The sequence below is a fragment of the Empedobacter sp. UBA3239 genome (assembly GCF_002362875.1).
GTDB lineage: Bacteria > Bacteroidota > Bacteroidia > Flavobacteriales > Weeksellaceae > Empedobacter > Empedobacter falsenii_B.
Genome location: NZ_DEVJ01000014.1, coordinates 57,672 through 104,684, shown reverse-complemented (window position 1 = coordinate 104,684; position 47,013 = coordinate 57,672). Strand labels below are relative to the sequence as shown.

The 47,013-nt window shown below is 30.7% G+C and carries 40 protein-coding genes (1 of these 40 cut by a window edge); 17 read left to right on the top strand and 23 right to left on the bottom strand.

Annotation, left to right across the window (positions count from 1 at the left end; all coding sequences use genetic code 11):
- Nucleotides 1-213 precede the first annotated feature (213 nt).
- Both B4G36_RS02255 and B4G36_RS02250 read right to left on the bottom strand, forming a co-directional pair.
- On the bottom strand, nt 214-1,227 hold the full coding sequence (locus tag B4G36_RS02255; RefSeq protein ID WP_291061670.1) for a beta-ketoacyl-ACP synthase III: 1,014 nt from the start codon (nt 1,225-1,227) through the stop codon (nt 214-216).
- 84 nt (nt 1,228-1,311) lie between these two features.
- Entirely contained in the window at nt 1,312-2,187 is an 876-nt protein-coding gene (locus B4G36_RS02250; RefSeq protein ID WP_291061668.1) for a DMT family transporter, read from the bottom strand.
- 173 nt (nt 2,188-2,360) lie between these two features.
- On the opposite strand from B4G36_RS02250, the gene B4G36_RS02245 reads away from it, so the two are divergent.
- The 3 genes from B4G36_RS02245 (at nt 2,361) to B4G36_RS02235 (ending at nt 5,019) form a co-directional block, all read left to right on the top strand.
- Nucleotides 2,361-3,167, top strand: coding sequence for a TerC family protein (locus B4G36_RS02245; RefSeq protein WP_291061666.1), 807 nt, complete (start codon nt 2,361-2,363; stop codon nt 3,165-3,167).
- Between the two features lie 51 nt (nt 3,168-3,218).
- Nucleotides 3,219-4,034, top strand: coding sequence for an HAD family hydrolase (locus B4G36_RS02240; RefSeq protein ID WP_291061664.1), 816 nt, complete (start codon nt 3,219-3,221; stop codon nt 4,032-4,034).
- A 79-nt stretch (nt 4,035-4,113) separates the two neighbouring features.
- Nucleotides 4,114-5,019 (top strand): polysaccharide deacetylase family protein, encoded by a 906-nt coding sequence (locus B4G36_RS02235; RefSeq protein WP_291061662.1) that lies wholly within the window; start codon nt 4,114-4,116, stop codon nt 5,017-5,019.
- Between the two features lie 50 nt (nt 5,020-5,069).
- Here B4G36_RS02235 and B4G36_RS02230 read toward each other — a convergent pair whose 3' ends face one another.
- From B4G36_RS02230 to porU, 4 genes are all read right to left on the bottom strand, one after another.
- Nucleotides 5,070-5,471 (bottom strand): OsmC family protein, encoded by a 402-nt coding sequence (locus B4G36_RS02230; protein WP_291061660.1) that lies wholly within the window; start codon nt 5,469-5,471, stop codon nt 5,070-5,072.
- Nucleotides 5,472-5,478: 7 nt separating this feature from the next.
- A complete protein-coding gene (locus tag B4G36_RS02225) occupies nt 5,479-6,384 on the bottom strand; it encodes a pirin family protein (RefSeq protein WP_291061658.1) in 906 nt (301 codons plus the stop codon).
- 126 nt (nt 6,385-6,510) lie between these two features.
- A complete protein-coding gene (porV, locus tag B4G36_RS02220; RefSeq protein WP_291061656.1) occupies nt 6,511-7,716 on the bottom strand; it encodes a type IX secretion system outer membrane channel protein PorV in 1,206 nt (401 codons plus the stop codon).
- Between the two features lie 33 nt (nt 7,717-7,749).
- Nucleotides 7,750-11,622 (bottom strand): type IX secretion system sortase PorU, encoded by a 3,873-nt coding sequence (gene porU, locus B4G36_RS02215; RefSeq protein ID WP_291061654.1) that lies wholly within the window; start codon nt 11,620-11,622, stop codon nt 7,750-7,752.
- 164 nt (nt 11,623-11,786) lie between these two features.
- Here porU and gldJ point away from each other — a divergent pair, with 164 nt between their 5' ends.
- The 4 genes from gldJ to B4G36_RS02195 all read left to right on the top strand — a co-directional run bounded on the left by gldJ (nt 11,787) and on the right by B4G36_RS02195 (nt 16,676).
- On the top strand, nt 11,787-13,415 hold the full coding sequence (gene gldJ, locus B4G36_RS02210) for a gliding motility lipoprotein GldJ (RefSeq protein WP_291061676.1): 1,629 nt from the start codon (nt 11,787-11,789) through the stop codon (nt 13,413-13,415).
- A 65-nt stretch (nt 13,416-13,480) separates the two neighbouring features.
- A complete protein-coding gene (locus B4G36_RS02205; RefSeq protein ID WP_291061652.1) occupies nt 13,481-14,761 on the top strand; it encodes a UDP-N-acetylmuramoyl-tripeptide--D-alanyl-D-alanine ligase in 1,281 nt (426 codons plus the stop codon).
- Between the two features lie 21 nt (nt 14,762-14,782).
- Nucleotides 14,783-15,304 carry a hypothetical protein gene (locus B4G36_RS02200; RefSeq protein WP_291061650.1) on the top strand — a complete coding sequence of 174 codons (522 nt, stop codon included), beginning with the start codon at nt 14,783-14,785 and terminating at the stop codon, nt 15,302-15,304.
- 268 nt (nt 15,305-15,572) lie between these two features.
- Nucleotides 15,573-16,676, top strand: coding sequence for an endonuclease (locus B4G36_RS02195; RefSeq protein ID WP_291061648.1), 1,104 nt, complete (start codon nt 15,573-15,575; stop codon nt 16,674-16,676).
- A 386-nt stretch (nt 16,677-17,062) separates the two neighbouring features.
- Here the strand turns inward: B4G36_RS02195 and fsa are convergent, their stop codons facing one another.
- Both fsa and B4G36_RS02185 read right to left on the bottom strand, forming a co-directional pair.
- Nucleotides 17,063-17,719, bottom strand: coding sequence for a fructose-6-phosphate aldolase (gene fsa, locus B4G36_RS02190; RefSeq protein WP_125349844.1), 657 nt, complete (start codon nt 17,717-17,719; stop codon nt 17,063-17,065).
- An 83-nt stretch (nt 17,720-17,802) separates the two neighbouring features.
- Nucleotides 17,803-18,555 carry an SDR family NAD(P)-dependent oxidoreductase gene (locus B4G36_RS02185; RefSeq protein ID WP_291061646.1) on the bottom strand — a complete coding sequence of 251 codons (753 nt, stop codon included), beginning with the start codon at nt 18,553-18,555 and terminating at the stop codon, nt 17,803-17,805.
- Nucleotides 18,556-18,743: 188 nt separating this feature from the next.
- On the opposite strand from B4G36_RS02185, the gene B4G36_RS02180 reads away from it, so the two are divergent.
- The 6 genes from B4G36_RS02180 to B4G36_RS02155 all read left to right on the top strand — a co-directional run bounded on the left by B4G36_RS02180 (nt 18,744) and on the right by B4G36_RS02155 (nt 25,728).
- Nucleotides 18,744-19,502: a hypothetical protein gene (locus tag B4G36_RS02180; protein WP_291061644.1), complete on the top strand. Its 759-nt coding sequence runs from the start codon at nt 18,744-18,746 to the stop codon at nt 19,500-19,502.
- Between the two features lie 7 nt (nt 19,503-19,509).
- A complete protein-coding gene (locus B4G36_RS02175; protein WP_291061642.1) occupies nt 19,510-20,271 on the top strand; it encodes a hypothetical protein in 762 nt (253 codons plus the stop codon).
- A 36-nt stretch (nt 20,272-20,307) separates the two neighbouring features.
- Nucleotides 20,308-22,350 carry a S9 family peptidase gene (locus B4G36_RS02170; protein WP_291061640.1) on the top strand — a complete coding sequence of 681 codons (2,043 nt, stop codon included), beginning with the start codon at nt 20,308-20,310 and terminating at the stop codon, nt 22,348-22,350.
- Nucleotides 22,351-22,501: 151 nt separating this feature from the next.
- Nucleotides 22,502-24,364, top strand: a complete 1,863-nt coding sequence (locus tag B4G36_RS02165) for a RecQ family ATP-dependent DNA helicase (protein WP_291061638.1) — start codon at nt 22,502-22,504, stop codon at nt 24,362-24,364.
- A gap of 2 nt (nt 24,365-24,366) precedes the next feature.
- Nucleotides 24,367-25,308: a methionyl-tRNA formyltransferase gene (gene fmt, locus B4G36_RS02160; protein ID WP_291061636.1), complete on the top strand. Its 942-nt coding sequence runs from the start codon at nt 24,367-24,369 to the stop codon at nt 25,306-25,308.
- 132 nt (nt 25,309-25,440) lie between these two features.
- Nucleotides 25,441-25,728: an HU family DNA-binding protein gene (locus B4G36_RS02155; RefSeq protein ID WP_019975917.1), complete on the top strand. Its 288-nt coding sequence runs from the start codon at nt 25,441-25,443 to the stop codon at nt 25,726-25,728.
- Between the two features lie 125 nt (nt 25,729-25,853).
- On the opposite strand, the gene B4G36_RS02150 is transcribed toward B4G36_RS02155, so the two are convergent.
- On the bottom strand, nt 25,854-27,236 hold the full coding sequence (locus B4G36_RS02150) for an MFS transporter (RefSeq protein ID WP_291061634.1): 1,383 nt from the start codon (nt 27,234-27,236) through the stop codon (nt 25,854-25,856).
- A 15-nt stretch (nt 27,237-27,251) separates the two neighbouring features.
- Complete coding sequence (locus B4G36_RS02145) at nt 27,252-28,577, bottom strand: DcaP family trimeric outer membrane transporter (RefSeq protein ID WP_291061632.1); 1,326 nt, start codon at nt 28,575-28,577, stop codon at nt 27,252-27,254.
- 589 nt (nt 28,578-29,166) lie between these two features.
- Between B4G36_RS02145 and B4G36_RS02140 the strand changes: the two genes are divergently transcribed.
- Nucleotides 29,167-30,006, top strand: a complete 840-nt coding sequence (locus B4G36_RS02140) for a GNAT family N-acetyltransferase (RefSeq protein ID WP_291061630.1) — start codon at nt 29,167-29,169, stop codon at nt 30,004-30,006.
- 41 nt (nt 30,007-30,047) lie between these two features.
- Here B4G36_RS02140 and tyrS read toward each other — a convergent pair whose 3' ends face one another.
- Nucleotides 30,048-31,250 carry a tyrosine--tRNA ligase gene (tyrS, locus tag B4G36_RS02135; protein WP_291061629.1) on the bottom strand — a complete coding sequence of 401 codons (1,203 nt, stop codon included), beginning with the start codon at nt 31,248-31,250 and terminating at the stop codon, nt 30,048-30,050.
- Between the two features lie 302 nt (nt 31,251-31,552).
- Here tyrS and ybaK point away from each other — a divergent pair, with 302 nt between their 5' ends.
- Nucleotides 31,553-32,044 (top strand): Cys-tRNA(Pro) deacylase, encoded by a 492-nt coding sequence (ybaK, locus tag B4G36_RS02130; RefSeq protein WP_291061627.1) that lies wholly within the window; start codon nt 31,553-31,555, stop codon nt 32,042-32,044.
- A gap of 1 nt (nt 32,045) precedes the next feature.
- Here ybaK and B4G36_RS02125 read toward each other — a convergent pair whose 3' ends face one another.
- Nucleotides 32,046-33,158 (bottom strand): redoxin domain-containing protein, encoded by a 1,113-nt coding sequence (locus tag B4G36_RS02125; RefSeq protein WP_291061625.1) that lies wholly within the window; start codon nt 33,156-33,158, stop codon nt 32,046-32,048.
- Between the two features lie 189 nt (nt 33,159-33,347).
- Here B4G36_RS02125 and B4G36_RS02120 point away from each other — a divergent pair, with 189 nt between their 5' ends.
- The gene (locus B4G36_RS02120; RefSeq protein ID WP_291061623.1) at nt 33,348-34,118 is read left to right on the top strand and encodes a hypothetical protein; all 771 of its coding nucleotides are present in this window, start codon (nt 33,348-33,350) and stop codon (nt 34,116-34,118) included.
- 292 nt (nt 34,119-34,410) lie between these two features.
- Here the strand turns inward: B4G36_RS02120 and B4G36_RS02115 are convergent, their stop codons facing one another.
- From B4G36_RS02115 to B4G36_RS02105, 3 genes are all read right to left on the bottom strand, one after another.
- A complete protein-coding gene (locus B4G36_RS02115; RefSeq protein WP_291061621.1) occupies nt 34,411-34,749 on the bottom strand; it encodes a cysteine-rich CWC family protein in 339 nt (112 codons plus the stop codon).
- Nucleotides 34,750-35,027: 278 nt separating this feature from the next.
- Nucleotides 35,028-36,317 carry a branched-chain amino acid transport system II carrier protein gene (gene brnQ / locus B4G36_RS02110; protein ID WP_291061619.1) on the bottom strand — a complete coding sequence of 430 codons (1,290 nt, stop codon included), beginning with the start codon at nt 36,315-36,317 and terminating at the stop codon, nt 35,028-35,030.
- Between the two features lie 681 nt (nt 36,318-36,998).
- Nucleotides 36,999-37,718, bottom strand: a complete 720-nt coding sequence (locus B4G36_RS02105) for a 3-ketoacyl-ACP reductase (RefSeq protein ID WP_291061617.1) — start codon at nt 37,716-37,718, stop codon at nt 36,999-37,001.
- Between the two features lie 146 nt (nt 37,719-37,864).
- Between B4G36_RS02105 and B4G36_RS02100 the strand changes: the two genes are divergently transcribed.
- Nucleotides 37,865-38,134, top strand: coding sequence for a DUF1294 domain-containing protein (locus tag B4G36_RS02100; protein ID WP_291061615.1), 270 nt, complete (start codon nt 37,865-37,867; stop codon nt 38,132-38,134).
- Between the two features lie 5 nt (nt 38,135-38,139).
- Here the strand turns inward: B4G36_RS02100 and arfB are convergent, their stop codons facing one another.
- The 8 genes from arfB to B4G36_RS02060 all read right to left on the bottom strand — a co-directional run.
- Nucleotides 38,140-38,532, bottom strand: coding sequence for an alternative ribosome rescue aminoacyl-tRNA hydrolase ArfB (gene arfB / locus B4G36_RS02095; RefSeq protein ID WP_291061613.1), 393 nt, complete (start codon nt 38,530-38,532; stop codon nt 38,140-38,142).
- Nucleotides 38,532-39,713 (bottom strand): MFS transporter, encoded by a 1,182-nt coding sequence (locus tag B4G36_RS02090; RefSeq protein ID WP_291061611.1) that lies wholly within the window; start codon nt 39,711-39,713, stop codon nt 38,532-38,534. Before B4G36_RS02090 ends, arfB begins: the two co-directional genes overlap by 1 nt.
- 1 nt (nt 39,714) lies before the next feature.
- Nucleotides 39,715-40,668 carry an aldo/keto reductase gene (locus B4G36_RS02085; protein WP_291061609.1) on the bottom strand — a complete coding sequence of 318 codons (954 nt, stop codon included), beginning with the start codon at nt 40,666-40,668 and terminating at the stop codon, nt 39,715-39,717.
- Nucleotides 40,669-40,929: 261 nt separating this feature from the next.
- Nucleotides 40,930-43,890: a sensor histidine kinase gene (locus B4G36_RS02080; protein WP_291061607.1), complete on the bottom strand. Its 2,961-nt coding sequence runs from the start codon at nt 43,888-43,890 to the stop codon at nt 40,930-40,932.
- 58 nt (nt 43,891-43,948) lie between these two features.
- Nucleotides 43,949-44,743: a LytR/AlgR family response regulator transcription factor gene (locus B4G36_RS02075; protein ID WP_291061605.1), complete on the bottom strand. Its 795-nt coding sequence runs from the start codon at nt 44,741-44,743 to the stop codon at nt 43,949-43,951.
- A gap of 81 nt (nt 44,744-44,824) precedes the next feature.
- Nucleotides 44,825-45,979: an MFS transporter gene (locus tag B4G36_RS02070; RefSeq protein ID WP_038331221.1), complete on the bottom strand. Its 1,155-nt coding sequence runs from the start codon at nt 45,977-45,979 to the stop codon at nt 44,825-44,827.
- Nucleotides 45,980-45,987: 8 nt separating this feature from the next.
- Complete coding sequence (locus B4G36_RS02065) at nt 45,988-46,377, bottom strand: VOC family protein (RefSeq protein ID WP_291061603.1); 390 nt, start codon at nt 46,375-46,377, stop codon at nt 45,988-45,990.
- Between the two features lie 3 nt (nt 46,378-46,380).
- Nucleotides 46,381-47,013, bottom strand: the 3' portion of a protein-coding gene (locus tag B4G36_RS02060; RefSeq protein WP_291061602.1) for an NADH:flavin oxidoreductase/NADH oxidase. The gene runs 447 nt beyond the window's last position; 633 of the gene's 1,080 nt are visible here — the last part of the coding sequence; the start codon falls outside the window, past its right edge; it ends in the stop codon at nt 46,381-46,383.

The window sequence follows — 47,013 nt, the reverse complement described above, 5'->3', positions numbered from 1 at the left end:
TTGACATAAATAAAATTAATGATTTTTAAAACACTACCTTAAATTTTAAGTTTTAGGTGTCCCCTTTTTGCTGACGATTTACACTTCCATAATAACGATTTCTTTTTTGTATCGCTATTTCAGGACGGGACAATAAATATAACAAAAAAAACCTTCACTGAAAAGTGAAGGTTTTTTTATATTCTAAATTTGTAAATCTAAATTCAAACTTACTTACCAGTTCATCAAAACAGAGCCCCATGTAAATCCTGCTCCAAAAGCTGTCATCATTACTAAGTCACCTTTTTTGATTTTACCTTCTTGTTTTGCTTCACTCAATGCAATAGGAATAGATGCTGCCGTAGTATTTCCGTAACGCATAATGTTGTTATAAACTTTCTCATCTGGTAATCCCAATTGTTTTTGTACAAATTGAGAAATACGCAAATTCGCCTGATGTGGAATAAATAAATCTAAATCTTCTGGCTTTTTATTCGCAGTCGATAAAGCTTCTATAATTGATTCTGGAATACGAGTTACCGCATGCTTGAAAACATAGTTTCCATTCATATATGGATAAATCTCTTTTTTAGTTAACGTATTACCTTCTTTCAATAATTCGTCCGACCAACCTGTTTTTGTTCCAGGGAAAGTAACTGCTAATTCTTCGGCAAATTCACCTTCAGAATGTAAATTAGTCGATAAAATTCCACGTCCTTCTTCTTCCGATGCCGAAACAATTATCGCTCCTGCTCCATCTCCAAAAATTACTGAAACGCCACGACCTTCATCCGACATATCCAATCCGAATGAGTGCACTTCTGCTCCAATCACCAAAATATTTTTGTAAACTCCTGCTTTTATAAAAGCATCAGCCGTTGATAACGCATATACAAAGCCAGAACATTGGTTACGAATATCCATTGCCCCAATTGTACGACAACCTAACTCTTTTTGCACCAATACACCATTTCCAGGAAAATAATAATCTGGAGATAAAGTCGCAAATAATATAAAATCAATATCTTGAGCAGTGATTCCTGCATCTTGTAACGCATTTTTAGCCGCAATAACTCCCAAATCTGTAGACGAAATCTTAGAATCTGGCTCGATATGTCTTCTTTCGACAATCCCTGTACGTTCCTGAATCCATTGGTCATTGGTATCCATCACCTCAGCTAAATCAAAGTTTGTAACAACTCTTTCGGGAACATAATGCCCAACACCTGTAATAATAGAGTGTATCATGTGATTATGGTTTACTTTTCAATTGAAGCAAAGATATTAAATGATAAGCATTCTTTAAAACAAATGCGTCTTTTTGACAATAAATTATTTAGAAAATCTTGTTTTTAATATTCCGTTCATAATGATAGAAAGTACCATTACTCCTGTAGCAATGTAAAATATAGGATTCATATGTTCTGAATCTCCAAAAATAATACTTGCCAAAATGATGCCATAAACTGGTTCTAAATTTACGTTCAACATCAACGTAAAAGCACTTACATGTTTCAGCAAATCAACTGATTCTATTTGTGCAAAAGCTGTAAAAATAACACCAAGCAAAGTCAACCATCCTAAGTTTGACCAACTTATATTTACAACTTCAGAAATAGCTTCTGGCTGAAAAAGAATCATTACTACCGAAAGTGTAATAACTCCACCAATCATTTCATATAAAGTAACTTTAGTTGGTTTGATTGATTTTGGTAATCTCGAATTAAGAACTGCAAACAATGCCGATAGAAAACTACACAAAATACCAATGATGATTCCCAATTTATAATCTTCTGGCGATGCATTAAAAATAACAGCTACACAAGCAGAAACGATTATGGCAAGAATAATTTCGAGCAGATTAATTTTTCGCTTAAAGAAAATAGGTTCTAAAATCGCACTAAAAAGGGCACCCATCGACAACGTACTCAACGCAATTGAGATATTTGAAAGTTTAATTGACAAATAGAATGTAAACCAATGTATTCCGACAATTCCACCGATAGCAAGTAATCTCAATAATTCGTTTTTGGTAACTTTGAAATCCATTTTTCTGAATTTCATATAGATAAAAACAGCAATTGCCCCAATAAGAACACGATACCAAACCATTGGCAACGCACTCATTGTAACTAATTTTCCGAAAACTCCTGTAAATCCCCAAAGAAGTACGAGAAACTGCAACCGAAGTTGAACTTTTGAAATCATTCTAAGCCTTTTTCGCAAAAGTAGAGTTTAATTCTATATTGCTAAAACGATTTAATTGATTTAATCTGTAAATAATTTTGTATATGTTTTAATGTTAAATTAACATCAAATAATTATTACTCAAACTTTAATTCTTATTCTTTGTTGTATTTTCGAAACTTCAAAATTAATCGATGGATTTTAGTATTTTTTTACAACCAGATGCATTAGTTGCATTATTTACATTAACAATGTTAGAAATCGTTTTAGGGATTGATAATATTGTTTTTATCTCTATTTTGTCAGGAAAATTACCTGCACATCAGCAAAAGAAAGCACAACAACTTGGTTTATTTTTAGCCATGTTTACACGTGTAATCCTTTTATTCTCGTTAAGTTGGGTGATGAGTCTTACCACTCCTCTTTTCAATATCGGCGAATGGATTGGCATTACTTCAACCGAATGGTTAGAAAAATTAGCTATCTCTGGTCGAGATTTGATTTTATTAATCGGAGGATTATTCTTGATTTATAAATCAACTGTAGAAATTCACCACAAAATAGAAGGTGTTGAAGAAAGCGAAGGAAAAGTGAAAGTACATTCTTTTGCAGGAACTATTGTACAAATCTTAATTTTAGACATAGTTTTCTCGTTAGATTCTGTAATTACAGCAGTTGGTATGGCAGAACATATCGAAGTTATGATTGCGGCTGTAATTATTGCTGTTGCAGTTATGATGCTTTCAGCAAGTGCGGTTTCTAAATTTGTGAACGATCATCCAACGGTTAAAATGTTAGCTTTATCATTCTTATTATTAATCGGTGTTTCGTTATTAGCAGAAGGATTTGATCAACACATTTCGAAAGGATACATTTATTTTGCTATGGGATTCTCTGTTTTAGTCGAATTCTTAAATTTGAAAATGAAGAAAAAACATTCGAATCCAGGAATTGTCCGAAATATGGTTGGTGACGCGGAAGAACAAAACAAAAATTTATAATTAACTTTGAGGTCTCAATTATGAGACCTTTTTTTATTTAAGAAAAAATCCATGCAAAATATAAAATTAATCGTGACAGATTTGGATGGAACTTTGTTGCGTTCTGATCATTCATTAAGTCCAGAATTCAATAAAATTTACGAAGAATTAAAAGAAAACAACATCACATTTGTACCTGCAAGTGGTCGTCAATATTATAGTATCATTTCTTATTTTGAAAACATAAAAGATGAATTGGCGATTATTGCTGAAAACGGAACCTATGTGACCTACAAAGGTGAAGAAATTTTTGTTGACGAATTGGATTGGTCTGTTGTAAAAGAAATCGTAGAAGAAGTGCGTAAAATAGAAGGTGCAAATATTGTTTTGGCTGGTAAAAATGCAGCTTATGTGGAATCGAAAGATGAAATTTTTTTAGAATATTTTAAAAATTATTATGACAAAAATATTTGGGTTAATGATTTAACTAAAATCAAAAATGAACAATTTATTAAAATTGCAGTAAATCATGCTGATGGAACAGAATTTAATGTATTTCCAAAATTAGTTGATTTTGAAAAATATGGATTAAAAGTTGTGGTTTCTGGAGAAGTATGGTTAGATGTAATGAACAAAAAATCGAACAAAGGAGTTGCATTACAAACTTTGATGAATAAATTGGATATTTCTTCTGAAGAAATCATTGTTTTTGGGGATTTTATGAATGATTTGGAGATGTTACATTTGGCAAAATATAGTTTTGCAATGGAAAATGCGCATCCAAATGTAAAAGAAGTAGCAAATTTTAAAGCACCTTCTAACGATGAAGATGGTGTAATTCAAGTTATTAAGCAATATTTACAACAATCAAAAAACGTAAACGCTTAATAATCTGACAAATAACATCAATCATTTAACATTTCAAATCAGATTAAATTATTAATTTCGCACAAAACCTAAACAATCAATGTTAGCTATCAACAAACATCTAAAAAGCTTTCTTGCAATTGGAACTTTACTTTTTGTTTTTTCTTGTAAAAACGAAAATAATCCTATTCAAAATCAAACAACAACTTCTTCTGAACCAAAAGAAATTTTGCAGAATGATGTTGATTCTATTTATACGGTAAAAGTTGACTCTTCAGTTTTGAAATTAGATACTATTGCAAAAGAAGAAAGGAAAAATCCTATTGATTCGACAAAACAATATGTTTACCTAACTTTTGACGATGGTCCATATAAAGGAAGTAAAAATATCAATAAAATATTAACCGAAGAAAATGTAAAAGGAACGGTTTTCTTAGTTGGTTTTAATGCTTTTACGAAAGATTTGAAACAACATGTAGAAGATTATAAAGCTAATCCAAATGTAGAAATTGCTAACCATACTTTTTCGCATGCGCGTAACAAATACAAAGCTTTTTACAGTGTTCCAGAAAATGTTTATGAAGATATTCGCAAAAATGAGGTGGTATTAGACATACATTCTCGTTGGGTTCGTTTACCTGCACGTAATACATGGCGTTTGAACAAACGCAAAAAAGACGATCCAGTAAAAAATGCAATTCCAGCAGCTGATTTATTGGCTAAAAATCAATACTATATCTATGGCTGGGATTATGAATGGGAAAGAAGTGGAAAAAAATCTGCAACACATCAGCTTTCTTCACCTGAAAAAATTTATGAAGGAATTGTACATCGTTTGGATCAAAATAAAACATTCGAAAAAAATCATTTGGTAATTTTAATGCACGATGATATGTTTAATGAAGATTATAATGCAGAAAAATTAAGACAATTAATTGTTTTATTGAAACGTAATCCGAAAATTGTTATTGAAGGAATTTCTGGATATCCAACCAGGATTAGCTAAATAAAATATTAAGATAAAAAAATCCACTTCAGATGAAGTGGATTTTTTTATTAAATAAACTCTATCGTTGTTTCTATCTCGTGACCTTTTTCTAGCACTTTGTGTACAGGACAAGAATTTGCAACTTTCAATAATCTTGTTCGTTGCTTTTCATCGAAATCGCCTTCTATGATAACATGACGTTGAAAAGTAATTGGCTCAGTTGTAATCATATCAAAATTGACATCTACCTCAACTTTCTTGTAAGCAAATTCTTTGTGATTCATATACATTTGCAATGTAATCGAAGTGCAAGAAGCTAACGCAGCTCCCAACAATTCGCTTGGTTTTGCAGCTGTATCCAAACCTCCTTTATCTAAAGGTTCATCTACATTAAATTCGTGTTTCCCAGTTTTAATATTCGAAATATAATTTTTATCTGTCGAAGTTGATGTTACATTAATATCACTCATTATCAATTTATTTTTCGTTTTCTTTTATTTTAGATTTTTGTTGAGCTTGCGGAATCGGAACGTAATCGTCATCTCCAGGAACTTTAGGAAAACGATGATTAATCCAATCTTCCTTCGCCGTTTCAATCGTTTCTCTTGAAGAACTTACAAAATTCCAAAAGATAAAATGTTCTTCTGGTAATTCTTCTCCTCCAAAAATATAAACGGTAGAACCAGCCGCAATTTCGAACTCACACAAAGTAGCTTCTTTCGCTACTAATAATTGTTTTGTTCCATATGTTTCTCCTCCATCTTTGATAGAACCTTCTAATACATACAAAGCAGATTCTCCATACAAATCTTTTCCTAATGAAACTTTGAAATCATTTTTAGCTTTAATCTCAATAAAATATAAAGGAGAATAAACAGGTACGCCAGAAGTATGTTCACCAAACTTACCAGCAATCAATTTATAATCTGCATTTTCGTCTGACCAATTTGGTAATTTATCTGCTTCAACGTGAACAAAACTTGGCTCCATATTTTCTAATTCTTTTGGCAAAGCCACCCAAATTTGTAAACCATGCAATGTTTTTTCAGTTGTTCGTAAATATTCGGGAGTTCGTTCAGAATGCACAACACCTTTACCAGCAGTCATCCAATTCACAGCTCCAGGCTGAATTTCTAATTCAGTTCCCAAACTATCGCGATGCATAATCGCTCCTTCAAATAAATACGTCAAAGTTGATAAACCAATATGTGGGTGCGGTCCAACATCAAGATTTTGATAATCTTTCAGCTTTGTTGGTCCCATATGGTCGATAAATACAAATGGTCCGACATGTCTTTTTTGACGAAATGGTAATAACCTACCTACCAAAAAATTTCCTATATCAGCAGCTTTTTCTTCTAAAATTAATCCAACGTTAGACATAATAAGTTTAGTTTTTTAATTGATGTAAAATTAGTTTTAACTATTAATTTCAAACTTGATTTAAGTTAATAAATAAAAAAAGGCTAACCAAAAGGTTAACCAATTATAACTTAATCTTAACGATTTCTAGTAATCGTAGCTATTCTGTGTTTCTCCTCCAAAATTCCAAGCAATACCGAAACGTAATGTGTTTTCTAAAGCATTGTTTGTATCTGACATTGGAATTAAATAAGATGCATTAAATGCAAACGAATTGTATTTAAGTCCTAAACCTAATGTCAAATGTTGACGATCTCCTTTCATTGGACTTTCGTGAAAATAACCAGCACGAATAAATAAAGCATCATTATAAGAATACTCTGCACCTACAGAATACATAATTTCTTTTAACTCCTCTTTTCCTCCTCCTGGTGCATCACCAAAAGAACTAAAGATACCTTCCATTACACCTTTATTTGGGATGTAACTATTTGTTATATTCCCTTCTTCATCATATTCATATTGAGGTGTTGGAACTAACAATTTAGAAAACTCTGTTGTGATACCTACTTTATTGTAATCATCAAATTTAAAATCATAACCAACTCCTAAACGTAATGTTGTTGGTAAATAAGATGCGTTATCTTCTGAATTTGAATAATCTAATTTTGGACCAATATTAGAGATTTGGAAACCTCCACGTAATTTACCTTCAAAATTGTTGGTATCCATTGTTTCTGATTGGTAATAACCTGCTAAATCAACTGCAAATGTATTTGCTGGCTGAACTGTACCATCGCTTACTCCATTAGATAAATCGGAACGAATGAAACGACCAGTTACCGCCATCGAGTAATTATCTGTTAAACGTAAACCATATGATAAGTCGATTGAGAACTCATTAGGCTTTGCCGTACCATCTTCTTGAATTTGTCCAGTAGCTGCATTTAAGCTATTTAACTTAATTTCGCCCATATTGAAATAATAGATACTTGCTCCTAATGTACTACGCTCATCTTGTCCTAAGAAAGTGTAATAAGTTGCATTTAATAAGAAAACATCATTCACCAATGATCCCATATATGGCGTATAGGTGAACGCTACTCCAGAGTAATCTGGTGCAAAAGCAAATTTAGCAGCATTCCAATACTGAGAATAGTTATCCGCCGATGTCGCAACACCTTGATCTCCTAAACCACCTGCACGTGCATCAGGCGAAATTTTTAAGAATGGAGCTCCCGTTAAAATTGGATTTGATTTTGTATAATCTTTATCTGTATTATTACTTCCTCTATCTTGAGCATAGGTAAAAGCCGATGCTAAAATCAATAAGCTTGCGGTAATTTTTTTCATTCGTGTTATATTGATTATATTTTTATTTTTCTATTATTTTAAAATGACAAGTTTTTCAACTGCTGCTGCTGAACCTTTACATACGGTATCGTCAACACCTTTTACATTCACTTTGTAAATATAAACACCTTTTCCTATTTTGTCTCCAAAATCATCCAAACCATCCCATTCTATCGCATATTTTCCTGTACGATATCCTTCTCGGAAAGGTTCTGCCGACACAGTTTTTCGAATCGTTTTGACTAATTTTCCGGAAATTGTAAATATCTGAACCATTACATCTAACTCAGAATCACAGTTATGTTCGAAATGGAAAAACGTATTCTTTGTAAATGGATTTGGCCAGTTTAGCAATTTATCGATATGCAATTGTCCTGTCCCATTTTCCATTACTACAAAGTCTAACGTTGCAGTATTCGAATTATTGTTGATATCCCAAAATTTTAAATTCACAGTATGTTGACCAAGTTCAAGATTTTTTAATTGATACATTACTTGTCCTTTCTGGTAATCTTCAAAATTCTTATTGACACATGGATTTGCATCACCTCCATCATAATATTCATTCAACACATAAGCCTCTTGAACTTTTCCATCAATTGTAGCTACGATATCATGTCCAATACTTGATCCTGTTGCATTAATACCTGAATTATCTGTTAAACAACCCACCAAATAAGGCGAACGATCTGTAATTCCACCATTTGCAAAATGTAAATTATTCATATACAATTTTCCTTGTGGACGTTCGTCATCATTTAATCCATCTGGATTTATACCCTTAAAATCCACCTCTGTCACAGTTGAAGCATCTTTCCCTTTTGTATCATCCCAAGCATAAAACTTAAGCTTACGTTTACCTTCTTCATAATTAACTTCTTTTGGGATATAAAAATTAATCTCGAATATTCCACCTTCTTTAACAACACCAGTACCTTTATACATTGTTTTATTTTCTGTTTCGAAAGTTTTTCCTGAGTGATTAGATTCAGATAATATCGTTTTTGTTTCAGGTTTTTCGTATAGACTAACTGCTATTTTTCCTATAAATTCTGTATCAGGCAGATTCCCTCCAAGTTTATTGATATTTCCTTCAATTGTTACAAAATCTAACGCTTTCATTACGTTCCCTTCAGTTATTGGTCCATTTCTATTTATGATACTTTTTATATAAATATCTTGTTGCGGACGATGAATTGACAACATTGGATCTCCAAGAATACTTACACTTTTATTATTTGTATGCCCAGCTGAATTTTTAATTTTCGCTTGATTAAGTGCTTTTCCAATTGTTTGATTTTCTTCTAATATATCTTTCTTGAAAAATTCCTCTAGCAAATGTTCATTCATAGAATCTCCATAACCAGTTCCAATTGGACGATTAGTCGTAATCATAGATAACGCTCCACCATTTGCGTTTTTCAACATAGCTTCTCCAGCAGAATTATATTGCGGTAAATCCCAAATTGTAAAATCACATGTCACAGTTGTAACAATAGGTAAACGTGAATAGACTGCATTAAAATTGGATAAATTTGTTAATTCTTCTGCTGTTATAATTCGTTCTTGCGCCCAACTACGAGGACCTCCATGTCCATAATACATCAAGAAGTTTGAACCTAATTCTATTCCATTCAAAATTGCTTGATTTACGGTTGGATAGCGAACACCTGCCGATGTACCTTCGGGTTGATGAGCACCTGTGTATATTTTGTTTACCGTATAAATTTGATTTTCTGTTTTAGTAAACTCATCATCAATAGAAGTATTAAAAGCTGGCGTATTTACATTATTATCATTGTCTGTAACTGCAACAACTTTTGTACGCCAATCTCCATATGAAGTTCCTTTTCCTTGAACTTTATCATAATAAGAAATGATTTTATCCACCAAAACTTTCGCTTCTGTAGAATTTGATGCAGGAATTCGACCAACAGCTATATCAAACCAGTGAGCATCATATTTATAAACACCATCAACATTATTTGGTAGTATTTCTACTTCATCTTTCAACATTGCAAAATAATCATCTGTTGCAATAGCAACATCTATATTTGTTGAAGGTTCGTCTGTAAATGTTGGAATATAATTAGTGAAATCTTTTATCCTATTTTTTGGATCATACGTTGTTGCACCAAATAATACTGCGTATTCTAAGTTTGGACTTTGATTATCTTTCAAAAACTTTAAAAAATCTCGAATCGCAATTGGATCTTGACTACCAGAAGAAAAATCATTATATACTTGATCTGTTGTCACAACGGCAACATTTATCTTATCATGATTTTCTCTAAATTTTGCCAAATGCTGTGCTTGATCCATATATTTAGGATGCGTGATCACAACATAATTAATATCTGTCAAACCACGAATATCCTGATTTGGAACTCGTCCTACAAAATTTACTTCATCATAAGCATGTTCATCACGGAAAGCAACAAATTCATTTGGAATAGTTGTTTTAAACTTATACAAATTGCTTTCAGGAGATAGAGCAGAAATCCAATGAATATCAGAAACATTCCAAACAGTTACATTAGAAGAATTATTTAACGTAAAAGCATTTACGCTATTATCATTAATATTTTCTAAAAAACGAAATGTAAATTGCTCGTTCGTATAACTTAAATTATCTTTGAAACGTAACTGCAAATAGTCTAAATAAGCCAATGCAGACGGATTTGCTCCCGAAGAAGTAACCGAAATATCAATCGAATTAGAAGTCAGTGATAAAGATTTATCTTCCAAAACTCTTGTAAATTCTGAAGTTCCTAAACTACCAGAAAAAGATTGCCCATTAACATTAACTGTATATCCATTATTATTTGCATTTTTCCCTACAACAGCATATCGTAAATATGCTTCACCTCCACTTGCAATAGAATTTGCTTTGAATGATTTCCTAAAACCATCTTTTAATCCAATATTTTCTCCAACCCAAATTTGTCCAAGACTATTTAAATTGATTGAATCTTTCTCATGAAATTGAAGGTTATCAAACGTTGAAAAAGTTTTATTTGCTGTTTCAGAAATTGAAGATTGTTCAACAACTCTTTTTCCATCTGCTCCATTAAAACTAATAAAATAATAAGCTGACTCATCATATAAATTATAACGCAGTTTGATGTCTTTTAACGTTGTCGCATGATCTCTATACCATTGATGCGGGCCTTTTGCATAAAACAACACATAGTCATTGTTGTCAAAATTTCCATCATCACCTCCCACAAATTTAATTGGAATTTCATTCAAGGCGCCTTTTCTATTTATAGTCAAATTTTCCATTAAGCGACCTTCACCATTTCCATAAATTTTTAAGGATTTTGGATTGAAGTTAGTTGGAATTCCGTTCTTCGTAAAGAAATTTTTATCTAATTTAAAAACTCCATCTTTCGAAACTTTTATTTTGTACCAATCACCCGTTTTCAAAACACTTGTTGTCGAATTATCAGTCAAACGAGCAACTGTTTTTCGTTGAGAAGAAACCTGTTTTGGAATAATCGAAAAAGATTCTATTCGTAGAAATTTATTATTTTGTTTGATAAATGGCAAAACTTTAACGATGAGTTTTTGTTGACCATTTTTATCAATAATTTGATAAGAAGAAAAATTAATTTTATCCGAAATAGAAGAAGTGTCCAAATCAATTAATTCGTTCTGAACTTCTCTGTATTGGACGTTCGTTAACTCAACTTCCTTATTTATTGAGTTTAATTCCACCGTAAATTCTGGAAGAAAATAACCTCCCAACGAATAATGATCTTGGTTCGAAAAATAAGGAACATTCACTTTATTTCCATTCGTCAAAGAAATTGTTTGATTGTTCTCCCAATTTATTTTATAATTTTGACTAAACAATTGAGGAAATTGTAGCAAAGTTGCGACTAAAATAAAATATTTCTTCATGTCTGTTAAACGCTAATTTGGCAAATATATTTTCAATCGTAAAATAAAAAAATAATTCTTACGTTAGATACAAGAAATAAAGCATTTTTTCGTTGTAAGATTAATGTCAAATGCTTTTATTTGCATTAAATTTAATTTTCGAAAACCAGAAATATTCTATGAAAATGAATAAAGGACGTATTTTTTCTCTTGCCCTTGCAGCTGTTACTATGAGTGTATTCATGGGTTGTGCAAGCAGTTCAGGAAAGAAAAAAGGAGGTGGAACAAAAAATTTCACAAGTCGTACAGGATGGAAACCAAACGATAGTAAAGGTTGGTTTTTTTCAGGTAAAAAGAAAGAAAACATCAAAGCTTGGCCTGGAATGGTTTTCATCGAAGGTGGATCTTTTACGATGGGAATTACGAAAGATGACGTGTTACACGATTGGAATAATTCTCCAGTTCGTATGCAAGTAAAATCTTTCTTCATTGGTGAAACTGAGGTTACAAACTACGAATACAAAGAATACTTAACTTGGTTGAAAGTTGTTTTCCCTCCAGAAGACACGCAATACAAGGATATTTATAATGGAGCATTACCAGATGAATCAGTTTTTAATAATCAATTATCTCGTGATGATTTCTCTACAGAAAATTATTTATTTTCTCCAGAATTCAGCTATTATCCAGTAGTTGGTATTTCTTGGTTACAGGCCGTTAACTATTGTGATTGGTTGACAGACCGTGCTGTTGAAAAATCTTTAATGAATAAAGGAATCTTATCAAAAGATTTATATAATAATGAGGAATATAATTATGGGAGTAAAACATTTAGTGCTGAGCAATATAAGTTAGGTGACACAAATGTAAACGAAGCGATTGATTCGACTAAAATTATGAAAGCGAATCAAATCAAAACTCAAAATACTCGTATTTTAAAAGCCAATCGTGCAACTGGTTCAGACGAAGTTCAACCTTTCCGTTTACCTACAGAAGCTGAGTGGGAATATGCTGCATTAGCTTTACCAGGAAATCGTGAATACAACGAATACAAAGGAAAAGATGTTGCTCAAAATAATTTGAGAGTTACAAAAGGCGCTCAAAGAGGTCAATATTTAGACAACTTCAAACAAGGACGTGGAGATTACTCTGGAATTGGTGGATTTGGTAACGATGGTTCAGCAATTACAAGTGATGTTCGTAAATATCCTTCAAATGATTTTGGGCTTTACGGAATGTTAGGAAACGTTGCTGAATGGGTTTCTGATGTTTATCGTCCTATTATTGATGAAGAAGCAAACGATTTCAACTACTACCGTGGAAATATTTTAAAAACAAAAATTGACAACGGAGCAGGTGGTTTTGAAAAATATGACGAAACAAATGTTGAATATGATACTTTAGACAACGGACGTTTAGTTTATAGAGGATTACCAGGTGCTTACAAAAAACAAACAGAATACGATTTAACAAATTATCGTGATGGTGACCCTAATTCTTCTTTATCACCACGTACTGAACAAGGAAAATCTGCTGATAAAGCGACAGAAGATATGTACAACGCTCCTCAACGTAAATTTAGAGTAGATGAAAAAGGTCGAGTAATCTTAGAAAAAGATTCTTCTAAACGTACTTCTGATATCTCTGATGAAACACGTGTTGTAAAAGGTGGTTCTTGGAAAGACCCTATTTACTGGATAGATCCAGGACAAAGACGTTATTTACACCAAGCAAGTGCAACAAACTGGATTGGTTTCCGTGTAGCACAAGAATATTCTGGTAGTTTCGAATCAAAACGTAAACGTAGAGGATAATAATCCTTTACAAAATATTTTAAATCTCGGTGATTAATTTCATCGAGATTTTTTATTTTTACACTATGAAAACAGCAGAAATATTCGATCAATTTCTTAAATCGAAAATCGTTACGACTGATACACGCAACATCTCACAAAATTGTATCTTTTTTTCTTTAAAAGGAGCTAATTTCAACGGAAATACTTTCGCTCAAGAAGCGATCAATCAAGGAGCTGCAATGGCAATTGTTGACGAAAAAGAATTTGAAAATACATCTAAAAATATTTTTTTGGTTAATGATGCTTTAGAAACTCTACAAGATTTAGCGAGAACTTATCGTAATTACCTTAAAATACCATTTATTGGATTGACTGGTTCTAATGGTAAAACAACGACAAAAGAATTGATTTCAGCTGTTTTAAAAGAGAAATTCAAAACGCATTATACTTTCGGAAATCTGAATAATCACATCGGAGTTCCTTTAACAATTCTTTCTATTCCAGAAAACACAGAAATTGCCGTGATAGAAATGGGTGCGAATCATCAAAAAGAAATCGAGTTATTAGCTTCTATTTCTCAACCAGATTATGGGTATATCACCAATTTTGGTAAAGCTCATTTAGAAGGTTTCGGAGGAATTGAAGGTGTGATTAAAGGAAAATCTGAATTGTATGATTTTTTGAGAGCAAATAACAGAACTGCTTTTGTCAATTTTAATGATCCAATTCAAATTGAAAAAACTGAAGATATTAATCGAATTACATTTTCTGATCAACATAATACAGATGTTCAAATCGAATTGATAGAAAATGAAACTGAATATTTGGCGGTTAAATACCAAGATTTAAAAATTCAATCTCATTTAACAGGAAACTATAATTTTAGCAATATTTCATGTGCAATTGCAATTGGACAACATTTCGGGATTGATGCTAAAACTATTCAACAAGGGATCGAAAATTATTTTCCATCAAATAATCGTTCACAAATTATCAATAAAGAAAATTACAAAATTGTGATGGATGCGTACAACGCAAACCCAAGTAGTATGGAAGCTTCATTAAATAATTTTGCAAAATTTGAAGGTTCTAAAACAGTTATTATTGGTGATATGTTCGAGCTTGGAGAAGAATCAAAATCTGAGCATCAACGTATTTTAAATTTAGCTGAAAGTTTAGATTTTGATCAAATTTTTATTCTAGGACATAATTTTGGTGAAACAATTACGAATAATCCAAAAGTACAAAAATTTGAAAACCGTGTTGCCTTTGAAGAATGTTTGAAAGAAAATCCAATCAAAACTCAAAATATTTTGATAAAAGGTTCTCATGGGATGAGACTTGATTTGTTAGAAAATATTTAAAATCAACACCCTGATTATCTGATGAATAAATCAATATTCTTTTTTATAATTACTCTTTTCTGTTATCATTCTCTTCAAGCTCAATCTGTAATTGAATGGAAAAAAGATATGAAGCTTAATTACGAAAACTTCAAAAAGAAACCTATTCAAACAAAGGTTCCTCAAGGATTTTTAGATTCAAAATTAGGTTGGCAAATTGCAGAATCTACAGGAGAACTTCCTGAACTTTGGGTTACCAATAAATTTGATGAAAGTAATTCGTGGCTATCTATGCAACATACAGAAATTTTAAAAGAAATGCAGTTGGAATTTGACTTGTCTGAATTATATGCACGAAAAATTAGAAAAGATTTTAAAGATTTGCAAGCCAAAAAAGTCATGGGTAAAGATTCTTATCGAGCAAAATTTTTGTTAGGTTCTAAGAATTTTCAGAAAAAATTGAAATCGATAGCTGGAGTTTCTTTAAATCAACCTGACTTATACAAATTATTAAATAAACAAATTCAAGATTCATTGGTGATTTATCAAAATTATAGTAAGTAAAAGAAGCACTAAATTTAACTATTTATTAATTTTAGATGTGTCTTTTATATATACATTTGTAACCTTTTCAAGATAAAATATATGAAACAGATTTCTACAATTTTGTTATATAATAAAAAGCTTCCACTTATTGAACAACTAAATTTAAATAATTTCAATTTAAAAATTTTGAAAAACGCTTATATATTCAATAAATAATTATTAAATAATATAATGAGAAAATTAAGATATTTTTCGTATCTTAATTCTCTTTTTAAATTCATACTATATGAAAAAAATAATTTTACACCTTAGTATTATTTTAGTAGGTTCTAACCTATTGGCTCAAGCACCCGCTAATTATTACAACAATGCAACTGGTAGCGGTTTCGTATTAAAAACTCAGCTGTATAATATAATAAAAGGTCATACAACAAAAAGTTATGATGCTTTAAAAGGGTTATATAGACAAACAGATTCTGATAATGGATTTCAAGATAAGTATTATGAAAAAGATAATACCATTTTAGACATTTATTCTGAAATTGCTACAACTAAAGATCCATATAATTTTACACCTGGTCAAAAAGAATGTGGAAATTATAAGAATGAAGGAGATTGTTACAATAGAGAGCACTTAATCCCTCAGAGTGTTTTTAGTAAAAATTCGCCTATGGTTTCAGATCCTTTACATATATGGCCAACAGATGGTAAAGTAAATGGTATGAGAAGTAACTATCCTCATGGTGTTGTTGGGAGCGCAACATACACTTCACTAAATGGTTCGAAATTAGGGAATAATCTAAATTCTGGTTATTCATACGGATATTCTGGTACAGTTTTCGAGCCAATTGATGAGTTCAAAGGGGATATCGCTCGTGCTTATTTTTATTTCGCAACACGATACGAAGGAAATGGCATTCAGAATTGGAAATATGCGATGTTCAATGGATCAAAAGATAAAGTTTTCACAGATACTTTCTTGAAAATATTAATGACTTGGCACTTAAATGACCCCGTTTCTGATCGTGAGAAAGACATTAATAATTTAGTCTACAGATACCAAGGAAATAGAAACCCATTTATTGATCATCCAGAATATGCAGAAAAAATTTGGGGTTCGAATTTAGGAACTGGAGATTTCGAATATCAAAAGCGTGATGATGTTTCAGTTTACAATGTAACAAATCGTTCGATTAAAGTTAAATTTGAAAATAATTCGAAATCAATTCAGAAAGTTTCTGTTTTTAATTTCAATGGACAATTAATTAATGAAGTTTCAAATTCGTCAAATCAAAAAGAAGTTGAAGTTAATTTCAAAAACCCAGGTATTTATATCATCAAAGTTGTTGGAAAACAAATGGAAATCAACAAAAGAGTTGTAATAAAATAATCATTAATCAAACCATCATAAAAAAATCCTTCGCTCATACAAGTGAAGGATTTTTTAATTTAGTAAATGGAAAAAATTATTAGTCATTATTGATATTTTTCTTAAAAAATGTGCTTCCATAAAGAAACATGATTAATAAAAAAGGGATACCAAGCGTGACTGATAATAAAATAAATGTTTTTAACATACTAATAAAAAATATTTTAGTTTCTAATACTTTTATCAATTTACAATTAATAATTTTATATTATTCATAATAAAACATCTTTTTTTATTTATTAACACTATTTTTATCAACTTGATAATTAAAAGCTTTTCATTAATATAAATTCATAAAAAAAGTCGCTTAAAATTAAGCGACTCATATATAGAAAATTCTATTCAATTTATTGATTTCCTTTAGCGTAATCAGCTAAGAATTGTGCTAATCCAGAATCTGTTAATGGGTGTTTTAACAATCCTAAGATTGATGATAAAGGTCCTGTCATAACATCAGCACCAATTTTTGCACAATTAACAATATGCATTGTATTACGAACTGAAGCAGCTAAAATTTGAGTTTCGTACAAATAGTTATCATAAACCAAACGAATTTCTTCGATTAAGTTTAAACCATCTGTGGAAATATCGTCTAAACGTCCGATGAATGGAGAAACGTAAGTTGCACCAGCTTTTGCAGCTAATAATGCTTGTCCTACAGAGAAAACTAAAGTCACGTTTGTTCTAATTCCTTTTGTAGAAAAGTATTTACACGCTTTTACACCATCTTTCGTCATAGGAATTTTAACTACAATTTGAGGATTTAAAGCTGCTAAAGCTTCTCCTTCTTTTACCATTCCTTCGAAATCAGTAGAAATTACCTCAGCAGAAACATCTCCGTCAACTAATTCGCAAATTGCTTTATAGTGATTCAAAATATTTTCTTGACCTGTAATTCCTTCTTTTGCCATTAAAGATGGATTTGTTGTTACACCATCTAAAACTCCTAAATCTTGGGCTTCTTTAATGTCAGCTAAGTTAGCTGTATCGATAAAAAATTTCATTGTTTGTTTGTATTTCGTTCAGGCAAAATTAAGGATTAAATTATAGAAAACCATTTAATCTTAAAGATTCGCTCAAAAATATTTTAAACTGCTGTATATCCACCATCAACAAGGTAATAACCCCCTGTCATAAAAGATGCTTTGTCCGAACTTAAGAATAAAACTAATTCTGCAACTTCTTCTGGCTGCCCTAAACGACCCATTGGATGTTTTGTAACAAGCAATTCTAAATGATCTGGACTCAAATTATTCGATAATAAAGGCGTCATAATATAACCTGGCCCAACTGCATTACATCGTATATTTTTTGGTCCATATTCTGCACCAATATTTTTCGTCAAACCTACAACTCCATGCTTTGCAGAAGTATAAGCCGAACTCATTGGCGCAGCGACATTACCATGAATAGAAGCCATATTAACAATAGAACCTCCTCCATTCTTTTCCATTGCTTGTAATTGATATTTACATCCGTAAAAAACACCATTAAAATTAATATCTATTACTTTTTTCCAACCATCTAGTGGATAATTTTCAGTCAACTCAGCAGGACCTCCAATTCCAGCATTGTTACAAGCTATATCAAGTTTTCCATAAACTTCAAGCGTTTTATTTACTAATGCTTCATTATCTTCTGGCGAAGAAGTATTCGCTTTAAAAAATATCGCTTCTCCTCCATTCTTTTTGATAATTTCTACTACTTCATTTCCACCTTCTTCATTAATATCTGAAACCACAACTTTCGCACCCTCTTTGGCATATAATTCAGCAACAGCTTTCCCAATTCCAGAGCTAGCTCCAGTTACAATCGCAACTTTATCTTTTAAACTTGACATAATTTTATGATTTTAATTTAAATAAAGTTAATCATTTATAATCAGATCTATAAATCATTTCTTTAAAATAATATTATTTGAAATGATTCAATTTTATTAACTATTTTGAAATGAAAAATTCAGCATAACAAATACATTTAGGTTAAAACAATTCTATTTTATTATATTTGATACAAATAACTTTTTAAATGAAAAATTTAATAGCTGCTATACTTTTATGTAGTTTTTCTACGATAAATGCACAAGAAACAAGTGATTATAAGTACATCAATATTCCTGAAAAATTTTCTAGTTTTGATAAAGATGAATATCAATTAAATAATCGATTAAGATATATTTTGACGCAGAAAAAATACGAAGTTTTACCTTCTGATAAATCTGCTTGGCCACAAGAAGTTGTGCAAAATCCTTGTTTAGCATTGAATGCTGATATTTTAAAAGTTAAAAGTTTTCTGAATAATAAATTAGAGATAAGTTTTACGGATTGTTCTAATAAAAGTATTCAAAAATTTGAAGGTACTTCTAAGATTAAAGAATATGACAAAGGTTACCAAGAAGCAATAAAATTAGCTTTAAATCCTTTGAAATCTCAAAATGCGAAAGCTTCTGTTCCAATGGTGAAATTAGAAAAAGCCCAAACAGAAACAACAGCTGCATATATGCCCGAACCAAAAGGAACTCATGTTACAGCTACTAATTTGTTGACAGATGGAACAACTATTTATCAAAAAATAGAACTGCAAAATGGTGGTTTTATGTTGATGTCCGAAAACGGAAATCAAGTTGTTGCAAAATTTGAACCGACCCTAAAAAATGGAATTTACAGAGTAATTGTTACTAAAGGAAATTTGAATTATTTTTCAGTAGGTTACATTAGTGGAAATACAATTTCGTACGAGGTTTCTGAAAATAATAGTTGGAAAGCAGTTAAATTATCGGCTAAATAATCTTGCTATGAAAATTATATTATCAAGTTTATTTCTTATTGCTTTATCGTCATTACAAGCACAAAATGTAGCTGATTATAAATATGTTATAGTTCCTCAACTCTTTAAAGATTTCGTAAAAGAAGATTATCAATTGAATACAGGATTGAAAACTGCTTTGAGAAAAAAAGAATATGAAGTAATAAATGAAAATTCTATTCCGTTAGATGTGCAAATCAATCCTTGTTTAGCGACAAAAGCAAATATTGAAAATACTTCTGTTGCTTTTAAAAATAAATTAAAAGTAACGTTTACAGACTGTAATAATAATGTGATTTCAACTTATGAAGGTTCTTCAAAAGAAAAAGATTTTACAAAAGGTTATCAAGAAGCCTTAACATTTGCTATGAATCAGGTTGGAAAACAAAATGCGAAAGATTTACCTGTAACTAAAACAGAAAATACAACCACTACAACCGTTAAAGAAACAACGAATAAAGTCGTTACGCAAGTGTCAAATAAAACTGTAGAAAACAAAAACGTTTACAAATCGAACGGAAAAAATTACACGACAGCAAGTACAAATAACAACGAATTTGTATTAATCGACCAAGAAAATTCAAAAGTTATTGCACAATTTTATCCAGCTACTCAACAAAATGTTTTCCATGTAACAGTGATTTCTCAAAACGGAAATTATCAAACAATTGGTTATTTAAATGGAAATAATATCATCATCGAATATAAAACAGGTGATAAATCTTGGTCAACTACAACTTATTCAAAGTAAGTTTTTATAGTACATTTGCACCTTAAATTTTAGAAAATGCAAGCACCTATTGCGAAAAAAATAGAACAAAAATTAGAAAAACACGGAGATATCCGCATCGATAATTATTATTGGTTGAATGATCGTGAAAACTCTGAAGTTATCGATTATTTGAACCAAGAAAACGAATATACAAAAGCTATTCTACAACCAACAGAAGCTTTACAAACCAAGCTTTTTGAGGAAATGAAAGCACGAATCAAAGAAGATGATTCGTCTGTTCCTTACAAATTGAATGGTTATTGGTATTTGACGGAATATCAAAAAGGGAAAGAATATCCAATTCATAAACGTCGTAAAGATAGTTTAGAGAATCCAGATGAAATTCTTTTTGATGTCAACACAATGGCTGAAGGTCATTCGTACTATCAATTGGGTGGAATTTCGATGGCACCAAATAATCAATTGGTTTCCTTTGGAGTTGATAATGTTTCGCGAAGAATTTATACGATTCAGATCAAAGATTTAACAACTGGAGAAATTCTTTCTGATAAAATAGAAAACACAACTGGAGGTTCTGTTTGGGCGGCTGATAATCAGACTTTATTTTATACAATAAAAGATGAAACATTGCGAGCTTATCAAATTTGGAAACACAAATTAGGGACAAAACAAGAAGATGATGTCTTAGTTTTTGAAGAAGTAGATGATACGTTTAATGCGTTTGTTTACAAATCAAAATCTAGAGATTACATCATTATTGGATCTTCAAGTACTGTTTCTGACGAGTTTAGATATATTCCTTCTAATCAACCAGATGCTGAGTTTAAAATCTTTCAAAAAAGAGAACGTGATTTAGAATATTCAATCGAACATTTTGGTGATTCATTTTATATTCAAACCAATAAAGATGATGCGTTTAACTTCAAATTAATGAAAACTTCTGTCGAAAAAACAGAACAAGAAAATTGGATTGATGTGATTCCTCATCGTGAAGAAACATTGATTGAAGGTTTCGAAATTTTCAAGAATTATTTGGTTATCGAAGAGCGCACAAATGGTTTATTGCAGATGAATATTAAAGCGTGGGATAATTCAACTGATTATTATTTGCCATTTAACGAAGAAACCTATACAGCAAATGTCGGCACAAATCCAGATTTTGATACTGACATTTTACGTTACGGATATACATCATTGACAACTCCTTCTTCTGTGATTGATTTTAACATGAATGATAAAACATTCGAAATCAAAAAAGAACAAGTTATTATAGGTGATTTTGATAAAGAAAATTATATTTCTGAACGTATTTGGGCAGAAGCGCGTGATGGAGAAATGGTTCCAATCTCATTGGTTCGTCGAAAAGATACACCTCTTTCTGCCGAAACTCCTCTTCTACTTTACGCTTATGGTTCATATGGTTACACGATCGAGCCTTATTTTAGTTCGGTTCGATTAAGTCTTTTGGACAGAGGCTTTATCTATGCAATTGCGCATATTCGTGGTGGTCAATATCTTGGTCGCGAATGGTATGAAGATGGAAAAATGTTAGAAAAGAAAAATACATTTTTTGATTATATTGATGCAGCAAAATATTTGATTCAACAAAATTACACTTCATCAAAACACTTGTATGCCATGGGTGGTTCTGCTGGAGGATTGTTGATGGGTGCTGTGATTAATTACGAACCAACGTTATTCAATGGAGTAATTGCGCAAGTACCTTTTGTAGACGTTGTCACAACAATGTTAGACGATTCTATTCCATTGACAACAGGGGAATATGATGAATGGGGAAATCCGAATGAAAAAGAATATTACGATTACATGAAATCGTATTCGCCTTACGATAATGTGGAAGCAAAAGCCTATCCAAACCTCTATGTTTCGACAGGTTTACACGATTCTCAAGTACAATATTGGGAACCTGCAAAATGGGTGGCGAAATTAAGAGATTTAAAAACAGATGATAACATTCTACTTTTAGATACAAATATGGATACAGGGCACGGCGGTGCTTCTGGTCGATTCGAATCGTTGAAAGAAGATGCAAAAGAAGATGCTTTCTTATTTATGTTAGAAGGGATTACAGAATAAATTTCAAACCAAAAAGTCAACAAATTTGTTGGCTTTTTGGATTTTTTAATGAATGAAATTCCACTTTTTGTAAAATACAGAAAAGGTATAATCAGTTAATTCTTCTAATAAATCACAGATTTTACCTAAATTTACAACAAAGCTTTGTAATTTGACACCAAAAGAAATTCTTTTTAAGTATTGGAATTATCCTTCTTTCAAAACGCCGCAAGAGGAAATCATCGCAAGTGTTTTGGAAGGGAAAGATACGTTGGCAATTTTGCCGACTGGTGGAGGAAAATCTATCTGTTATCAAGTTCCTGCGATTATTTTTGATGGATTAACATTGGTCATTTCGCCGCTTATTGCGTTGATGAAAGATCAAGTTCAGAATTTACAATCCAAAGGAATTTCTACGGCATATATTACCAATGAAATTGACCAAAATACGATTGGAAAAATTTTAGATGATTGTCAAAACAACAAAATCAAATTATTATATGTTTCGCCAGAGCGTTTGCAAAGTAGAATTTTTGTCGAGCGATTGAAACAAATCAATATTAGTTTGCTAGCTGTTGACGAAGCACATTGCGTTTCTGAATGGGGACATGATTTTCGACCTGCATATCATCGAATTTCAAGATTAAAAACTATTCTTCCTAAAGTTCCAATCTTAGCTTTGACTGCAACAGCAACAGAAAAAATTCAGCAAGAAATTGTTGAAAAATTAGAACTAAATAATCCTGAAGTTTTCAAATCTTCTTTAAAAAGAGAAAATCTTTCGTACAATGTTTTTCTTTCTGCTGACAAGAAAAATGATTTGATTTATTATTTAAAAAAATATCCTGGTTCGAGTATTATTTTTGTTCGAAATCGAAAATTAACCTACGAGATTGCAAGTTTTTTAAGTCAAAATGGATTTGATGCCGATTTTTTTCACGCCAAATTAACCAAAGACGAAAAAGAGCAAAAGCAGCAAGATTGGATGTTGAGTAATTCGCGAATTATGGTTTCGACAAATGCGTTTGGAATGGGAATAGACAAACCAAATGTTCGTACCGTTTTTCATATCGATTTACCTCAAGGAATAGAAGCGTATTACCAAGAAGTTGGGCGCGCTGGACGTGATGAACAGGAATCGTATGGAATTTATTTGTACAATCCTGATGATCGAATTCAAGCAGAAAATATTTTCAAAGCGAATTTACCTTCGCATCAAGATTTTATCAAAATTGGGAATTGTTTGTTTAGTCAATTGCAATTAGCGGAAGGCGAATTAACGGAAATGAATTATCAATTGGATCTTCCAAAATTTGCCGAAAAATTTGGTTTAAATCTTAAAATGGTTCTTCAATTTTTAGAGTTTTTAAATACGAAAGAAATCATTCAGCAAAAAAATTATTCACAAAATAGTAGCATTCAAATTTTGGCGTCACCACATTCAATTAATTTGAACGAAAACCGAATTTTTGATTATTTACAACGTCATTACCCTGGAATTTACACTTATAATAGAGAAATTTCGGAAAGTAAAATGGCGTTTGAATTGCATATGAGTATTGGCGACATTAGGAATAGCTTACACGAATATGCAAAAAATGGTTCTATTGATTATTCGGATCGATTTTTAGCGCGATTTAGATTTCTTGTTCCGCGCGATTCTAATGCGTTTAAAAATAAATTGTGGAAAGATTTCGAAGCAATTCAAGTGAATAATTGGAAACGTTTGCAAGCTATGGCTTATTATGCCGAACAAAATACAATTTGTAGAGAACGTTTATTATTTGGATATTTTAATCAAAAATCTGATCAAAATTGTGGTAAATGCGATGTTTGTCAATCCAAAAAACAAAATGAAAACTTTAATTCAACCGATTTAATTGAATATTTGAAAGAAGGTACAAAAACGCAAGCCGAAATCCTTTCAAAATTCATAAATTCGCCAAAAGATAAAATCGTCGAAGAATTGCAATATTTGATAGACGAAATGCGAGTTCAACCAATTGGATTCAATTCTTATAAACTAATAGAATAAAAATGCGAGTAGTCTTTATGGGTACGCCCGAATTTGCGGCGACATCTTTGAATGAAATCAATACAAATAGTCATCACGAAATAGTTGGAGTTGTTACTGTTCCAGATAAACCGTCTGGTAGAGGACAAAAAATGAATATTTCTGATGTCAAAAAATATGCAGTTGAACATAATTTGCCTTTGGCTCAACCAGAAAAATTACGAGACGAAGCTTTTATCGAAACATTAAAAAGCTGGAATGCTGATGTTTTTGTTGTTGTAGCTTTTCGTATGTTGCCACAAGTTGTTTGGTCAATTCCGTCGAAAGGAACATTCAATTTACACGGTTCACTTCTTCCTCAGTATCGCGGAGCTGCACCAATTAATTGGGCTGTGATGAACGGAGATACTGAAACCGGAGTGACAACTTTCCTGATTGATGAAAAAATTGATACTGGAAATATCTTAATTTCTGATAAAGTAGAAATTGGAGAAAATGATAATGTAGGAAAAATTCATGACGAATTGATGCATATCGGTGCGAAATTAGTCGTGAAAACGTTGGATGGTTTAGAAAATGATTCATTAAAACCTCATCCGCAAGATGAAACAACAGAATTAAAACATGCTCCAAAAATCTTTAAGGAAGATTGTAAAATAGATTGGAACGATTCAATCAATACTATTCACAATAAGATTAGAGGACTTTCTCCTTATCCATGTGCGTGGACAACTTTTGGAACTGGCGAAAATTATAAATCGTTAAAAATATATGCAGGTCTAAAAACGGATATTGTTGTTGAAGGAGAAGATTATCAATTAATTTTACAAAAAAATAACCTTTATATCAATCTACCTCAAGGAGTTTACGAAATTTTAGAACTTCAACCGGAAGGAAAGCGTCGTATGACAGCCAAAGATTTCATCAATGGACATCAAAACGAGGATACCTTATTCGTAAAATAAGTACTTATTTACTGATTTTTGACACAGATTTCATAAAATTTTGCATTTTTCTTGAAATTTTTTGCGTTGAAACTTGCACAAATAAAGGGAAAGAGTATATTTGTGTATAAATTAATTTAAAAAGTTACAACTATGAACAAATCAGAACTTATCGATGCGATTGCAGCTGACGCTGGAATTTCTAAAGAAGCTGCTAAAAAAGCCTTAAACTCATTTACAGAAAATGTAACTAAAGCTTTAGCAAAAGGAGACAAAGTTGCTTTAGTAGGATTCGGTACTTTCTCAACTTCTGAGAGAGCTGCAAGAACAGGTATCAACCCACAAACTAAAAAAGAAATTAAAATTGCTGCTAAAACAGTAGCTAAATTTAAAGCTGGATCTGAATTATCTGGAGCAGTTGATACAAAAAAGAAAAAATAATATTTCTGATACAATAAAAAAATCCATTCGTTTGAGTGGATTTTTTTTGCATTGAAATTTAATTCCTCTAAAAAAATCCTCCAAGAATTGCTTGAAGGATTTTTACATTTTGTCTATTATTGATTTTAATTATCTTCTGTTAAATCTGTTTTGTATGTTTCTGGAATTGTAAAGTAATTCACTAAAATCGCAATAAAGATTAATATCAATGGATAAGCTAATCCGATATAAGGCGACATAGCAGCCGTAACGATAATCGTACTTTTGATTAATTCCGTTACAAAAGTCGTTGCTCCACCAATAAATCCATTTCCCATATTTTGTGCAAATCCCATACTTGTATAACGGATTTTAGTTGGGAAAATTTCTAACATAAATGCGCCAAGTGGTCCGTAAGTTGCTGCTCCTGCAATTGAAGTAATTAAACTTACAATAACAATTCCGAAAACTGCTAAATTCGAAATATCATGAACTTCTTTCAATCCTTCTGGATTTCCTAATTTCATGTACAAGAAAAATGATAATGGAATTAAGATAAAACTACAAATCATTCCGCCTAACATAACTGGTTTACGCCCGATTTTATCGCTTAATGCACCAAACCATTGATAGAAAAATGAACTAAATAATGTAGAACATAAAACAACAATTAAAACTGTTTCGTAAGGTAAATTAACCGCTCTTTGCAAGAAGAAAAGTGTTACGAATAATGTTGTTTGCATAATTGTACTTTGCGCAGCATTTCCTCCAAAAATAGCCTTTAACATTAACTTTACATTTCCTGGAGTTGTAAAAGCATCTTTAATTGGAGTTTTAGATGTTTTTCCTTCTTTTTTTAGTTGTTCAAAAATTGGACTTTCATGTAAACGTTGACGAATAAAGTAACTCAAAATCACTAATATTCCACTAAATAAGAATGGAATTCTCCATCCGAAACTTGCAAAAGCCTCTTCTGATAAAAATGATTGTGTTAAGAAAACAATTGTTAAACATAATAATAATCCAATTGGAACAGTTGCTTGAATAAACCCTGTATAAAATCCTCGTTTCTCTGCTGGAGCATGTTCTGCTACATAAATTACCGCACCTGCATATTCTCCACTAATTGCAAGTCCTTGCATAATGCGGCAAAACAATAATAAAACAGGAGCAAACCAACCTACACTATCAAAAGTTGGAATACAACCAATCAAGAATGTAGCTGCTCCCATCATAATTAAAGAAACTAAGAATGAATATTTTCTACCAATACGATCTCCAATACTTCCAAAAATTAATGAACCAATCGGACGAAACATAAATGATGAAACCACTACTGCAAGTGTTTCTAAGAAATGTGACGAACCATCGTTAGGAAATAATTGTGTTGATAATACACTAGCTAAGATGATTGCCAAGAACATATCGTACCATTCGATTAAGGTTCCGACAGATGATGCTAAAATAATTTGGAAAATATTATCCTTCTTCGCTACTGTTTGCGAAGTATCTAAAGTATTTGTACTCATGTTTTTTGTGTGATATTAGAAGTTAAATAATGTGGTAAGTTGAAATCTATTGTTATTTGCTAAATATTTGTTTTCGGTTCCCGTACCTTTTATCGTCGCATCTGCCCATTGTGCTGTACTACGATCATATTCGAATCTAAATTTTAAGGCTTTGCTTAAGGTAAGATCTAAACGAGGAACTACTTTGTACAAATAATTTACAGTTCGTGTACCTGGAGTTGCCGAAATTGCGCCCCAATTTGTCGTTACACCATAAGATGTTGATGCAATTGCTCCTTCTACAGGATCTTTAACACCATTATTTCTAACATAACCTGCAAATAATCCGAACGAAAATTTTCCTGTTGAGTTTTGTTGCAAATCAATCCACATACTATGTGTATTCATCGGTTTGTATGTTTCAACAGCTGTCGGACTTGTTTGATAACCTACAATTCCACCAAGTTGTACAAAAGACGACGCATCTTGCATCAAATATCCAGCAAAAGTTACTTGTAAAGGTTTTGTATTTAACTTTGAATAAGCCATAAACGAAACATTTTCAACTCGTTCATTAGACTTAGCAGGTGGATTTCCTGAAGATAATTTTGGCTTCAAGTTTTCATATTGAGCACCAATTCCGGCAGTAAAAACTTGTGATTTATATTGAAATTGAAGATGAGCCGCTGGCATTCCACTATTTCGGAAAGGCTCTGTATTTGGAGTAAAATCTCTTTGAGAATGTAAAGCAGCAATAACTTTAAATTTGTCAGTAAATTTATGCGTTAAACGAACTTGAGGATTACGATTTAAAGCATAAACAGGCGCACCAGTTCCATAATTTGCAACATTTGGCAAAGCTTCTAACACAACGAAAGGATGCCAATATTGTCCAATCCCTAATTGCGTTTTCTCCCAATCCAACATCACATATGCGTGACGCAAACGAAACTCGTTGATTCCTCCTTCTGTTGCTCCAAAAAATTCTCCCTCTAAAATACCAGAAGTTTTAGCTCCAAGTAATTCTGGACCTTTCAAATTAACACCAGCTCTCGAAACAATCGATAACATGTGAAATTTAGAAGCTGCATTGATATCAGCACCGTTTACATCCGATAAACGATCTTTTGGATAAAGCGGCACCAAAGCCTCTCCTGCTCCAATCATTTGACGCGTATCCATAAAAATATCATTCCTGATAAATCCATAAAACTGCACATCAACTTTGTCTTTGTTTTCTCTTGGTTGTATTAATTCTACTTTTTCTACAACCACACTATCTGTCGTTTTCTGTTGAGCAGAGACATAGCTATAGCTGCAAAATATAGCTAGACAAGCCAATTTTGTTAAATTTTTACTCATTTTTTTTGTGATAATTTGAACGACTAAAATAATCAAAAGAAAAAAACTAACAAATGTTCGTTAATCATTTTTTAATAATTTTTCAAAGCTTTATTAAATTCATCATATGTTTAAATATTTTTTGAGAAATAGATATTTTGAAATAAGTTTTGGAAAGAAATTTTGAGAATTTGGCAATTTAATTAGTGTACGAAATACACTTTACTAGATTTCTTTAGGGAGTATTTTTTTAAAAAATCGAGAGAAGAATAGTTGTTTCAACAAATGAGGAGAAAGTTAGACTTCTCTCGTAGTTTTAGTTTTAAAAATGTATGCAAATTTATTGATTACAGAATTTTCTTCAGTATAATTAACAATAAGCTTATGTTAAATTATAAAAAAAAGAATTTTTCTTAATTATATTTGCTATCCTCTACACTATTTTTAAATTTAATGTAGAATTATTCAGTCAATCATATTAAATAAATTATATTTTTATCAAAATCGGATTACATTGTTCAAATAAAATTTAATTTTTTAAGATTTTTTAAGATTTTTTTTTAGAAAAATCTTAAATGTTGGGGCTATTTTTGCTTTGCAAATTACAGCTATGCAAACAAACATTAAAATACACTCATTAACTTATGTTGATTTGGAAGAATTATCATCTTTATATAATCTTTCTTATCAAAATTATTACGTTTCTATCAACCTTTCGACTGAACAATTTCAGGGAAAATTAAAAATGGAAGATATCAATCTTGATTATTCTATAGGTGCTAGTATTGATGGAAAATTAATTGGCTTTTTACTTTACGGAATTCGAAATTATAACGATGTAAAAACAGCCTATATTGGTGGAACAGGAGTTTCTCCTGAACATCGCGGAAAAAAAATAACACAACAAATGTTAGATTTTAGTTTTCCCAAATTGAAAGAACATCAAGTGAAAAACATATTTTTAGAGGTAAATACTAAAAATGATTTTGCAATTAACGCTTACGAAGCTTGTGGTTTTGAAAAAACAAGAACCTTAAATAGTTACAAAGGAATTCCTATTTTGGTCGTAAATCCGTTACATGAAATTGTAGAATTTAGTGATTTAGATTTGATTACAAGTGAAAACTTTTGGGACATAAAACCTACTTGGAAAAATGATATTCAAAGTGTAAAAAATATCATCGAAGATTGTCAAATAAATGGAATTTATGAAGATGGAATTTTAGTTGCTTATAAAATTATCAACAAAAATAATACACGTATTTATCAATTTGGTGTTCATCACGATTATAGAAATCGTTATTTAGCTTCCATTCTTTTCAGCGATTTGAAGAACAAAGAAATTAAAATGATTAATGTTGACGAAAGAGAAATCTCTACAAATGATTTTATTCAATCAATGGGATTAGAATTGTACGACAAACAATACGAAATGAAAAAAGAATTATAAATCAAAGCCTCTATTTTAGAGGCTTTTTTTCATTTTATTATCTACTTCAACTCGAAGAAATCTCTTTTTCCTATTTTAATTTTATTTTCGGTTTTTAATAAAAAATCACCAAAAGCATCCATGTTTTTCTCTCCATTAATTTGTACTGCACCGCTTTCTATCAAACGTCTGATTGCATTTCTCGACAAATCTTTCTTTAATTGATGACAAACATCTAATAATGTGATTTTATCATTCTCAAAGTTTAAAGAACTAATTTTAACAACTTCGAAAACTCTATTTTCATCATTTCTTTTCTGAAATTGATTGTTAAAAAATTCTTCTGCTTGTTCAGCTTCATTTACAGAATGGTATTGAATAATAATATTTTTTGCAACTAATTTCTTAATTAACATTGGATTATCTGTTTTTAATCGCTCATTCAAATTCATTTTTTCTTCAATAGAAAAATCCGTTGCCAACGCAATATATTCTTCTAATAAATCATCTGGAATAGACATCGTTTTCCCAAACATTTCATTTGGTTCGTCCGTCAAACCAATAATATTATTCAACGATTTACTCATCTTTTCTTTTCCATCGGTTCCTCTCAAAAGTGGCATACACATTACAATCTGAGCAACTTCTCCATTGCTTTCTTGCAATTGTCGTCCCATTGTACAATTAAATAATTGATCCGTTCCTCCCATTTCGATATCAGCACTTATCTGAACAGTATCGTATGCTTGTAAAATCGGGTAAACCAACTCATGCATTGCAATCGGCGTATTTTCGGTGAAGCGTTTATTAAAATCATTTCGATGCATCAGTTGTGCAACCGTAACTTTTGACAACAACTTAATAACATCCGTAAAAGGTAAATGATCTAACCAGTCTGAATTAAACACAATTTCAGCCTTATCCACATCAATAATTTTTGACAATTGATTAATGTAGGTTTCCGCATTGTTCTGAACTTGTTTTGCATTCAGCGGTTGACGACTTTTATTTTTTCCTGTTGGATCTCCAATCTGAGCTGTAAAACTCCCAACCAAAATAACTATTTGATGTCCCAAATCTTGAAATTCTTTCAATTTCTTCAATACAACGGCGTGACCAAGATGTAAATCTGGTGCGGTAGGATCAAAACCTAATTTGATTCGTAATGGTCTATTTTCTTTTTCAGCTAATTTTAATTTTTCTTCTAATCCATTTTCTGGTAAAAAAATAGCTACATTTTCCTTTAAACTTTTTAAATTTTCCATGATTTTTTTTAAATAAAAAAAGCCCGAGCAAAACTGCTCGGGCTTGTAGATTATGATTAAATTTTTGACGTACAAAATTAATACGAAGTATACACATAGTCTACCCGAGCAAATATTGTACGATAATAAGTGCTAAAAAATGGTAAACGTAATATGTGTTGCAAAAACTTCATTCGTTGTGCAAAGGTAAGAATAGTTTTGAGAATAGAAATTTTCGTCCAAAAAATTATCCTAGTCAATAATTCTATAGAAAAATCCTTTATAAAAGTTTTTCGTAATAACTTTGTGTAAATTATTATAGAATGAGCAATAAAACTGCTAAAACAAATGCAGTACGAATTTTAAACACACACAATATTTCGTACGAATTGCGCGAATATGAAGTTGATGAAGAACATATTGATGCTTTGCATGTTGCAAATTCATTGAACGTAAATCCGGAAGGAATTTATAAAACTTTGGTTTTGAAAGGAAATATAGAACCATTTTTAGTTGCCGTAATTCCTGCGAACACACATCTTAATATGAAAAAATTTGCGAAAATTTCTGGTAATAAAAACTGCGAAATGCTTCCGTTGAAAGATTTACTCAATGTTACAGGTTATATTCGTGGCGGTTGCTCACCTATCGGAATGAAAAAGCAATTTCCTACTTACATAGAAGAACTGGCTGTTTTACAAGATCAGATTTGTATCAGTGCAGGAAAAAGAGGTTTACAAATTATTCTAAATCCCGAAGATTTAAAAAATTTGATTGAGGCTAAATTTGAAGATATTACACAATTTGATTCATAATTTATTTACTATTCAGAATGATTTTTTCTAAAATAGTTGGAAATTTTGCTTCATCTTCAAACGTCAAATCTGGATTTGCATACACAATAATTCCATTTTTATCAATCACATAAGTTGCTCTATTATTGTAACCTAAACGATTATAAGAATTATACATCAACGAAATTGCATAATTCTCATCATTCAAATACGTAATATTATTTGTTCGCAAAGCTGATTTCCATAATTCTAATAACGGATTTGTAGAACTAGAAACTGCGTAACTTTTTACATTTTGTAACAATGGATTATGATCGATTAATTGAATTTGAGCAGCACAAGTCATTGCTGCTTTCGTATCAATTGACGTAAAATCTGATAAAATTTGTCCACTAAACGCCGCAGGATAAAACGTTAAAACTTTAAAAGTCGATTTATCATCCAAAAATTTATCTGTCGAATTAGTCTTATAATTCGGTCCATTCAAAATAAAATCTGGTGCTTTATCACCAACCTTCAAGGTTTTATTTTGTGTGATATTTACTTCTATGTTATCGATTTTAAACGTTCTTTTAATCGATCTTTCCAAAGGTTTCAGATGTTCGCCTTGCGCACGATAATCATTATCTCGCATCAAAATTTTATTGTTTTGATCAACTAGAAAAAGAATCGAACTTTCTACTAAAACATTGTTAGAATTTGACGTTGGAATCATACTCGAAATTGAATTTTGCTTAAAAGGTTTCAACCCAATTGCATTGTAAATTTTTCCAACTTCATCATAAATTACCTTCGTTCCATCCAACTTATTTTGATTGGTTGTTTCATTAAAAACAAACGTTTGCTGCGGTTCTTTACTCCATTTATTATCTTCATTTACAATATAAATCACATCAATTTTTGGTGGATTTTGAGACGAAAATGCCAAATTCTTCACAAAATAATAGTTCAGCGAAGTTGTCATCATGCTCGCATACGGATTCGTTTTGTATAAACTTGGCGTAAATACAATAATTTTAAAGTTTGAAGATTGATTGATATTTTCAATTTTATTAATCGGAAACTGAGCGCCAACATTCAAATTTTGAGCTTTTGTAAAACAAAAACCACATATAATTAGTACTATCGAATACATTCGTAACATAAAACGTTTATTTTAAATAAACTAATAAAAACTACCACAAGATAACTAAAATTCTACTTTCTCAAAAAAACTATTCATTAAATTCTCATTAGAATTGACGATTAACTTTTGAAATTCTCAAGCTTTTTTTGCAGTAAATCAGTTACCTTTGTGTTGATTTTTAATTTAAAATTTACACAAATGGAATTCAATGTTAGCAATGCTTTGAAACAATTAAATAATGATTATTCAGAAGATAAGGCGTCAGAAATTATCGAAAATCTATTGTATAATTCAACTGATTTTTCTGATGAAGACCATGAAATAATCGATCAATTGGGTGATAAATTTCTACGAATTGCTGCACAAATTTTTGTGGAAGATTTGGCGTATGATTTCAATACTTTGGTGAATTATTGGGAAGCTTTTATTGGACAATTAACAGAAGAACAATCTCAAAACTTATTGAATTTCGCGATAGAACAAACGGATACAGAATTTGTAGAAGATTTTATTATTGGATACCGAAAATTTTATTCAAATCCCAAAGACAGTATTACATTTTTCAATAAACTGAATGAAGACGAATTTTACGAAATTAAATTCTTCAAAGCACGTTGTTATGAGGTTTTAGGTGAAAATGAAAAAGCTGTGGAAGCTTATAATAGTTACTTAAATTCTGCACATTTCAAAAAAGAGGAAAATACTGAACAAGCTGCTGTAAACGAGTTTTATATTAGTCATAGTATTGCACCTTTGTTAGTGAGCATGAAAAAATATGATGAAGCCAAAACTTACTTTTATCGTGTTTTAGGAAATATCGATTTCGAAGATTATTTAGCTAATTTTGAAGGTTCTAATCAACAAGAAATCAAAAGTTTCTTAGACGATTATGTAACAACTTTGGAAGAAACTGGAGATAAAACAACTGCTGAAAAAATTTCAAAAAAAATAATGCAATATTTTTCTTAGAATTACAACATTCGGAAATATAGTATTGATTTTTTAGCAAATATTCATAAATAGGTAAATTTAACATTTTTTTTAACATTAATATAAATCCTATCTATTTGAGTATAAAAAAATATATATTAATTTATTTATCAAATTAAGAAATTCACCTACCTTTGTACTATAAATAATTTATTCATATTTGTTAAGGATAATGAAGTTGAATTTCTGAAGAAGAATATCCTTAATCAAATAGAGTTTTTTTATAGTATTTTTAGGTTGGTTAGTGGTTCAATGCAAGTTGAACCATTTTTTATTTCTTATAACCATAAGCACAATGTCTGCAACCATTTTGGCAACATTTTCCTTTCTGATAATGGAAAAATTCTGAAAAAACCCAATACCCATTTTCGATATAATAATGTATATGAGGAACAAAATCAGAAGACATTGTTGGATGTGGATACTCTTGATCTAATTCTACAAAATAATTCAGTTTTTCTATACAAGAATTACACAAACATTTGTAATTCGTTTTCTTCAAAAACTCTTTTATTTCATCTTTTATAAGAATTGTAGAACAAGCACAATTCGCAATATCATCTACCTTACACTCCATTGTTTCGTTACAACGCGAACAATTTTCGATCATTTTTATTGGATTATTTATTTCTATTCGTTTTTTAAATTACAAAAATTTTTAAACTTTTCCTAAATCAATTCATTCAAATTCTCTACATCTATGATTAATAAATAGTTATAAATTAATTCTATCTAGACATAAAGTAAATCTGTAATCAATAAGAAGTTTATTCCCAAAACTTTAAGAAATTTGTAAAAGAATAAGTAATAGACATTATTATTCTAATTAGTGTTTTTATAGTAGTTTTGATTGGTTAAAATCCTCGGAAAATTCTTCCGAGGATTTTTTTATTTTCTTAATCTATCAATCAATAAACCAAATCCAAATCCAATAATCGATGGAGCAATCCAACCTAAATCATATTCGAAAAATGGAATTTTATTCAGATTTTCTATTGTCGATACATCTAATTTTCCTAACAATTTTAATAAACCAAAAATTGCGATGATTGTAGACGCCATTAATGCAAAAATATAAGGTGTTTTACTTTTAATTGTTTTTCCAAACAACACTATATAAATAACTAACGTGATTGTAATTGGATATACGAAAGCCAAAGGTGGATATGCAAAATTAATAATTTCGTCTACACCTTTTATTGATAAACCAAACGATATTACTGTACATAAAATCACTAAAACAGTGTAACTTACTTTTCCATTTGTTAAACGTCCAAAAAATGTACCTACCGCAGATGTTAATGCAATTGAAGTTGTAAGACAAGCAAACGCCATACACAACGCAATTGCAATTACTCCGTATTGTCCTAATGTATTTCGAGAAATTTCGATTAATAATTCGGCACGAGAAATTTCTGGATTTGTAATCCCAGAAGTTGCTCCCAAATAAATCAATCCACCATAAACAAACAATAAACACGTCGTAGACAATAAACCTGAAACGATTACAATTTGAGATTTACTTTTGATATCTGTATATCCTTTATCTCGCGCTGCAGCAATGATAATTCCTGCAAAAATAACAGAAGCCAAAACATCTAATGTTTGATAACCTTCTATAAAACCTTTGGAAAAAGATTGCATCATTGTTAAATCTGAAGGCAAAAAGTCAGCGGTTGGGTATATAATTCCAATTCCAATTAATAAGGTTAATAAAATCAATAATACCGGAGTTAAATAATTTCCAATAACATCTACCACTTTAGAAGGACGAATCGCTAAAACAAGTGTTACGGTAAAAAATAGTAACGAGCCCCACATCGGATCTAATGATGGAAAAAATGGTTTTAATCCTACTTCGAATGTTGTTGCTGCAGTACGTGGAATCGCAATTAACGGTCCAATACAAATCATAATAATTGTACCTAAAATAGCCGCCAAATGTTTGTTCACACGATGTCCTAAATCATTAAAATTATCACCTGAAAAAACAACAGATAAAATACCAGTAAATGGCAATAAAATACCAGTTAATCCAAATGCAATCATCGCGACGAAATAACTTGAGCCCACTTCTAATCCAATCAAAGGAGGTAAAAGAAGATTTCCTGCGCCAAAAAACATCGCAAACAACGCAAATCCAAGCGTTAATACATTGGTTAACTTTTTACTTTTCATATATTTAATAATTCTTTCTGTTTTAAAAAACGGTTCGCAAATTACTACAATTGCATTTTGAAGCCTTAAACTTAGTAGAATTATTCGATAATCACACAGCCAATTTATAAATTCGACAGATTTGAATAACAATTTTTATATTTATCAAAAATTTAAACTCTATATATTATGAATGTTTTAATCATCGATATCATCAAATCTCAACTCATTTGAAATTTTATAAATAGTAATCTTTCGTTTTGTAAATGGATTTATAAATTTAACGCCATCTTTTGTCGATTTTCTGATCATAAAAAAGAAACCTCCAAACAGGCAAACATTAAAGTTACAATTCTTAAAGTGAATAATTTAATTTCTAAATTTTTCATTAAATGAGGTGTCTATATTCCTCTATAATTTACTTGAAGTTCGTCTTGTAGAATCAAAACATAAGCTATAAATGCAGAAATCATTTCCACTACCTAAACCCAAACATTAATTCATCCACTAATACTTATGTTTTTGGAGGTGCGTTATATCATTGATTTGATTTCCTTTAAACTTTCTAACTGATTATTTATGCTCATATTAAAAAGTGTTTTTAATTCAAAGTTGATATAAGAAATGATTCTGAAAAATGTTTTTTCAAAAAAATCCAATTTCATTTAGAAATTGGATTTTATAAATATGATTAATCAATTTTTAAGGATTTGTAGACCATAAAGATGCTGATGCCAACATTGCGCGCTTATCTAATTTTAATAAATCGACAATTAATTGAGCAAAATCTTCTGGTTGAAGCACTTTTTCTGGATTTCCGTCAGTGATTTTTAATACATCTTTTGACATTTCAGATGCAATTGTACTTGGAGTTAAGGTCGTTACACGAATGTTTTTCTTTCTTAATTCGAACATTAATGATTCTGATAAACCTATCAATCCCGCTTTTGATGCTGAATAAGCAGAAGTTACTGCGTTTCCTTTTAATCCCGCCGTTGACGAAACATTGATAATATCACCACTTCCTAACTCTACCATCGAAGGAATTACAGCTTTAGAAACATAATATGGTCCAAATAAATTGGTACGCACAATCTCTTCCCAATCATTTTCTGGCATTTCCAAAAAACTTCCGAAAGCCGCAATACCAGCATTATTAATCAAAATATCAAACGCTCCAAAATTCTCTATTAATCGTTCAAGTTGCATTTTCACTTCAACTTTTTCGGCTACATTAAAAATAGAGTAATCAGCTTTTACTCCAAAACTTCTAATTTCTTCTACAGTTTCTTCTAATGTTTTTGTATTTCGTCCTGTCACAGCTACATTAACACCCTCTTTAGCCAATGCCAAGGCAACAGCTTTTCCTAAACCTCTACTACCTCCTGTGACTAAAGCATTTTTCCCTTTTAAATCTTGCATAATTATTTTATAATTAGAATTTTACAATTTATTTTTTGAAGATTTCTTATGATTTTGAAGTACAAAGATAAACAACATAGATTTCTAGGAAAAATATTTTTTATCTACTTAATTATAAGTATTTTTACTACTTAATCACACACTGAATGGATAAATATTTATTTTTTACTCTACTCCTTATCAACGTTCTCTCTTTTTTTTTATTTAAAATAGATAAAAAAAACTCAATTATTGGTAAAAGACGTGTATCTGAATTAGCACTTTGTTTTGTGACTTTGATTGGTGGAACAATTGGTTCTCTTATGTCAATGCAGATTTATCGTCATAAAACAAGAAAAAAGTCTTTTATTTTTAAAATAGTAATGATTATAGCAATACAATGTAGTATATTAATTTTTTTAGTTGATCGTATATAATTGTTCTAAAATTTAAACCTACGACCATCTTTTTTCTCAGCTTGTTGTTTCTTTTGATTCAATCTTTTTTGTTGAGAAGCTTTCGTAGGTTTGGTCTTTTTTCTAAACTTTGGAATAATCAATGCTTTTTCGACCAATTCTAACATTTTCTTTGTTGCAGATTCTTTATTGTCCAATTGAGAGCGAGATTCTTGCGAATTGATTTGTAAAAATCCTTCTGAATTAATCTTATTTTTTAGCTTTTCTGTGATTAATGCTTTTTCTTCATCAGAAAAAAATTGGGTATCTTCAACGTTCCATTTTGCTAAAACCATTGTTTCAACCTTGTTTACATTTTGCCCTCCTGCACCGCTACTTCTCGCTGTTTTATATGTTATTTCAGAAGAAAAATCTTTCATCACTTATTATTTTTTTTGAATAAAATATGAGATATCAAACAAATTAAAGTAAAAAAAACGCCAACAGCAACCACTCCATTCCATTGAAATTTATCCCACGCATTTGCAGCAATAAATGTTCCTAAAGATCCACCAATAAAATAACTCGTCATATAAACTGTATTCACTCGATTTCCTGCTTTGGCATCTAATCCAAAAATAATATTTTGATTAGAAACGTGCATTGCTTGTAAACCTAAATCGATCAAAATTACGCCAACAATTAACCCCCAATATGTATAACCAAACTCATAGAAAAATCCCCAAGAAATTAACATAATGAGAATGGAATAAAAGATTATTTTGGAGGTCGATAAAACTTTCGAAACTCTACCAACCAAAGCTGCTGCTAAAGCACCTACTGCACCAATTAAACCAAATGCTCCAGCGACATCGCTTCCAACAAAAAATGGTGCTTCTTCTAAATGAAAAACCAATGTTGTCCAAAATGCACTAAATGCTGCGAAACCAGTTGCACCACGAAAAGAAGCTAATCTTAATTGAGGTTGAGTTTTTACTAAATCTACAATCGATTTCATCAAATTACCATAAGTTCCTTTGAAATTTGGTTGTATTTCTGGTAAAAATATATAGATGAAAATCCATAATACAAACATTAAAACTGCACCTATCAAATAAACTTCTCTCCATCCTAAATATTCTCCAATAAAGCCACTAAAAACGCGAGAAAGTAGAATACCAACAAGCAAACCACTCATAACCATTCCCACAGCTTGCGCTTTGTTTTGAGGTTCTGCTAATTCAGATGCCATTGGCACAAAAACTTGCGGAATAACTGAGGTAAAACCGATTAGAAAACTTAATGGAAAAAGCCAACTTACGGATGGTGCAAAATACATTCCCAAAAGAGCTACAATTACAAAAACAAAATCGATTAAAATCATTCGTTTTCGTTTCAATAAATCTCCTAAAGGAATAATAAATAACAATCCACAGGCATAACCTATTTGTGTTAACATCGCAATATTAGAAACTTTACTTTCAGAGACATTAAAATCTTTTGCAATTAATGACAATAAGGGCTGATTGTAATAATTATTCGCCACAACCAAACCACTCCCAATAATCATTATCCATAAAATGATTGGAGTTAATTTGGGTTTCATTTGTAAATTTTCCATTCTAATATTCGCTTGCTTCGGTCAAAAGTTTCATATCATCATGAGATAATTGCACATTTACAGCTTCTACAAAAGCATCAAGATGTTGTTCCTTAGTCGCACTCGCAATAGGAGCTACAACTGTTTTCTGATCCATTAACCAAGTCAAAGCAACTGCCGAATAAGAAATATTGTATTGTGTAGAAATTGTTTGTAAAGCGTCCAAAATTTTGAATCCTCTTTCGTTCAAATATTTTTTGATTCCTTCTCCTCGTAAACTTTGTTGTAAATCTTCTTCAGTTTTATATTTACCTGATAAAAATCCACTCGCTAAGCTGTAATAAGGAATAACAGCTAAATTGTATTTCTCTGCAACAGGCTGCAAAAATTCTTCAAAATGCTGACGATCATACAAGTTATATTCAGGCTGTAAAGTTTTATATTGTGGTAAATTATAAAGTTCTGATTTATCCAACGATTCAATCAATCGCTCCGAAGAAAAATTAGATGCACCAATATATCTCACTTTTCCTTCTTTTATGAATTGATTATAAGCGGATAAAGTTTCTTCTACAGGTGTATTTACATCATCATAATGAGTTTGATATAAGTCAATATAATCTGTTTGTAAACGGATAAGTGATTCTTCTACTTCTTTTAAGATATGAGCTTTTGTAGTATTTGGCTTATCTTGAATCATATTTCGTCCACCAACTTTCGTTGCCAAAACGATTTTATCTCTCACTCCTCTCGATTTTAACCAATTTCCGATTATTCGTTCAGACTCTGTTCCAACATTACCTTTCACCCAATACGAATAGTTATTCGCAGTGTCTATCGCATTAAATCCTCTGTCCAAAAATCCATCTAAAATTCGAAAAGATTCTTCTTCATTCAATGTCCAACCAAAAACATTTCCTCCGAAAAAAATTGGTTTTATCTCTAAATCTGTATTTCCTAATTGTACATTTTTCATGGGGATAAAGATAAAAAAAAGCTACTTTGCAGTAGCTTCTTGTTGTAAAATTTTTTGACTCACACGTCGAAAAATGTAACTTTTAAGATACTTTTATGGTGTCTTCATAGGTTTAGAAAACAAAGCATCAAAGTTTAATACTTAGTTTGAAATCGATACCACAAATATATATACTGAATAATATCTAACATTAAAATAGAGTTTAGATTTCGTTAATTCACGTTTCAGCAAGGTGAATTGTGAATTTATTCAGGTGAAATTTTAATCAACTTTCAAAATCATTCGAACTTTTGTTCCTTTTACATGAATATCTATAAAAATATTTTCTTCAATATTACGATTAAGCAATTGTAAACGCTCATTAATTATCTTAAGTGCTTTCGAATCGTGAGTTTTATTTTGCGTAATTTGTGTTGTATTTCCCTTTCCATTATCTTCAATGATTATTTCTAAATAATCAATTTTTACACGAATAATCAATTTGATAATCGGTTGTAAATGATTTTGATCAAATGCGTGAACAAAAGAATTTTCGATAATTGGTTGAATCAACATTGGAGGAATTTTGATGCGATAAATATCCAATTGACTATCAATTTGAACATCAAATTCTATTTTATTTTTCCATCTAAAATTCTCAACTTCAACATATAATTTCAAAAAATCAATTTCGTCTTTCAAACTAATTTCATCTTTTGTTGAAAGATTTAACATCTGACGAATCAAGTGAGAAAAACGGCCCAATGAATTTAACGCATTATCAATATCATTATCCAAAATATAAAACTGAATAGAATTCAACACATTGAAAATAAAATGTGGATTCATTTGCGATTGTAAAGCTGTTAACTTCGTTTCGGTTAATTGTCGCTCTAATTGCAAACGTTGATTTTCTTGAGTGTTTTTTTCATTTAATTGACTAATTTTTAATTGATTAAATTCATTTAACGTCTTGATTTTATTTGTATTATAACGATAAATAATCAATCCTAAAGTTAAGACTGACAACACAATAAAATAAATATTCAAGTAAAAAGGTTCGTCAACATCCAACGAAACCAAATCGATAATTTGTTTTTGTCCATTGCTTGTATCCGTTATTTCTAATTGAACACGATATTTACCATATGGTATATTCCGCAAATAAATAGATGGGTTATAAAAATACTCATTCCACTTTTCATCAGGATTTACACGATATCTGTACTTATAACTTTGAGCAAAATTAGCATCAACCACAGCAAAATTTAGTGTAATATTGTTCTCATTATTCTTTAAATTCAGATCCTTATCAATCAAATCAAACCACATAAATTTATCTATCCCAAAAGATTCATCATTAATTTTAAAACTTGTAATAATAATCTCTTTCGACTGATTTTTTTGCTTGAATAAATTCTCAAGATTTAACTTATAATATCCATTTTCAACACCAATTGTAGCCGTTTTTCCGTCAAAAATAGACGAATGTATATCCTTATTCACAAAACCTTGTTCATTGCCAATCATATATGTTTTATTATTATTGAAAACGAGTAAATTACGATTGGTTCCAATCAGAATTGAGTTCCCAAAAATGTCAATTGAACTGATATTTTCCCCGCCAATTTCACGAATATTGATTACTTTTTTTGTGATTAATTCATCTCCTTTTACCTCTAAAATATAGACTTTTGCAAATTCTGTTGCAACCAACAACTGATTATCTCCAACGCATTTTATCATTTTAATTTTAGATTCATTAAACTGATTATTTTGCAAATAAGAAATAAAATTTCCATTTTCATACTTGAATAAACCATCCAAAGAAGAACCAAAAAATACAGCTTTTTTATTTTGACAAATCGAAACAACATCTTTCGGAACATTGGCTTGTGCAGCTGAATATGAATGATATTTTAGATTATTCAAATCATCAAAAACCAAAATTCCTCCAAAAGGATTTGTCTGAATAAATTGATTATTAAAATATGTAAATTGACTTGTTCGATTAGGTAAATAATCTTTGAATTCTCCATTAAAATCTAACTCGAAAAGTCCCAGATTAGTTGCTATAATGAACGAATTATAACGAATAATCATTTTATAAAAACGAAGATTTTTTTCTTTCAAATCAAAATCAATTTCATAAAAATCTTTATTTGATTGACTTAAAAAATCTTTGAATTTTGACTTATTTCGAAGCATATATTGATAAAAAGCATCTCTCTTTATCTGTTTATTAAATACGTTGTTCTCCTGAAAATAAAGACCTTCTGACGTTAAAAAATATTGTGTATTTTCAACTTTTAAAATTTCAATGACTTTTTTATTATCAATCGTAGAAAAATCTAAAAAATGATTAAAATGAACTTCAAAAAGCCCTTTATCAGCGCTTCCAACATAAATTAAATCATTCGTTTTACTACTAAAAACTCGATAAGGATAATCCGAAGTAATTTTAAAATTCTCTGTTTGATCTGTTATTTTATTATTCTTTAACTCCGCAACCATCCCATTTCCTGCTCCCGTTTCGTAACCTGCTAATAAAAAAGAATGACGTTTATCTGAAATGTTGTGATTTCTAAAAACTGGAAAATCATACGTTTTAAAATTCAATTTTTTATTCAAAAAATCGTTTATCGGAATAACATTAAGACCTTTAGACGATGACAAATACAAATCATTATTATACAAAAAACTATAATTAATTCGATTGAAAGGATTGACCAACTTCAACTTATCACGATGAACTTCATAAACACCATGATCGATTGTTGCAACATAAACTTTATTTTGATATTCGAAAAAAGACACCGCTTCGAACACAATATTGTTATTTTTTTCGAAAGAAGGATTGTAAATTTTCTTTGATTTTGTATCAATAATCGAAACGCCTCCTTGCGCTGCAACATATATTAAATCATCTAAATAAAATAAATTTCGAACGCGATCCGAAACCAACCCTTTCGCTGTATTAATTTGTTCAAAACGTTGACCTGTAAATTTCAATATTCCTTCTCCATAACTTCCAAACCAAACATTATGCTCTCTATCTTCTATTATTGTCCAAACATTATTGTATTGTACTTTCTCGAAGCGTTTCATCATTTTGAAATTATCCATGTCTTTCACAAACACGCCAAAACGAGTTCCAACCCATAAAATTTTTCGAGAATCTTTATAGACACTCAAAATCTCATTGGCAGGCAAACCATTTTCGTACGTATATTGTTTTGTCAAAACATATTGCGCAGAAAGTTGATGAGAGCAAAGAAATAAAAGAAGTAAAAAAATGAAGTTACGCAACCACATTCGATAAAATTTTATACCCCAATGAAGTCACAGGCAGATTTGATTCGCCGTCTTTTGGATGACAATTAAGAATCAATAAATTGTTTCGTTTATCAAATTTTTTAGCAAAATTAATATTGACTAAGTATGATCTATTTACACGGAAAAAATTGGTTTGATCAATCAAATTTTCTACTTCTTTTAGCGTTTTAGTTACCATGTACACATCTTTTTCAGTAAAAATTGTACAATAACTATCATCCGCTTTGCAGTAAATAATATCTTCAATTTTCAGTACCAAAACCTCTGTTATAGATGGAATAAAAATAATTCCATGTTCATTTTTGAAAACATCTTTCAGATTATCTGTTTCTACCTCATCTTCAAAATCATCTGCAATATTGATAATCTCTTTCGTTTTTTGTGTTTGATTTTGACGTTCTACAAAACGATTCAATAATACTTTAAGGTCAGAAATTGAAATAGGTTTCATCAAATAACCTAAACATCCCCATTGATTTACGGCTTCTAAAATATAATCTGAATGAGCTGTTGTAAAAATGACATCAAACGTAATATCATCAAAATAATCAAATAATTTAAACCCAAATTCCTCTGGCATCTGAATATCCAAAAAAACGATATCTGGTTGATTTTCCTTAATTTTTTCAACGCCTTCTTTTACAGAATTCGCAGTATCAATGGAAACAAAAAAATCAGGCAAAGCATGTTGAATAATTTTCTTTAACCCTTGTTGAGCAAAGTGTTCATCGTCTATAATAAAAGCTTTGTAATGATTCATTTTGAATTTAATTTGTTACAAATATAAACTAAAAAAGGATGCTCCGTAGAACATCCTTTGATTATGATTGAAGTAATATTTTTAAACTCTTTTCGATTTTAATTGTAAAAAGATTGCTGCAATTATTGATCCGACCGAAGCCATAATAAAACCAACCCACAATTGCGAATTAAATCCTAATCCCATTGCAATCGGAATTCCTCCTAAAAATGCACCTAAAGCATTTCCGATATTAAAACTTGCTTGACCAGCTGCAGCCGCTAAAGTTTCTGATCCTTTTCCGTTATTAATCAACATCATTTGAATTGGCGAACCTATTGTAAACGCAATTAATCCCGTAATAAACGACATAATATAAGCCATTATTTGTATATGAGAAGTGAAATAAACAATCACTAAACAAACCGCCATCGACGCAAAAGAGATGATTGCAGCTTTATTTGGTGACATGGTATCTGCCAATTTTCCACCTATAAAATTACCGACAAACATTCCTAGACCAATCAAAGTCATAATGATTGGAACTTTTGTTTTAGGTAAGTCTGCCACATTTGTCATTAACGGAGAAATGTAACTTATCCACGCAAATAATCCTGAAGTTCCGATAGAAATCATCACAATTAATACCCAAGCTTCCCATTTTTTGAAAAAACTTAATTGTTCTACTAAACTTCCTTTATTTGTATTTTTAAGATTCGGAACCCAAAGAGAAATCGCTAACATCGTGATTAATCCTAAACTTGCAATAATCCCAAACGTTAATCGCCACGAAAAAACTTGTCCTAATTTCGTCCCTAATGGAACTCCGACTAAATTCGCAAACGTTAATCCAGCAAACATAATCGAAATAGCTTGCGCTTCTTTTCCTTTTGTTGCTAATTGTGCAGCCACAACAGATCCTACACCGAAAAATGCTCCATGAGGTAAACCAGACATAAAACGAGCAATTAATAAGGTATTGTAACTTGGTGCGATAACAAAAAGTGAGTTAAAAATGGTAAACAATAACATAAAAAAGATTAATACTTTTTTAGGCGAATATTTACTTGTAGCCATGATCAATGTTGGAGCTCCAACCATTACGCCCATTGCATACATTGATATAAAATTCCCTGCTGTTGGAATTGAAATATTCAAATCTTTTGCAAAATCCTCTAAAACTCCCATCATCGAAAATTCCGTCATTCCGATGGCTAAACCTCCCATTGCTAAGGCAAGTAAACTCTTTTTTACCATTTATTCTTCTATTCTTCGTATAATTCTATCGGCAAACCGTCGGGATCTACAAAAAAAGTAAACTTCTTTTGCGTGTATTCATCCACACGAATTGGCTCTACCTTTACATTCAACTGCGTTAGTTTTTCTACTTCATTTTCTATATTTTCCACAGTAAAAGCAATATGTCTCAATCCAGAAGCTTCTGGTCGAGAAACACGTTTTGGTGGATTAGGAAAAGAAAATAATTCGATGCAGTAATAATTTTGCAAAGCTAAATCTAATTTATAAGAATCACGTTCTTTTCGGTAAACTTCTTGCACAATTTCGAAACCTAAAATTTCTGTATAAAAATGTTTTGATTTTTGATAATCCGAACAAATGATTGCAATATGATGGATTTTTTTTAATGTTAACATAATTTATGCGTAATGATTATTTTTTGCTCTTTCATATTGTGGCAACCACTTTATATCTTCTTCTAACTCTTTTGCAGCACGTAATGCGAAATATGGATCGCGTAATAATTCTCTTCCTAAAAAGATTAAATCTGCTTCTTCATTTTGAAGAATTTCTTCGGCTTGTTTTGGTTCAAAAATCAATCCAACAGCTCCAGTAATTATTTCAACTTGATTTTTAATTTCATTTGCGAATGGAACTTGATAATTTTTTTTGACATCAATTTTTTGATGACTCACTCCTCCTCCAGACGAAACATCAATCACTTCTACTCCATTTTGTTTTAAAATCTTACACAATTCGATTGTTTCTTCTAAATTCCAACCATTTTCTGCCCAATCCGAAGCTGACAAACGAACCCAAAGCGATTGAGTTGTAATATATTTTTGCATTTCAGCAACAATTTCCAACACAAAACGAATTCTATTTTCGAAACTTCCACCATATTCATCTGTTCTATTATTAATTAAAGGTGACAAAAACTGATGAACCAAATAACCATGCGCGCCATGAATTTCTAAAATTTCAAAACCAGATTTTATAGCACGCTCTGTAGCTTTTCCCCATTCTTTTACAATATTTTCAATTTCTGAAAC

What these genes read in the sequence shown, in the direction of transcription:
- B4G36_RS02255 (WP_291061670.1), bottom strand. Translation starts at nt 1,227, where the DNA reads ATGATACACTCTATTATTACAGGTGTTGGGCATTATGTTCCCGAAAGA.
- B4G36_RS02250 (WP_291061668.1), bottom strand. Translation starts at nt 2,187, where the DNA reads ATGATTTCAAAAGTTCAACTTCGGTTGCAGTTTCTCGTACTTCTTTGG.
- B4G36_RS02245 (WP_291061666.1), top strand. Translation starts at nt 2,361, where the DNA reads ATGGATTTTAGTATTTTTTTACAACCAGATGCATTAGTTGCATTATTT.
- B4G36_RS02240 (WP_291061664.1), top strand. Translation starts at nt 3,219, where the DNA reads ATGCAAAATATAAAATTAATCGTGACAGATTTGGATGGAACTTTGTTG.
- B4G36_RS02235 (WP_291061662.1), top strand. Translation starts at nt 4,114, where the DNA reads ATGTTAGCTATCAACAAACATCTAAAAAGCTTTCTTGCAATTGGAACT.
- B4G36_RS02230 (WP_291061660.1), bottom strand. Translation starts at nt 5,471, where the DNA reads ATGAGTGATATTAATGTAACATCAACTTCGACAGATAAAAATTATATT.
- B4G36_RS02225 (WP_291061658.1), bottom strand. Translation starts at nt 6,384, where the DNA reads ATGTCTAACGTTGGATTAATTTTAGAAGAAAAAGCTGCTGATATAGGA.
- porV (WP_291061656.1), bottom strand. Translation starts at nt 7,716, where the DNA reads ATGAAAAAAATTACCGCAAGCTTATTGATTTTAGCATCGGCTTTTACC.
- porU (WP_291061654.1), bottom strand. Translation starts at nt 11,622, where the DNA reads ATGAAGAAATATTTTATTTTAGTCGCAACTTTGCTACAATTTCCTCAA.
- gldJ (WP_291061676.1), top strand. Translation starts at nt 11,787, where the DNA reads ATGAATAAAGGACGTATTTTTTCTCTTGCCCTTGCAGCTGTTACTATG.
- B4G36_RS02205 (WP_291061652.1), top strand. Translation starts at nt 13,481, where the DNA reads ATGAAAACAGCAGAAATATTCGATCAATTTCTTAAATCGAAAATCGTT.
- B4G36_RS02200 (WP_291061650.1), top strand. Translation starts at nt 14,783, where the DNA reads ATGAATAAATCAATATTCTTTTTTATAATTACTCTTTTCTGTTATCAT.
- B4G36_RS02195 (WP_291061648.1), top strand. Translation starts at nt 15,573, where the DNA reads ATGAAAAAAATAATTTTACACCTTAGTATTATTTTAGTAGGTTCTAAC.
- fsa (WP_125349844.1), bottom strand. Translation starts at nt 17,719, where the DNA reads ATGAAATTTTTTATCGATACAGCTAACTTAGCTGACATTAAAGAAGCC.
- B4G36_RS02185 (WP_291061646.1), bottom strand. Translation starts at nt 18,555, where the DNA reads ATGTCAAGTTTAAAAGATAAAGTTGCGATTGTAACTGGAGCTAGCTCT.
- B4G36_RS02180 (WP_291061644.1), top strand. Translation starts at nt 18,744, where the DNA reads ATGAAAAATTTAATAGCTGCTATACTTTTATGTAGTTTTTCTACGATA.
- B4G36_RS02175 (WP_291061642.1), top strand. Translation starts at nt 19,510, where the DNA reads ATGAAAATTATATTATCAAGTTTATTTCTTATTGCTTTATCGTCATTA.
- B4G36_RS02170 (WP_291061640.1), top strand. Translation starts at nt 20,308, where the DNA reads ATGCAAGCACCTATTGCGAAAAAAATAGAACAAAAATTAGAAAAACAC.
- fmt (WP_291061636.1), top strand. Translation starts at nt 24,367, where the DNA reads ATGCGAGTAGTCTTTATGGGTACGCCCGAATTTGCGGCGACATCTTTG.
- B4G36_RS02155 (WP_019975917.1), top strand. Translation starts at nt 25,441, where the DNA reads ATGAACAAATCAGAACTTATCGATGCGATTGCAGCTGACGCTGGAATT.
- B4G36_RS02150 (WP_291061634.1), bottom strand. Translation starts at nt 27,236, where the DNA reads ATGAGTACAAATACTTTAGATACTTCGCAAACAGTAGCGAAGAAGGAT.
- B4G36_RS02145 (WP_291061632.1), bottom strand. Translation starts at nt 28,577, where the DNA reads ATGAGTAAAAATTTAACAAAATTGGCTTGTCTAGCTATATTTTGCAGC.
- B4G36_RS02140 (WP_291061630.1), top strand. Translation starts at nt 29,167, where the DNA reads ATGCAAACAAACATTAAAATACACTCATTAACTTATGTTGATTTGGAA.
- tyrS (WP_291061629.1), bottom strand. Translation starts at nt 31,250, where the DNA reads ATGGAAAATTTAAAAAGTTTAAAGGAAAATGTAGCTATTTTTTTACCA.
- ybaK (WP_291061627.1), top strand. Translation starts at nt 31,553, where the DNA reads ATGAGCAATAAAACTGCTAAAACAAATGCAGTACGAATTTTAAACACA.
- B4G36_RS02125 (WP_291061625.1), bottom strand. Translation starts at nt 33,158, where the DNA reads ATGTATTCGATAGTACTAATTATATGTGGTTTTTGTTTTACAAAAGCT.
- B4G36_RS02120 (WP_291061623.1), top strand. Translation starts at nt 33,348, where the DNA reads ATGGAATTCAATGTTAGCAATGCTTTGAAACAATTAAATAATGATTAT.
- B4G36_RS02115 (WP_291061621.1), bottom strand. Translation starts at nt 34,749, where the DNA reads ATGATCGAAAATTGTTCGCGTTGTAACGAAACAATGGAGTGTAAGGTA.
- brnQ (WP_291061619.1), bottom strand. Translation starts at nt 36,317, where the DNA reads ATGAAAAGTAAAAAGTTAACCAATGTATTAACGCTTGGATTTGCGTTG.
- B4G36_RS02105 (WP_291061617.1), bottom strand. Translation starts at nt 37,718, where the DNA reads ATGCAAGATTTAAAAGGGAAAAATGCTTTAGTCACAGGAGGTAGTAGA.
- B4G36_RS02100 (WP_291061615.1), top strand. Translation starts at nt 37,865, where the DNA reads ATGGATAAATATTTATTTTTTACTCTACTCCTTATCAACGTTCTCTCT.
- arfB (WP_291061613.1), bottom strand. Translation starts at nt 38,532, where the DNA reads ATGAAAGATTTTTCTTCTGAAATAACATATAAAACAGCGAGAAGTAGC.
- B4G36_RS02090 (WP_291061611.1), bottom strand. Translation starts at nt 39,713, where the DNA reads ATGGAAAATTTACAAATGAAACCCAAATTAACTCCAATCATTTTATGG.
- B4G36_RS02085 (WP_291061609.1), bottom strand. Translation starts at nt 40,668, where the DNA reads ATGAAAAATGTACAATTAGGAAATACAGATTTAGAGATAAAACCAATT.
- B4G36_RS02075 (WP_291061605.1), bottom strand. Translation starts at nt 44,743, where the DNA reads ATGAATCATTACAAAGCTTTTATTATAGACGATGAACACTTTGCTCAA.
- B4G36_RS02070 (WP_038331221.1), bottom strand. Translation starts at nt 45,979, where the DNA reads ATGGTAAAAAAGAGTTTACTTGCCTTAGCAATGGGAGGTTTAGCCATC.
- B4G36_RS02065 (WP_291061603.1), bottom strand. Translation starts at nt 46,377, where the DNA reads ATGTTAACATTAAAAAAAATCCATCATATTGCAATCATTTGTTCGGAT.